Annotated in this window: 27 protein-coding genes (1 of these 27 running past the window's edge); 13 read left to right on the top strand and 14 right to left on the bottom strand. The window is 67.6% G+C overall.

From position 1 onward, the window contains the following. Together EDC25_RS08675 and EDC25_RS08670 are read left to right on the top strand one after the other, a co-directional pair. The coding region (locus tag EDC25_RS08675) for an IS66 family transposase (protein ID WP_165910889.1) at positions 1-530 on the top strand (530 nt) is incomplete at its 5' end. Positions 531-638: 108 nt separating this feature from the next. After that, entirely contained in the window at positions 639-1,109 is a 471-nt protein-coding gene (locus EDC25_RS08670) for a hypothetical protein (protein ID WP_132577418.1), read from the top strand. A 284-nt stretch (positions 1,110-1,393) separates the two neighbouring features. Here EDC25_RS08670 and EDC25_RS14705 read toward each other — a convergent pair whose 3' ends face one another. Together EDC25_RS14705 and EDC25_RS14915 are read right to left on the bottom strand one after the other, a co-directional pair. After that, positions 1,394-4,129 carry a protein kinase domain-containing protein gene (locus EDC25_RS14705; protein ID WP_164483890.1) on the bottom strand — a complete coding sequence of 912 codons (2,736 nt, stop codon included), beginning with the start codon at positions 4,127-4,129 and terminating at the stop codon, positions 1,394-1,396. A gap of 344 nt (positions 4,130-4,473) precedes the next feature. Then, a complete protein-coding gene (locus EDC25_RS14915; RefSeq protein WP_207905710.1) occupies positions 4,474-4,614 on the bottom strand; it encodes a hypothetical protein in 141 nt (46 codons plus the stop codon). A 151-nt stretch (positions 4,615-4,765) separates the two neighbouring features. Between EDC25_RS14915 and EDC25_RS08655 the strand changes: the two genes are divergently transcribed. The 4 genes from EDC25_RS08655 (at position 4,766) to yedA (ending at position 12,399) form a co-directional block, all read left to right on the top strand. Further along, a complete protein-coding gene (locus tag EDC25_RS08655; protein WP_207905709.1) occupies positions 4,766-7,843 on the top strand; it encodes a COG1361 family protein in 3,078 nt (1,025 codons plus the stop codon). A 25-nt stretch (positions 7,844-7,868) separates the two neighbouring features. After that, positions 7,869-8,903 (top strand): thioredoxin domain-containing protein, encoded by a 1,035-nt coding sequence (locus tag EDC25_RS08650; RefSeq protein ID WP_123520922.1) that lies wholly within the window; start codon positions 7,869-7,871, stop codon positions 8,901-8,903. Between the two features lie 325 nt (positions 8,904-9,228). After that, the gene (locus EDC25_RS08645) at positions 9,229-11,388 is read left to right on the top strand and encodes a carboxy terminal-processing peptidase (RefSeq protein WP_210771998.1); all 2,160 of its coding nucleotides are present in this window, start codon (positions 9,229-9,231) and stop codon (positions 11,386-11,388) included. Positions 11,389-11,466: 78 nt separating this feature from the next. Next, positions 11,467-12,399, top strand: coding sequence for a drug/metabolite exporter YedA (yedA, locus tag EDC25_RS08640; RefSeq protein WP_123520923.1), 933 nt, complete (start codon positions 11,467-11,469; stop codon positions 12,397-12,399). A gap of 64 nt (positions 12,400-12,463) precedes the next feature. Here the strand turns inward: yedA and EDC25_RS08635 are convergent, their stop codons facing one another. Genes EDC25_RS08635 through EDC25_RS08620 form a run of 4 tightly spaced genes read right to left on the bottom strand, consistent with a single transcriptional unit; the run spans position 12,464 to position 16,838 of the window. After that, positions 12,464-13,573 (bottom strand): alpha/beta hydrolase, encoded by a 1,110-nt coding sequence (locus tag EDC25_RS08635; protein ID WP_123520924.1) that lies wholly within the window; start codon positions 13,571-13,573, stop codon positions 12,464-12,466. Positions 13,574-13,597: 24 nt separating this feature from the next. Continuing rightward, positions 13,598-14,971, bottom strand: a complete 1,374-nt coding sequence (locus EDC25_RS08630) for a leucyl aminopeptidase family protein (protein ID WP_123520925.1) — start codon at positions 14,969-14,971, stop codon at positions 13,598-13,600. A 5-nt stretch (positions 14,972-14,976) separates the two neighbouring features. Further along, on the bottom strand, positions 14,977-15,729 hold the full coding sequence (locus EDC25_RS08625; RefSeq protein WP_240639570.1) for an HAD family hydrolase: 753 nt from the start codon (positions 15,727-15,729) through the stop codon (positions 14,977-14,979). Then, the gene (locus EDC25_RS08620) at positions 15,696-16,838 is read right to left on the bottom strand and encodes a substrate-binding domain-containing protein (protein WP_123520926.1); all 1,143 of its coding nucleotides are present in this window, start codon (positions 16,836-16,838) and stop codon (positions 15,696-15,698) included. The genes EDC25_RS08625 and EDC25_RS08620 overlap by 34 nt, the downstream gene beginning before the upstream one ends. Positions 16,839-17,194: 356 nt before the next feature. Between EDC25_RS08620 and EDC25_RS08615 the strand changes: the two genes are divergently transcribed. Beyond that, the gene (locus EDC25_RS08615; protein WP_123520927.1) at positions 17,195-17,686 is read left to right on the top strand and encodes a PaaI family thioesterase; all 492 of its coding nucleotides are present in this window, start codon (positions 17,195-17,197) and stop codon (positions 17,684-17,686) included. Positions 17,687-17,782: 96 nt separating this feature from the next. On the opposite strand, the gene EDC25_RS08610 is transcribed toward EDC25_RS08615, so the two are convergent. Further along, positions 17,783-20,650: a penicillin acylase family protein gene (locus EDC25_RS08610; protein ID WP_123520928.1), complete on the bottom strand. Its 2,868-nt coding sequence runs from the start codon at positions 20,648-20,650 to the stop codon at positions 17,783-17,785. Between the two features lie 286 nt (positions 20,651-20,936). On the opposite strand from EDC25_RS08610, the gene EDC25_RS08605 reads away from it, so the two are divergent. Further along, a complete protein-coding gene (locus EDC25_RS08605; protein WP_123520929.1) occupies positions 20,937-21,164 on the top strand; it encodes a DUF167 domain-containing protein in 228 nt (75 codons plus the stop codon). Positions 21,165-21,193: 29 nt separating this feature from the next. Here the strand turns inward: EDC25_RS08605 and speE are convergent, their stop codons facing one another. Then, positions 21,194-22,054: a polyamine aminopropyltransferase gene (speE, locus tag EDC25_RS08600; RefSeq protein ID WP_123520930.1), complete on the bottom strand. Its 861-nt coding sequence runs from the start codon at positions 22,052-22,054 to the stop codon at positions 21,194-21,196. A gap of 128 nt (positions 22,055-22,182) precedes the next feature. On the opposite strand from speE, the gene speA reads away from it, so the two are divergent. Then, on the top strand, positions 22,183-24,063 hold the full coding sequence (gene speA / locus EDC25_RS08595) for an arginine decarboxylase (RefSeq protein ID WP_123520931.1): 1,881 nt from the start codon (positions 22,183-22,185) through the stop codon (positions 24,061-24,063). Positions 24,064-24,083: 20 nt separating this feature from the next. On the opposite strand, the gene EDC25_RS08590 is transcribed toward speA, so the two are convergent. The 3 genes from EDC25_RS08590 to EDC25_RS08580 form a co-directional block, all read right to left on the bottom strand. Next, complete coding sequence (locus tag EDC25_RS08590; protein WP_123520932.1) at positions 24,084-24,947, bottom strand: ATP-grasp domain-containing protein; 864 nt, start codon at positions 24,945-24,947, stop codon at positions 24,084-24,086. Between the two features lie 236 nt (positions 24,948-25,183). Further along, positions 25,184-26,860 carry an MFS transporter gene (locus EDC25_RS08585; RefSeq protein WP_205984857.1) on the bottom strand — a complete coding sequence of 559 codons (1,677 nt, stop codon included), beginning with the start codon at positions 26,858-26,860 and terminating at the stop codon, positions 25,184-25,186. A gap of 14 nt (positions 26,861-26,874) precedes the next feature. Continuing rightward, positions 26,875-28,272 carry a DcaP family trimeric outer membrane transporter gene (locus EDC25_RS08580; protein WP_243695115.1) on the bottom strand — a complete coding sequence of 466 codons (1,398 nt, stop codon included), beginning with the start codon at positions 28,270-28,272 and terminating at the stop codon, positions 26,875-26,877. Positions 28,273-28,568: 296 nt separating this feature from the next. Between EDC25_RS08580 and acs the strand changes: the two genes are divergently transcribed. Beyond that, complete coding sequence (gene acs, locus EDC25_RS08575; protein WP_243695114.1) at positions 28,569-30,518, top strand: acetate--CoA ligase; 1,950 nt, start codon at positions 28,569-28,571, stop codon at positions 30,516-30,518. Between the two features lie 111 nt (positions 30,519-30,629). Beyond that, complete coding sequence (locus tag EDC25_RS08570) at positions 30,630-31,286, top strand: response regulator transcription factor (protein ID WP_123520934.1); 657 nt, start codon at positions 30,630-30,632, stop codon at positions 31,284-31,286. 223 nt (positions 31,287-31,509) lie between these two features. Here EDC25_RS08570 and EDC25_RS08565 read toward each other — a convergent pair whose 3' ends face one another. Both EDC25_RS08565 and EDC25_RS08560 read right to left on the bottom strand, forming a co-directional pair. Beyond that, positions 31,510-35,070 carry a PAS domain-containing hybrid sensor histidine kinase/response regulator gene (locus tag EDC25_RS08565; RefSeq protein ID WP_132577413.1) on the bottom strand — a complete coding sequence of 1,187 codons (3,561 nt, stop codon included), beginning with the start codon at positions 35,068-35,070 and terminating at the stop codon, positions 31,510-31,512. Positions 35,071-35,461: 391 nt separating this feature from the next. Continuing rightward, positions 35,462-37,063, bottom strand: a complete 1,602-nt coding sequence (locus EDC25_RS08560; protein WP_123520935.1) for an electron transfer flavoprotein-ubiquinone oxidoreductase — start codon at positions 37,061-37,063, stop codon at positions 35,462-35,464. Between the two features lie 144 nt (positions 37,064-37,207). Here EDC25_RS08560 and EDC25_RS08555 point away from each other — a divergent pair, with 144 nt between their 5' ends. Both EDC25_RS08555 and EDC25_RS08550 read left to right on the top strand, forming a co-directional pair. Then, positions 37,208-38,539, top strand: a complete 1,332-nt coding sequence (locus tag EDC25_RS08555) for a NupC/NupG family nucleoside CNT transporter (RefSeq protein ID WP_123520936.1) — start codon at positions 37,208-37,210, stop codon at positions 38,537-38,539. A gap of 185 nt (positions 38,540-38,724) precedes the next feature. Beyond that, the gene (locus tag EDC25_RS08550; protein WP_123520937.1) at positions 38,725-41,619 is read left to right on the top strand and encodes a S8 family serine peptidase; all 2,895 of its coding nucleotides are present in this window, start codon (positions 38,725-38,727) and stop codon (positions 41,617-41,619) included. Positions 41,620-42,333: 714 nt separating this feature from the next. Here EDC25_RS08550 and EDC25_RS08545 read toward each other — a convergent pair. Then, positions 42,334-42,499, bottom strand: partial view of a S8 family serine peptidase gene (locus EDC25_RS08545; protein WP_164483892.1) — the final stretch only. It continues 2,603 nt past the right edge of the window; the window shows 166 of its 2,769 coding nt (coding positions 2,604-2,769); its start codon lies beyond the right edge, outside the window; it ends in the stop codon at positions 42,334-42,336.

Here is a 42,499-nt window from a genome sequence, read left to right as displayed (position 1 = left end):
ATGTGCGCCGCAAGTGGTTCGACCAGCACAAGGCCAGCGGCAGTCCGATCGCCGCCGAAGCGCTGGCGCGCATCGGTGTGCTGTACCGCATCGAGAGCGAGGCGGCGACGATGACGGTCGAGGATCGGCAGGCGTACCGGCAGCGCTGCGCCCGGCCGGTCCTGGACGCCTTGAAGACCTGGCTGGACGGACTGCAGCACACCGTCATGGGCCAAAGCGGAACCGCCAAGGCCCTGGCCTACACGTTGCGGCGCTGGGACGCGCTCGTGCGCTACGTCGACAACGGCGCCAGCCCCATCGACAACAACCTGGCCGAGAACGCCATCCGGCCGATCGCACTGGGGCGCAAGAACTGGCTGTTCGCCGGCTCCGAGCAGGCCGGCCGCAGGGCCGCCGCCATCATGAGTCTGCTCGCCACCGCCAAGGCCAACGGCATCGAGCCGCACGCCTGGCTGGAAAACACCCTGGTGCACCTGCCGACCACCCTCAATCGCGACATCGACAGCTTACTGCCGCTGCGGCGAGATTGAATCCGGGGCTGGGGGTGTCCTTGCCGGACGCTTACGCGCAACCTGATCAGCTACCGCATCGATGGCGGAGCCGAATACCGCATGCAGCCGCTGGTGTGGGGCACGCCCATGTCGCAGATCTTCGAAGGTGAGTCCGACCTGGGTTTGCCGATGTTGCCGGAAGGTTATCGTGTATCACCCTGGGCGCTAGGAGACGATATGGCGCCATGGGTACTGGTTCTACGCATTCCAAATCCGCCGACCCGGGACTATCTGGTGTCCAGCGTCGTCATGTGGGGACGGCCGGGCTCGCCCCATCTTACCCCTTACAGAATTGACTTCCTGCAATCGGATGGGCCATCGCTTCTTTTCTCAATATTTATCGAGTGCCGCAACTTTATGGAAGGTGGGGTGTCAAGTATGCCCGACAGTCTGCGCCAGCGCCTCGGTTCCGAACCGGCGTGTGTGCTACGCCGTCCTGCCGGCCCGGGCGTGTTCGAGTTCTATGCCGGGCCACTGGGCAACGTCGGCGACGACTACTTCTTCCTGACCGCCGAAGATGGCTCCGTCATAGAAGGCCATCGCCTGCTTTACCGCTGAGAATCACTGCCACCTGGCCTCTTCTGCGGGCGGCGGACATAGAGAGCCGCAAAGACCAGGGAATTGAATTGACCGAATGAGGGACAGGGAAGTCGAGGCGCCGGGAGGGCTTGAACTCGACGAGTCCTGAATCAGTTTCCGGTACCACAATCCCGGTAACGTTCTTGTCGTTCCTGACGGTGCTCCTCGTCGCTGTCCCGAGGTTGCAGCCGTAGTCCGTAGTCCGTAGTCCGGAAGCCGGATACACGTGCCCGATGCGCGAGGTGCCCCGCTGCCCCCGCAGATCACGATTCCGGGTAGGTGGTCAATCGATCCCTGGCCTGGCCGAGCAGCTCGGCTTGTTCCTGGCTTGCTTCCAGTTCATCGATTAGGGCGATCCAGATGGCGCGTGCGGCGCCGATGTCGCCCATGCGGCTCAGGATGTCGGCACGCCGCGCGTTCAGATGGTGAAGCGTCAGGTGGGCCGATGGCGGTGCAGCGGCCACCTGTGCGGACAGTTCGTCCAGCAGGTCCAGGGCCTGCGGATACTGCGCCGCCTCGATCAGATACCCGGTGAGGAAATACTTGAACTGCCGGGCGGCGCCATTGCCTTGGCCGTAGACCTGCTCGAGTTGACCAATGGCCTGGCTCACGCTGGCGATGCCTTCATCCAGGCGGCCGCAGCCGCATTGACGCAAACCCAGGTTGCCCAGTTCGATCAGTGCCGCCTGCGAGTGTTCGCCTTGCAGCTGCGTCATGCGATGGAAGGCGTCGCGTGCGGTGTCCAGCGCCTGTTCGCAATGTCCAAGCAGGTAATGCAGGTTAGAGATCGCACTGAGGGTGACGATGGTCGAATGACCGTGTGGGCCGATCTGCCGTTCGTAGATGTCATAGGCCTGGATGGCCTGCTCCAGCGCCGGCCCGGGTTGATCCAGCGTTCGCAATGCGCGCGATTTGAGCGAGAGGATGACGGCCTGGCGGCCAGGATCGAGCCGTTCAAGTGCAACGTCGCGGAGATAGGCTTCGATCGTGTCCAGTGCGCTGTGCGGCTCACCGGTCCGCAACTGCGCGTCGGCGATTCCCTGCTCGATGAAGTGGCCGGTTTCGATGTTGTCCGGCTGCACCGCGCGATGCAGCTCGCGGGCCCGCAACAGCGCCTCCAGCATGCCGTCGAAGTCGAACGAATGCAGGCGCAGGTTGGCGTGTGCGAGGCTGCTGCCCAGTGCGATGCGGTTGCGCTCCAGCAGCAGTTTGCCCGCCGCGTCGTCTGCGAGCCGAAGCTCGGCACGCGCCTGGTCATAGTGGTTGGCGTAGATGAGACTCTGCACGAGACCGTGGCGCGCCTTGAGCGTCAGTTCGTTGTCGGCACCGAAGTGTTCGACGCCGATGTCGATGGCCCGGCGAAAATGACGCGCCGAACTGTCGCCGAAGCGGTCGAATGACCGCAATGCGCTGCCGATGGCCACATGCAGGCTGCCTGCCGCGAACGGGTCATCGGAAAAGCGCGCGTCGACCGCGGCGCCGGCGCGTTCGATGACCGCGGCCGGGTCGTTGCTGGCGTCGAACCGGCGATCGGCCGGACTGAACTGGGCCACCACGTCGTTGGCGAGAAAGGACTGCACCGCGCTGGCACTGGCCAGGAAGCGTTCGGCCTGTACGCGCTCGCGCTCGGCCTGGCGGTACATCCACAGGCTGGAGCCCATGCCGACCAGCAGTGTGATCAAGGCGACGATCATCCAGGGGCGTCGGGCACGGGCACGGTCCAGGGCGGCGCGTGTCGATGCCAGGGCACGTTCATCGGTCCTGGCCTTTTCCCACTGCTTGCGGCGCTGCGGCAGTTGCCGCAGTCGCTGCGCCAGTTCTGCGGCACTGGCGATGCGCCGTTGTGGATCGCCGTCGGTGGCGGCGGCGATGTCGCCGGTCAGCACCGTATCGTCGATGTCGCGCTCCCAGCCCGACGACAGCGGTTTGCGGAAGTCGCCGATCAGGCACTGGTACAGCAGCACGCCCAGTGCGTACACGTCGCTTTGCGCCGTCGGCAGCGTGCCGCTGAACAACTCCGGTGCCAGATACAGCAGCGTGCCGGAAACAGTGTCCTGGGCCAGGTCGCGGGTCTGCGTGAAACCCATCCGGGTGATGCCCAGTGCCGCCAGTTTCCTGGGGTCGAGCAGGCCGCCACTGCCGAAATCGGTCAGGCGCACGCTGGGAGGGCCGCCGTTGTCGTCGGCTTGGATGAGCACATTGTCCGGCTTGATGTCCTTGTGCAGGACGCCGACCGAATGCGCGGCGGCGACCGCGTCGACGATGCGCAGGACCAGGTCGATGCGCCCGGATCGGGACAATGGCGCCAGGCCCGCCGAGTCGCCTGCCCACTCGCGCAGGCTGACACCGCCGTATTCGCATTCCAGGAAGAACGGCAGGTCGACCAGGTTCCAGTCCAGGATACGGATGAAATCGGGACGCTCGCCCAGGCTTTCGCGCAGCACACGCGCCAGGGTAGCTTCGCGCTTGAGCGAGGTCAGGCGCCGGGCGTCGGTGGCGAACTTGTACACCCGATACTCGCCGGCCCGCCGGTTGTAGGCCAACCAGACCTCGCTGTTGTCGGTCTGCGCGAGCGCGCGCTGCAATCGGAAGTTGGGCCGCAGCGGCACCGCTTGCCCGGGCTTCAGTTGCAGCTGTCCCCCGGACAGTTTCCGTGCGACCACCCGCTGCACCGTGGCGTCCAGCCGATAGCCGACCCGTGGCACGGTCACGATCTGCACGTCCGGGGCAGCGCGAAGGACCTGTCTCAGTTTGCCGATGGCGGTGGCCAATACGTGGTCGACGGTTACCTGGCCGGTCCAGACCGTGTCGAACAATTCCGCTTTGGTCACCACCTCGCCGACATGGCGCAGCAGGGCCGACAGCAACTGCATGGGCTTGGGTTCGAGTGTGGCCGGGACGTCATCGACCCGCAGTTCGCGTGCACCCTCGTCGTAGACAACCGGGCCGATCCGCCAGACGAACAGATCGCTGCCCGGGCTCTGAAGGTCCGGTTCCATCCGCACTCCCAATGTCCTGGCCAGCATCGATCCGCGTCGAGCCGGCCACGACGGTCCCTTGTCGCTCCGTGGGCAGTATCGGTCAAAGGTTTGCGGGTCGGCAAGGCGCGGGCTGGGTCCACCCTCCAGGTTGAGCGTAGTGCCCTGATTCTGATTGGAAAGTCCATCTTGAAGGTTTCTTGAAACCCTCGTGAGGACAGGTGGCGACGGCGAAATGGACGATCGACTGGGGCCACGTGGGTCCCTGTCTGTCTGGAGATCACGCCAATGCTGCTTCAACGCCTGCTGCTGGCCCTTGGCCTGCTGATGCTGGCCTCGACGACCTGGGCGGTCAGCGTCGCCGGTTACGCCAGCCGCGACGATGTCACCGTCGGACAGGTATTCAGCGTCAACGTGGTGGTGGTCAACAACCAGCCCACGGCAATCAGCGATTTCCGGATCAGCATCGTCCGCCCGGCCGAGGCCGGAACGATCAGCAACCACACCGATGCGGTCTGCAACCCGACCAACTGCTCGGCCGGTGCGCAGATCAACTGGACCCAGGCCAGCCTGGCGCCCGGCGAAACCTATGTCGCCACCTTCAAGACCACGCTGAACACCCAGGCCAACACCGCCGGGACCGTGGTCACCTTCCCGGTGGCCATTTCCGGCAATGGCAGCAGCCTCGCCAACACTACGGTGCAGGTGACATCGAAGGGGGCGAACACGGCCGCCACATCGCAACGGTTGCGGCTGTCGACATCCACGCCGGTGTTGCCGCCGGGCGAAGAGGCGCTCCTGGTTGCCAGCGTCGGCAACACCCACGCCACCACCATCAGCTTCGGAAATACCTTGACGGTGCTGGTGCCGGCAGGACTGGACGTGGTCGAGGCCATCGGCGGCAGCGTCAGTGGCCAGCAGGTGACCTGGAACCTGGGGGCGCTCAATCCGCTGACCAGCGTGCAGCGACTGCTGGTTGTCCGCGCGGCGGGCAGTGCCGTTCCGCAGGTGGCAACGGTGCAGGCCACGCTGCAGGCCGATGGCGAGGCGTCGACGGCGAAGCATGTCATCGCCATCCAGCGGTCGCCGAGGCTGCGCGTGTTCATCGAGCCCGAACGCACCTGGGGCCGCAACAATTCCGCGAGTATCACGCAGCTGCGGGTGGAGAATCACGGCGCGACCACCCTCGATTCGGTCAGCTTGCGTGCGCGCATCGCGGCAGGCTCGGGTGGTGGCTCGTATCCCTCGGATTCACCAACGGGCTGCACGGGCTCATGCAGTGCCGGCAACGAATATGTCTGGAACGTGGGCAGTCTGCCCCCCGGCGCATCGCGCATCTACAGCCATCACGACCTGATCTCCAACAGCAACAGCAACGCGTCGCTGGTTGGCGAGAGTATCCGCATGGAGGCTTTGGCTATCAGCGCATCGGGCCGCGCCATTGCCACGGCGGATGTGGCAGTGGTGACGAGCGATCCACTTGAGGTGAAAGTCAATCCGGCGGCGCCGGATTTTCCCCTGGGCAAGCCGGTCGCTGTGGAGATCGCCCTTGGCAACCTCTCCACGACGAACGTGTCGCTGGGTACAACGCTGAATCTACGACTGCCGAGAGGTTTGACGGTGATCGAGGCCGATGGAGGGAACACCACCGCGACGGGGTTGAGCTGGAACATCGGCGCGATCAATCCCGGCGACATTCGTGCCCGCCATATCCTGGTCCAGGCTGATGGCGGTGGCGGGTATGCCCCGCCATGGGATCGGCTGTTCCAAAATGGTTTCGAGCAGGCGAATGCAGCCGGAGCGCCGCTGGGACCACTGCTTGCCGTGGTCGGAAACGACGCCGGCGATGCCAGCGCCACGTTCCGCCAGCATGGGGCATTTACTCATCACATCAACCCGATGCAGATCAAGCTGGCGTTGTCGCGTGGCGTGGTGGCCTCCAGCAACGCCATCAATGGAGAGATAACGGTATCGAATACGGGTGCGGTGGATCTGTTCGGCACCAATGTGTATCTGCGACTGCCGGCCGGAAACTACTGGATACACAACCTGAGCGATGCCGGTGCCGGCGCCGGCAGCACCGGCAATGGCGAAATCGTGAACTGGAGCATCGGCCAACTGCCCGCCGGAGCCAGTCGCAGCGTGAGCTTTGCCGTGGAATTGAACAGCGGTCTGGAGAGCGCTCTATCGCGACCCTACGAAGCCTGGGCGCGAGCGAGCAACGGTCTGCACAGGGCACACGCGGTCGAGCTGCTCACCACGATCGCCGCGCCCGAGGTGAGATTGGCGGTGGAAACCAGCCACGATACCGTGCAGCCTGGGGATTCGCTCACGTACACCCTGGCGTACGGCAATGTCGCCACCAGCTCCGCGTCAACGCCGACCTTGCGCTTGCTGCTGCCTGAGGGCGTCGAGTTCGTTTCCGCGAGCGATGGCGGTGCTCTGGTGGGAAATCGCGTGGTCTGGCCGGTGGGTGCGGTGCAACCCGGCTTCAATGGCAGACGGCAGGCTACGGTCAATGTCCTGGGCCAGCCCGCGGGAAGCCTGCTCGCGACTACAGCCGTCTTGACCGATACCGCCAACCGGCTGGCGCATGTCGATGTGGTCCACGCGGTTCACCCTGACGATGCGCTGAGGGTGGCAGTGGCCATGTCGCCTGCCGCTGTGCCGTCTGCGGGCTACCTGTCGGGCGAAGTGGTGGTCGTCAATACCAGCGATGTCGACATCTTCGACGCGACGGTGAATGTGCGTGTGCCTTACCGCAACTACTGGCGCTTCGACCTGAGCGATTCCGGCACGGGTTCGGGCAGCACGGGCGGTGGCGAGGTCATGAGCTGGAACGTCGGCCAGCTGCCGGCAGGCGCGGTGCGCACGCGATCCTTCGGGCTTCAGTTGCGATCGGACGCGCAGGGCGGCGACATTCTGTCTTACACCGCCTGGGCGCGCGGGAACAACGGCGCTGATCGCGCGGCGGCCAACGATCTGTTGTTCGTGCGCACGGCCCGCGCACTGCGGCTGGGCGTGGAAACCAGCCATGACGCCGTGCAGATGGGCGATGCGCTCACCTACACCCTCGTCTACGGCAACACCCAGGTCAATGCCTCTTCAAGCGCCACCTTGCGCCTGCCGGTTCCAGACGGCCTGACCTTCGTATCCGCCACGGACGGCGGCGCGCTGGTCGGCGGCGAGGTGGTGTGGACGCTGGGCGCACTGCCCGCCACGCACACCAATCAGCGGCAGGCCACTTTCATCGTGGCGGACCTGCCGGAGGGCCATCTGCTGAAAACCACGCCGTGGCTGTCGGACACGTCTGGGCACTTCGCCCATGCCGATATCACCAACTACGTCGAAACCGCTCCCGCTTTGAGTGTGGCAGCCGTCATGAGCGCGACCTCGGTGTCGCCAAATGGCGTGTTCAGCGGGCAGGTGACCGTCACCAACAACGAGGCAGTGGATCTGTTCATCGGCAGCGTCCACCTGCGCGTGCCGCCGGGCAACTACTGGATATCCAATGTCAGCGATGGCGGTACGGGCGGTGGCTCCACGGGCGGCGGCGAACTCATCAACTGGAACCTCGGCACGCTGGCGGCGGGCGCGACGCGCACCGTCACGTTCACTGCGCAGTTGCGGAGCGAGGTGCTGCCGGGCGATGTGCTGATCTATCGTACCTTCACGCGCGCCAGTAGCGGTCTGGATCACGCACGTAGCCAACGTGTCGTGCGCGTGCAACCCTGACCGGTTCACTTGCAAGGCAAGCGACATGAACATCAAGCAATCAATGTGGGCGACGAGCCTGTTGGTCGCAGCAGCGTTGCTGGTCGTGAGCCGGGCGCAGGCAGGAACGTTGCCGGACGCGCAGGGAAAGCAGGTGCTGGCCCTGCTCGATGATTCGCTATGGGTCGGCGATGGCCCGGCCAGCGACCGTCATGCCTACGTGATCTTCAGCACGGCATGTGGTTGGTGCCGGACCCTGCACGCCAACAGTCGCGATCGTGACGACGGCGTGCAACTGCGCTGGTTGCTGCTTGAAGGCCTCGGCAATGGCGCGGAGTACGTGGCCGAGCAGGGCACAATGGCTGCCGTTGCGCAGGCCTTCGAGGGCCAGGCACCGGCGCCGCAGTTCCCCGAACAGGCCTTGGCGCGACTCAACGTCAATGCCTGGGTGCAGCAGTCGATTCCCGGCACCCTGGCGTTTCCGACCTTCGTTTATCAGGGCGCGGGTGGCGTCGAGGTGGCGGTGGGCATGCGTTCGGACCTGTCCGCCGTGCTGGCCAAGGTCGAGCCCCGGCCCGGGACGGCCGACCATGTCTCCGCCAGCCTGGCCATGCTGGCGCGGGGCGCGCCGACGCCGGTACCCGCGCCGATCAGCCGGTTCGTCAACTTCGAGCCGGATGCGCTGGCGATGCATGTCCTGCCATCGGTGGCCACGCCGCGCATCGGTGAGGTCGGCCACATGGGCCTGTACGAGGAGATCCTTGGCTTCGTCGGCGATGAGTGGATTGCCGTGGTCGGGCTGCGGCTGGGCGACGGCCGGGCGGTTCCGGCGTATATCCACGCGCCGCAGGCGGTCCGGCTGGCCCGGTTGCGCTTCGATGTCCGGCCCGCTTCGGGTCCGCTGACGGCCGAAGGCGCCGCGCGGCCGATCCACAGCCATCCCAGCCGCCGTTCACCGGTGCTGGATCAGCTGCGGCCGGGCTACCAGCTTGAGCGGGTGGGCGAGGTCGTCCTCGAAGGCGAAACCTGGGACGTGGTGGTGCTGTTCCAGGACGGCGGCCGGGCCTACGTGCCGCGTTGAGTCGGGTTGCCGGTCGCCCGCTGGCCCGCATTGTTCATGAAGGTTCGTCACGAGGCAGTCGAGACGCTGACGGGGCGCGGCGCGCGGACTGGAAGGCGGCGAAGGCGTTGTCGACACGACGTCGAGTCGGATGCAGGGAGCACGTCGCGCCCCGGCAGATGGATCGGCGGTCGCAGCATAAGGCTCATGAATTATGCGGGCCAGGGCCAGCATGAACCTTGAACGGCCGGACGCGGCGGGCGAATTCGCACTTGCGGAACCTTGTGCCCCACGGTATGTCTGTCATCCTCAGGCCGGGGCTGCGCCCGGACCGCTGGAGTAGCGAATGATGCGCCGTTTCCCCCTCGCCCTTGTCACCGCCCTGCTGGTCGCCGGACTGGTGACCGCCAAGCCGGCGGCGCCGCCGTCGCAGCTCTCGCCGCTGCCCGACCAGGGCAAGACCGCCGCGTTCACCATGTACACCCTCAGCCGGGTGCACTACCGGTCGATGCCGCTGGACGATGCGCTGTCGGTGAAGATCTACGACGCCTACCTCGAGGCGATCGACAACGACAAGCTGTTCCTGCTGCGCAGCGACGTCGACGCATTCTCGGTGTACCGCGAGAAGCTCGATGACGCCATCCGCAACCAGCAGCTGGATCCACCGTTCGAACTGTTCAACCGCTACATCCAGCGCGTCGCCGAGCGCACCGCGCATGCCCGCGCGCTGCTCGCGCAGGGCTTCGACTTCACCGTCGACGAGCAGTACCACTACGACCGCAAGGAGGCGCAGTGGGCCGCCGACACCGCCGAGCTGGACGAGATCTGGCGCAAGCGAGTCAAGAACGACTGGCTGCGCCTGAAGCTGGCTGGAAAGCAGGACAGCGAGATCGCCGAAACCCTGGACAAGCGTTATTCACGCTTCCTGGAGCGCATCCGCGAACTTGACAGCGAGGACGTGTTCCAGACGTTCCTCAACGCCTATGCCATGGCGATCGAGCCGCATACCAGCTACTTGGCGCCGCGCACGGCCGACGCCTTCGAGATCCAGATGAGCCTGTCGCTGGAAGGTATTGGCGCGGTCCTGCAGCGCGACGACGAGTACACCGTCATCCGCTCGCTGGTGCCCGGTGGTCCGGCGGAGAAGGCCGGACTGGGTGTCGGCGACCGTGTGCTGGCCGTCGGCCAGGACAGCGAGGGCGCGATGGTCGATGTCATCGGCTGGCGCATCGACGACACCGTGAAGCTGATCCGTGGACCCAAGGATTCGACCGTCCGCCTCGATATCGTGCCGGCGGCGGCCAGCGTCGACAGCCGCCCGAACCGCATCAGCATCGTCCGCCAGAAGGTGAAGCTCGAGGAGCAGGCGGCCAAAAAGCGGATCATCGAGGTGGGTGAGGGCGACAGCCTGCGCCGCATCGGCGTGATCGAGCTGCCGACCTTCTACCAGGACTTCGAGGGCCGCCGTCGCGGTGAAGCGGATTACCGCAGCGCCACGCGCGACGTCGCCAACCTGTTGAACCAGCTCAAGCATGAGAACGTCGATGGCGTCGTGCTCGATCTGCGCAACAACGGTGGGGGTTCGCTGACCGAGGCGACTGAACTCACCGGGCTGTTCATCGACGAAGGGCCGGTGGTCCAGGTCAAGAGTGCGCAGGGTCGCGTCGAAATCGAGCGCGACCGCCGCCCCGGCCGCACCTGGGACGGCCCGCTGGCCGTGCTGGTCAACCGCGTGTCGGCCTCTGCCTCGGAGATCTTCGCTGCGGCGATCCAGGATTATGGCCGCGGCCTGATCATCGGCGAGCCGACCTACGGCAAGGGCACGGTGCAGAACCTGGTCAGCCTGGACCAGCTCAGTGGTCGCGGCGAAGCCCGCCATGGCCAGCTCAAGTTCACGGTCGCGCAGTTCTTCCGCATCAACGGCAGCAGCACGCAGATCAAGGGCGTGGTGCCGGATATCCAGTTCCCGGTGAGCCTGGATGCCGAGGACTATGGCGAGAGCGTCTATGACAACGCGCTGCCGTGGGCGCAGATCGAACCGGCCGACTACGAACAGGTCGCCAACCTCGATCCGCTGGTGCCGTCGCTGCTGGCGCGCCATGAGAGCCGGATCGCGGAGGACCAGGAGTTCCGCTTCTGGCAGGAAGACATCGCCGACTACCGTCGCCAGCGTGAGCGCAAGAGCGTTTCGTTGCTGGAGGATACGCGTCGCCAGGAACGCGACGAGCAGGAGGCGCGGCGCAAGAACCGGGAAGCGCTGCGTGTCGAGCTCGGGCTGGTCGACGAGTCGAACGCGTCTCGCGGACGCAGCGACGACGGCCTGCAGGCCGACGAGCGCAGCGTCGTCGAGCAGGCGGCCGAGGAGCGCGCGCGCCGCGAGGGCCGCCCGGATGCGCTGCTGAGCGAAGCGGCACGCATCCTGGCCGATGCGATTTCCCTGGGCACCGACGACCTGCGCCTGGCCGGCCTGGCGCCCGCGAAGTCCACGACGTCCACCTCGGACTGACGGCCCGCCGCCGTTCCGCCTGTTTCCGCTGCGGCCGCCCCTGGGGCGGCCGCCTTCGTTGTCGATCCGGTTTCCGCCATGACCACCGCGTCCCCGCCTTCACGCCTGCAGGTCGCCATCGGCCTGCTGGCCGTCTATCTCATCTGGGGATCGACATACCTCGGCATCCGCTTTGCGCTGGACGGTTTCCCGCCCTTGCTGATGGCAGGAATCCGGTTCCTGTGCGCCGGCTCGGCGGTCTATCTTTCGCTGCGCCTGCGCGGCGATCCGCCGCCGACGGCGCTGCAATGGCGCAACGCCGCCATCATGGGCGCGCTGCTGCTGGGCATCGGCAATGGCATGGTCTCGGTGGCGCAGCAGTGGGTCAGCTCCGGACTGGCGGCGATCGCCGTCGCCTCCATGCCGTTGTGGGCGGCGCTGTTCGGGGCGATGTACGGCCGCCGTTACCTGCGCCTGGAGTGGATGGGCGTGCTGGTCGGTTTCATTGGCGTGCTGTTCCTCAATTTCGGCGCCGAACTGCGCGCGCAGTCGTGGGCGGCACTGGCCCTGCTGCTGTCGCCAGCCGGCTGGGCCTTCGGTTCGGTTTGGAGTCGCGGCCGTGACCTGCCGGCGCCTTTCATGAGCACGGCCGCGCAGATGCTCTGCGGCGGCCTCCTGATGACGACCATAGGCCTGCTGGCGGGCGAGCGCATCGACGCCATGCCGCCCACCGGTGCCATCCTTGCGCTGGCCTATCTTGCTGTCTTCGGCTCGATCATCGGTTTCGGTGCCTACATCTGGCTGTTGCACCACGTGCGTCCGGCGCTGGCGACCAGCTATGCCTACGTGAATCCACCGATCGCGGTGCTGCTCGGCGCTTTGCTCGCCGGTGAGCGGGTCGGCCTGGTCACCATCGTCGCCATGGCGGTCATCCTGTGCGGCGTGGTGCTGATCACGCGCGGCAGTGCTTCGCCGCAGGCGAGGCAACGGCAGCGGGCAAGCCGACCGGTCGATCCAGCCCGTCTGTCCTGATGCCGCCGCTGAGGCGGCATTGCCGCGGTTGCGCGCTTCCTGCGGACAGCGCACGGCGACGGATTCAGCGGGTCGGCTCCGCTGGCAGAATGCCGGCCGGATCGGCCGGCAGGCGGACCGGCGGGCAATTCGCGTCGGCAGGTGTGCCGGCAGCCACCGGTAACCAGAAGCCCAGCGGTCCCGCCAGCCAGTCGGCGCGCGCCGTGGTGCTGAAGTGGCCATCCTCGGGCAGTTCCAGGTAGACGTTGCGCGGACGGCGCGCTGCCAGCGCGCGCGCGGTGCCGACCGGGATCAGGGTGTCGACTCGACCGTGGACATGCAGCACGCACGCCCGCACCTGCTGCATCACTTCCCCGACATCGAACCGGCGCAGGTCCATGGCGAGCAGCGCGCCGGTGTCGTCGATGGCGCGCTCGACGCGGTCAGGTCCATAGCGCCTGCGCAGTGCCGACCGCAGCGCGCGCTCATGCCAGCGCAGGTGCGGGGCGTTCTGCAACAGCCCGGCAATCGAGGTGCGGATGGCATCGGCGGCATTGGCGAACGGTTCCATCGCCACGACCGCGCCCAGTCCGGCACCGGTGCCGTCGTCGTTCCAGCGCGCGGCCGCATGCAGAACGGTCACGGCGCCATAGGAGATGCCGAACAGGTGCACGGGTGACGGCAGTTCACCGCGCCCGTGCAGGTGGCGGGCCAGCGCCAGCACATCCTCCGCTTCCCGCGTGCCGAAACCCGCGGCTGCCTTGCCGGAGCGGCCGTGGTTGCGCAGGTCGGGGACGATGACGCGGTAGCCCTGCCCGGCCAGTCGCATCGCCCACGGCAGCAGGTAGCGACCATCCGTGGACCAGCCGTGCAGCATCATGATGCTGCCAACCGGTGCCTGCGCTTCGCCCGGTTCGAAGACGCGGAAACGGTACGAGAACAGGCGGTCGCGGCGCAGTACCTCGTAGTCGAGCTGGTAGTTGCGTGGCTCCAAGACGAGGAAGGACAGCGAAGGACCGCCCGTCGCCTGGAACCGCTCACGACGGACCTGCGCGCGCGCCAGCAGCGCGTCGCTCTGCTCCAGTGCCGCGCGGTCCGGTCGTGGCGGTTCGACGATGCGCCTGTGCAGGGGCGTGCAGGCCGCGACGACGACCGCGCCCGCCAGGAGGACGGAGTGAAGCCGGCGCCGCTTCATCGCAGCCCGCGGCATCGCGCGCGATCAGCGATAGCGGGCCGCCAGGGCGGCGTAGTAAGCGCGCAGGCCCTGCGCCTCGCCACCGGCGGGTCGGCCCGGTCGCGGCGCGTCGTTCCACGAATAGACATCGAGATGCGCCCAGGCTTGCCCCTGCGGCACGAAGCGCGACAGGAACAGCGCCGCGGTGACGCAGCCGGCGTGCCGGGTCGTCGCCGCGTTGTTGATGTCCGCGATCGGGCTTTCCAGGTAGGCCATGTACGGTGCATACAGGGGCATGCGCCACAGCGGATCGCGCTGCGACTGGCCGGCGTCGAGCAGTCCGGTGGCCAGCGCTTCGTCATTGCAGAACAGCGCCGGCAGGTCCGGGCCCAGCGCGATGCGGGCGGCGCCGGTCAGGGTGGCGAAGTCGAGGAGCAGTTCCGGCTGCCATTCGCCGGCATAGGTCAGCGCATCGGCGAGGATGACGCGACCTTCGGCATCGGTGTTGCCGATTTCCACGCTCAGCCCCTGGCGGGTGGAGATGACCTCGCCCGGCCGGTAGGCATCGGGGCCGATCGCGTTCTCGACGGCGGGGATCAGCAGCTTCAGCCGCACCGGCACCCGCGTCGCCATCAGCAGGCCGGCCAGCGCCAGCGCGTGCGCGGCGCCGCCCATGTCCTTCTTCATGCGCAGCATGCCGTCGGCAGGCTTGATGTCGAGGCCGCCGGTGTCGAAGCAGACGCCCTTGCCGACCAGCGCCAGGCGCGGGTGCGCATCGTCACCCCAGTCCAGTTCAATCAGGCGCGGGGCGCGATGGCTGGCGCGACCGACGGCGTGGATCGCCGGGAAATTGTCGCGCAGCAGCGCGTCGCCTTCGATCACGCGGCAGCGGCCGCCATGCGCTTGCGCCAGTTCCGCGGCGCCGGTGGCGAGCTCGGCCGGGCCCATGTGTTCGGTCGGTGTGTTGACCAGATCGCGCACGCGCCAGCTGGCAGCGATTACGGACGAGACGGCTTCACGCGTCGCCGCATCGATGTCCAGAAGCGCCGGCGCACGCTTCGCCTTGCGGTAGCGGTCGAACTGGTAGGCGCCGAGGCCCCAGCCGAGCGCGGCGACATCGGGGTCGAGGCGATCGCCGAGGCTGGCGTGCAGCGCATAGGTGCCGGCGGGCAGCACCAGCGGCAGGCCGGCCAGCGCGAACGGATCGGCGGCATCGACGACACCCACCAGCACGGCGGCCAGGCCACCGCTGGCGGCTGGCACCAGGCACCAGGTCTGCGGCTCCGCCATGAATCCGGCGGCACGGACGAAGGCGGCGCCGCCCGCATCCATGGCGTCGAGCGTGGCGGCCAGGCGCTCCGGGTGGACCGCGATCAGCGGAATGGCATCGGTGGAACCGGAAACGAGAGCGAAGGACATGGTGGTCAGTCCGAGGGAAGGTTGTCGAGCCAGCGACCCAGTTCGGCCAGGTCGCGGATGATGAGGTCGGGCATGTGCTCCGGATAAGGCCAGGGCAGCCCGTTGCGGTTGATCCAGACGGCGCGGAATCCGGCTTTCTGCGCGCCGAGCACGTCAAGCTCGGGGTCGTCGCCGACGTGCCAGATGTGCGCGGCGTCGACGGCGAGCAGATCGCGGGCGTGCGCGAAGATGCGCGGATCCGGCTTGGCGACGCCGACGTCCCGGGCCAGGACGGCGCCATGGAAATGCTGCGCCAGGCCGATGCTGGACAGGTCGGCATTGCCATTGGTCAGTGCCAGCAGCCGGCAACGTGCGGCCAGCGCCGGCAGCGCGTCGGCGACATCGTCGTAGAGCTGCACGCGGTTGCGTTCGGCATAGAACGTCACGTACGCGCGTTCTATCAGGGCCTCTGCATCGGCGTCGACGCGCGCCTCGGCAAATGCCCGCTCGAGGCTGAGGCGGCGCTGCGCGCTGTAGTCATGGGCCAGTTCCGGCCGCTCGGCGGCGACGCTGTCGCGCAGGGCACGCATGGCGCCCTTCGGGAAACGCCGCGCTACGGCGGGCGCGTGTTCGAGCAGAAACGCTTCGAGCACCTGCTCGCAGCGTTCCATCACCGGCAGGATGGGCCAGAGGGTGTCGTCCAGGTCCAGCGTGATTGCCGCGACCGTGGTCGGGGCGGGCGCCGTCAGCACTTGCGGGAGAACAGCCGTCTCTTGCACGCCGGTTCTTCGACGCTGCCGTCGGCCGCCGTCATCACCGGACCGGCGGGTGGCGTGGCGACGGCAGGTCCCGTGGCTTCCGCGGCCGGCGCGGCAGCCGCCACGGCGGCGCCGGTCGCAGTGACTGCAGGCGTCGCGCCCGGCGCCGGGGCGGCCGCTTCCGCAGGCGGCGCTACCGCCGCCGGTGATTCGGACGAGGTCGACGCCCGCGCCAGCGTGGCCTGCGCGACGGGTTCACCGCCCATGCGTTCCCACAGGCGCGCCAGGCGCTGCGTGTGCAGCGTGCGGAAGTCCTCGTTGTCGCGGTGCGGCACCAGGCGCTTGTTGACCATCACCGCTTCGGCGACCGGCGTGCGCAGGAACTCTGCGAAACGGGTGATCTCGGCCGCCTTGGGGCTGTCGGCGCGATAGACCAGATAGAGCGGAATCGTCAGCAGGTATCGGCCATCGGCGACGGTGTCCTTGGTGGCGGCGACGCCCTCGATGTCGAGGGCGCGCACGCGCTGCTTGTCCAGGCCGGCCAGCGTCGTCATGCCGATGGAATCCGGGTCCATCTGCACGCCCACCTCGATCTGGTGCTGGTTGAGGAACAGGCGGTCGATCTTGGCCATGTAGCCGGGGTTGCCGAACAGGATCTGGCGGATCGACGACTCCAGGCCGTCGTACGGGCCCATCACCGAGTACAGGTCGATCGGTGCGTCGCGGCCGCCGACCTCCTTCCAGTTGTCGAGGTTGCCCAGGAAGATGTCGCGCACCTGCTGCACCGACAGCTGCCGCACCGGATTGCTGGGATGGACGATGAATACCACCGCGTCCCAGGCCACCGGCCAGAACACCAGCTCGCTTTCGCCGGCGCGCGCAGCGATCGGCGGGCGCGCAGCCGCGGCGATGTCGATCTCGCCCTTGAGCACGCCATCGATGCCGGCATTGGTGCTGAACGGACGCACGTTCACCGTGGTCCGGTGCTGGCGTGCATACAGCGCACCCACTTCGGTGATGCCGCGTGCACTGGCGTAGTCGCCACGCAGGTTCAACTGGGCGAAGCTGGCGCCGGCCCAGCTGAGGGCGGCAAAGCTGAACAAAAGCGCGGAGAAACGACGCAAAACCATGGAAATCACTCGCAAAAACGGGCGTGCGGCACCTTAGCACGCGCTCCGTCAGGCAACCACAAAGCGTGTCGCAAATCCGGCGCAGCGTGGCGATCCTCGCCGCCCCGGCTGCCGCTGCCAGATCGTGGAAATGCGGCAGCGGGTACGGCCGCGGATCGAGGCGCGGCCGCCCCGCGGATGTCTGCGCAATGCTGCCCGCGTGCCGTGCCGTCACGCCCGCTGGGCCAGCGCGCGGTCACCCGCATTGGCCACCCTTTTCGGGTCCGGAACGCAGGATCAGGGGCAAACGCGGACGTGGCCGGCTACCATCGCCGGCGCGCCCGTCGCGCCGACCCGCCCCCCCCCCGGAATACACGATGACTTCAGATTCGCCCGCCATCCAGGACCTCGCCCACGCCGAAGGCATCTGCTACGGCTGCGGACCGGCCCATCCCACTGGCCTGCACATCAAGAGCCACTGGCACGAGGACGGCGTCCATGTCGTGGCGCGGTTCACGCCCAGTGACGAGTTCGTCGGCTGGCCCGGACTGCTTTACGGCGGCCTGCTGGCCATGCTGGTGGACTGCCACTCGAACTGGACCGCGATGGCGTATCACTATCGCGCCCAGGGTCGCGCGCCGGGAACGCTGCCGGCGATCCATTGCGTGACCGCGCACCTTGGCCTGGACTATGTGAAGCCGACGCCGCTGGGCCGGGCGTTGACGTTGACGGCGCGCGTCGAAGGCGAGGTCGCGCGCAAGACGCGCGTGCTCTGCGAGGTCCATGCCGGCGACGTCCTCACCGCACGCGGCGATTCGATCTTCGTGCAGGTCGACGTCGACAAACTCGGCAGCGCGGCGCAGGCCTGACCGGCGCGGGTTCAACAAGGGCGCGATTGCCGCTGCGGCGGCATTGCAAGGCAGGTACCGGCGATGAATGCCGGTACCTGCCGCGAGGGCAATGACTCAGGGACTGAAGCGGATCTCGGTGGTGACCTGAGGGGCTGCGGCGCTCGCGCTGACCGCCAGTGTCTGGTACTGGTTGGTCAGCCAGCGTCCCAGCTGGCTGGCGTACAGCGGGCTGCCCAGGACACCGCTCTGGCCGCCCGGAATCACCTGCCAGGCCTTGATCGGCGTGCTCATTTCGCCAACGAAACGTCGCGCCGGGCCACTGCCGAACGTGAAGCCATTGCTGCCCTGGTTGCGGATGCCATGGCCGGACGCGTCGACGACCTCGTAACCGCCCGGACGCGGGATGCCCGGCAGTTCCGGCGACAGGTGGCTGAAGCCGTAGGGATTGGCACCCGGCAGGTTGAAGGGCCCGCCCAGCGGGTGGTCGAAGACGATGCGGTGCAGGCGGCCCCAGCGATAGTCGGACAGCGACGTCGAGCCACCGAACGCGGCCGCGTAGGCCGGGCTGGCCAGTGCGTCGAGGCTGTCCTTCAGCGCCTTGAGCAACACGTAGTCGCGTGCGGCGGCGGACGTCGGTGCGCCATCGACCTGGAAGAAGTTCAGGCCGGAAACGCCGCGGCCACCGAGCGTGTCGAAGTAGTCGAGCTGGAACTTCAGTCCGGCATATGCGTCACCCGCGCCCGGCAGTGCCGCGCCGAGACCCACGCGCTGCAGCGTGGCGTCGATGGTCGAACGCACGGCGGCACTTCGCCACGTCGCCCACAGCGTGGCGGCGACACTGGCGTCGATTTCCGACTGCGAGGGCTGCGGCAACGCATTCGGGTTGTCACCCGGATCGAAGCCCTGCGGAATGCCGGTCGGCGTCGAGTAGTTCCAGGCCGACAGGCGCGCGATGGCCTCGCTCATGCGGGCGTCGTTGCGGAACGCGGCAAGGTTCGCCCAGGCACCGCCGGCGCCGGCGTTGTTCCAGGCATTGAGCAGGTGCGGCAGCACCAGCTCGGCGTCCATCGACTGGTTGTTCGCCTGCAGCTGCTTCATGTCGTCGGCGGTGATCTTGCGGCCGCTGGCGATGAGGCGCTGCAGTTCACGGTCGATGCGGCCGATGCGATAGGCCGAGGCGCCGCCCTTGTCGATGAAGTGGATGCCGCCGCCCGGGCGCAGCTGGTTGAGCGCGTTGTTGTCCAGCGAATAGCCGGAAGGATCGTTGTTGGCGTTCGCCAGGTAGCCGCTGGCCGGATTGATCGCGTGCGGCAGTTCCGACGGCGGCAGCACTTCGAACGGCAGCGCCTGCGCCGGCTGCCGGTTGCGCATGGGCAGCCAGTCGTGGCGACGCTGGCTGTCGCGGATGAACCAGGGCGGGATGCCGCCATCGGGCGCCTGCATGTTCTGCAGGTCGTCGCGGATCGGCGCCTCGCCGGTGACGAAGTAGCCGATGTTGCCGTCGACGTCGCCGTAGATGAAATTCTGCGAGCCGAAGTCGAAGTAGTTCAGGGCCGACTGGAACTCCTCCAGGTTGCGCGCGCTGTTGATGCGGCGGAACGATTCCAGTTCGAAGGTCGCGCCCCAGCCGGCGAACGCCACCGACAGGCCCTGGTCGCCACTGATCTGGACGACCGGGCCGTGGTTGCGACGCGGCACGATGACGGTAATGCCGCCGTTGAGATAGCCGATCGAATTGTCACGGCTGACATTGTCCGGCTGGCCATCACCGATGTTGTTGACGAAGAAGCTCTGCACCACCCATTGCACGGGCTCGGCCTGGCCGTTGTGCAGCGTGGCGTAGGGAAGGCCGAGCGTGTTGACCTGGAAGCGCTCCTGGAACACGTCGGTGACGTCCAGCGAGTTCGTCGTCGTGCCCCAGCAGATGCGCTGGTTGCAACCCTGGATGATGCCCGGCACGCCGGGCAGGCTGACCCCGACGGCATCCATCGGCTGGCCGCCGTGGCGCGGATCGGTGGACTGGATATGGTGCGTGATGAAGACCGACGGCAGGTCCAGCGCGAGGTGCGGATCGTTGGCGACCAGTGCCTTGCCGCTGGCGGTGTGCTGCCCCGATACCGCCCATTCATTGCTGCCGATCAGGCCTTCTTTGCGGCCCAGTGAATAGCCGAGCAGTTCGACGCCGGCAAGCTTCTCCTGCAGCGCCTGCGCCATGGCGACGGTCTCGGCGCTGATCGGTTCGATCGGATTCAGCGCCTGCCCGGCCAGCTTGTGGACGTCGTCGCCGGCGACGGTGGCGCCGGTCATGAAGCCCGGCACGCTGACTCGGTCGTCGGGTGGCGCGATGCGATGGGTGTCGCCGAAATACAGCGCCGCCGCGTCGAAGCCGGCGACGGCCCCGGCCTGCTGGTAGGCGGCGAAGCGCAGCGTCTGTTCGATGTCGAGGTCGAACGACAGCTGGAAGGCCAGGGCCTTGCCGATCACCAGCGTGTCGACCGGCGTCCACTCCGGCACGCGGGTGATTTCCAGGGCGCCGTATTCCGGCGGCAGCGGGTTGTTGCGCAGCCAGTGGTTGACGCCATCGGCGTAGGCCTTCAGCCAGCCGCGGGTGTCATCGGACAGCGCCGGCCAGGTCTTCTGCGCGGCGCGGCGCAGGCCCATGGTGCGCGTCTGCACGTCGTTGGCCAGCGCCGCCGGGCCGACCAGTTCGGCGACGGTGCCGCTGGCGCCGCGACGGTTGAAGTCCATCTGGAAGAAGCGGTCACGCGCGTGCGCCCAGCCCTGCAGGAAGGCGGTGTCGTTGTCCGTGCGTCCGCGCACCAGGGGCACGCCCTCGGCGTCATAGCCGATGGTGCCCGGTCCGCTGAGCGTCGGCGCCTGGTAGGTCTGGGCATGGACGCTGGCGGCACCGGCCAGGCCGGCCAGCATCAGCGCGTGGCAAAGCAGCCGCCGGCGCGGATGCGACGCAGAGATTCGTTTCATGGAAGCCTCCCGGAAAACTGGTGACCCGCCGCGGGCGGGATACGTTCCGGTATGGAAGCACGCACTGCCGGGGAAACCGAGACGCGGCGCAACAAACTCGCGGGCCGCTCTGACGCGCCGCGTCAATTGGATGCGGAGCCGCTTTTCCCCGGCTTCGCTACACACCCACACGAAAAAAGGCGGCCGGGACGGGACACGCGTTGCGACAGGACAGCAACGGACCGCGCCGAGCCGATGCCACGGCACCGCCGCCGGATGAGGGACCTGCCGCCGCTATCATCCGTGCATGGCGACAATGCAGATCAAGGTCAAACCGAACGCGCGGGAAGACAGCCTGGAACGGCAGGAAGACGGCACCTGGCTGGCGAAGATCAAGGCGCAGCCGGTGGACGGCAAGGCGAATGCGGCGCTGATCGCGCTGGTGGCGAAAGCGATGGGCGTGCGCAAGGCACAGGTCAGCATCCGCAGCGGCGCCGGTGGCCGGCTCAAGCTGGTCGACGTCGACGGCGCCTGAGCACGGCGCCATCGACGGATCGGGCGGGTTTACTCGCCCAGCGCCTCGCGCAGGAATTCCGGCATCGCCAGGGCGGCGCGATGGATCTCGGCGTTGTAGTAGCGCGTCTTGAAGGTCTTGGTCTGGGCGCCGCGTTCGCGGAAGCCGTCCAGCTCCACGCCCTTGCGTGCCATGGTGCAGCTCCACCAGCCGGACGGGTAGCACGGCTGCGGGAAGCACAGCGTGCGCAGCGAGGCGAAGCCGCAGCCCTTCATCTTGCTGCGCATGTCGCGCAGCAGGTCGGTGTGCACCAGCGGCGATTCGCTCTGCTGCACCAGGATGCCGCCGGCACGCAGGGCCTTGAGCGCGTTGCGGTAGAAGGCTTCATTGAACAGGCCTTCTGCCGGGCCGATGGGGTCGGTGGAGTCGACGATGATGACGTCGATCGATTCCGGCTCGACTTCGGCCATGAACTTCAGGCCGTCCTCGAAACGCAGCTCGGCACGCGGATCGTTGTTGGCCTCGCACAGTTCCGGAAAGTACTCCTCGGCCAGGCGGGTGACGCGCTCGTCGATCTCGATCTGTGTGCACTTCTCGACTTCGTCGTGGCGCAGCACTTCGCGCAGCGTGCCGCAGTCGCCGCCGCCGATGATCACGACGCGCTTGGCGCGCGGATGCGAGAACAGCACCGGATGCGACATCATCTCGTGGTAGAGGAAATTGTCGCGGGTGGTGACCATCATGCAGCCGTCGATGACCATGACGTTGCCCCAGTCGGTGCTCTCCCAGATCTCGATGTTCTGGAACGGCGTCTGCTCGGCGTGCAGTCGTCGGGTCACGCGGAAACCGATGGCGGAACCGGAGTAGTCGTGGTTCTCGTTGAACCAGGTCGGGGCAGTGGCGTCGGACATGGCGTTGCGCTTTGAAGGGATCCGCATTGTAGCCGAGTCCGCGCCCGGACCGGAGGCCGGGCCATCGGTACAGCGAGCGGGCTGTAGAATCCGCCGCTTGTCCCTCCCGGAACCGCCTGGACCTGCCGATGCCCGCTTTCTCCCTGGATGACGCCCGCCGGACCTACTCGTTGCCGTACTGGGGCGAGGGCTACTTCGACGTCGACGGCGCCGGCCGTCTGGTCGTGCGGCCGGACCGCGACGCCCGCCGGCAGGTGGCGCTGGCCGACGTGGTCGAACAGGCACGCGGCCAGGGCCTGAAGATGCCGCTGCTGGTTCGCTTCTCCGACATCCTCGGCGACCGCCTCGCCCGCATGCAGGCGGCGTTCGCCACCGCGATGGCGGAGTTCGACTATGACGGCGGCTACACCGCGGTCTATCCGATCAAGGTCAACCAGCACCTCAGCGTCGCCGGCGAACTGGTCGCGCGCGCCGGTCCGGGCTTCGGCCTGGAAGCGGGCAGCAAGCCGGAGCTGGTGGCCGTGTTGGCGCTGTCGCGCGGCGGCATCGTCATCTGCAATGGCTACAAGGACCGCGAGTACATCCGCCTGGCGCTGATCGGCCGCAAGCTCGGCCTGGACGTCTTCATTGTCATCGAGAAGCCGTCCGAGCTCGACACCGTGCTCGAGGAATCGGCCGCGCTGGGCGTCGAGCCGCTGCTGGGCGCGCGCCTGCGCCTGGCATCGCTGGGCGCCGGCAAGTGGCAGAACACCGGTGGCGACAAGGCCAAGTTCGGCCTGTCGCCGCGGCAGCTGCTCGATCTTGCCGAGCGGCTGCGCGCCGTCGGCAAGCTCGATGCGCTGCGCCTTTTGCACTTCCACATGGGCTCGCAGATTTCCAATCTGCGCGACATTGCCGGCGGCATGCGCGAGGCGACGCGCTACATGTCCGAGCTGGTCCGCCTCGGCGCCGACATCCGCTACATGGACGTCGGTGGTGGCCTCGGAATCGACTACGAAGGCACGCGTTCGCGCAGCTACTGTTCGATCAACTATTCGCTCGAGCAGTATGCGTCGACGGTGGTGGAAGCCATCGACGAGGCCTGTCGCGCCAATGGCATCGCGGCACCGCATGTGATCACCGAGGCCGGGCGCGCGATGACCGCGCACCATGCCGTGCTGGTTGCCGGCGTCAGCGAAGTCGAGACGGCGCCGCTGGGCGCCGTGCCGGCCGAGCGCGAGGACGAGCCGAGCGCGCTGTGGCACCTGCGCGAGATCCTGACCGCCTTCGACCGCCGGCCACCGCTGGAGCTGTACCACGAGGCGGTGCACTACCTCGCGGAAGGCCAGGCGCGCTACGCACAGGGTGAACTTTCGATAGAGGACCGCGCCGCGCTCGACGATCTGTTCTACGCCATTGCCCACGGCGTGCGTGCGCGCCTGAAGAACGAGGAGCGCGCGCACCGGCAGGTGCTGGACGACCTCAACGACAAGCTGGTCGACAAGTACTTCGTCAATTTCTCCGTGTTCCAGTCGATTCCCGACGTCTGGGCGATCGACCAGGTGTTCCCGATCGTGCCGATCACGCGGCTGGACGAGCGTCCGGACCGCAACGGCGTGATCGCCGACCTGACCTGCGATTCCGACGGCCGCATCGACCTGTACGTGGATTCCGAGGGCGTCGATTCCAGCCTGCCACTGCACGCCCTGCGCGAAGGCGAGGCCTACCACCTGGGCTTCTTCCTGGTCGGCGCCTACCAGGAGACGCTGGGCGACATCCACAACCTGTTCGGCGACACCGATTCGGTCGACGTGGTGCTGGATGGCGACGGTTTCCGCCTGCGCCAGCCGCGCCGCGGCGACAGCGCCGACCGCCTGCTCGGCATGGTCGGCTACGACGTCAACGACCTGCGCCGGCTGTTCGCGCAGAAGCTCGATCGCGCCGGCCTGGCGCCGGCAGAGCGCGCCTCGCTGCACGGCCATCTGGAAGCCGGCCTGACCGCCTACACCTATCTGGACGACGCCGGCTGAGGCCGGCGAAGTCCTCGCGGTCAGCTGCCGCGCAGGCGCTGCCGCAGGGTGGCGGCGAAGCGGTCGGCGGCGTCTGGTGCGGACGCGAAGAACATCGACGGCTCGACCAGCTCCAGTTCCAGCAGCATCGGCCCGGATGGCGACGGCAGCAGGTCAACGCGCGCATAGGCCGGCGTTGCGAAGGGCAGCGCCGACAGCACCTGGCGGGCGACTTCGAGTTCCGCATCCGAAGGCTGCCGCGCGCTGATGCGTTCCTGCGCGAACAGCGCCGTGCCGATGGCGGCGTCGCGATGCAGCAGCGGCGCCTTGCGGATGGCGTGCGAGAACCCGCCGTCGTAGAACAGCAGCGCGGTTTCGCCGGTGCTGTCCACGTCCTCCAGGTACGGCTGCACCAGGACGTGTGATCCGCTGTCGAGCAGTTCGCGGACATGGCGTGCCGCCTCGTCGCGTTCGCCGGCACGGAAGCGGCGCACGCCTGCAGAGCCGGCGCCGACGCAGGGCTTGGCGACGAACTCGCCGCTGTCCGGCAACACGATGTCCTCGCCCGGAGCGAAGTAATGCGACGGGATCACCGGCACGCCACTTTTCGCCAGCTCTCCAAGGTAGCGCTTGTCGACGTTCCAGCGCACGACTTCGGGCGCGTTGAACAGCCGCCTTGCCACCGCATCGCGGCCGCACCAGGCGAGAAACCCGTCGAGCCTGCTGATGTAGTCCCAGGTCGAGCGCAGCACGATGCCGTCGAACCGCGACCAGGACACGGTCGGGTCGTCCCAGGCGACGATGACCGGTTCGATGCCGGCACGACCGCAGGCAGCGGCGAGCGGGGCGAGGTCCTCGTCGAGGACGCAGGATGCGATGGCAGTGACAAGCGCAACGGTGGTCATGGGCTCATTCTAGCGGCGCCCGCGGAAAGGGCCGCCCGCATTCTCCTGAGGCCGCAGCGGCCGCGGTCCCGGGTGGTCCGCAGCCACGGATGCGGGATCAGGGGGGCCGACGGCCGGTCACGGGTTCCGGCGCGTGCGCACCGCGCGACGCCGGACCCGGCCAAAAAAGAGCGCCGGCAAGGCCGGCGCACAAGTCGATTGCGTGCGGATGCGGCCGCGCGCCATCAGGGAGAGTGCTACTTCGAAATATCGACGTCCTTGGTCTCGCGCAGGAACAGCGAGCCGATGATGAAGGTCATGCCGGCGACGATGATCGGATACCACAGGCCCGAGTAGATGTTGCCGGTGAGCAGCACCACGGCGAATGCAGTGGTCGGCAGGAAACCGCCGAACCAGCCGTTGCCGATGTGGTAGGGCAGCGACATCGAGGTGTAGCGGATGCGCGTCGGGAACAGTTCGACCAGCCAGGCGGCGATGGGGCCGTAGACCATGGTCACGTACAGCACCAGGATGGTCAGCAGCAACAGCACCATAGGCTTGTTCATCTGGCTGTTGTCGGCGGTCTTCGGATAACCGGCGGCGTCGATGGCGGCGGTGACGTCCGCCGTCAGCTTCGCCTGCGCCGCCTGGGCTTCTTCCGGCGTCATGCGGCTCAGGTCGACGCTCTGGATCTCGGTATCGCCGATCTTCACCCGTGCCAGGGAGCCGGGCGCGGCATCCTGGTTGGTGTAGGTCACGCTGCGCTGGTTGAGCAGGTTCTTGACGATGTCGCAGGAGTTGTTGAACTTGACGTGGCTCTTCAACTCGCCGGGAACGAACTGGAACGAGCAGTCGCTCGGGTCGGCGATGACCACGCCCGGCGACGTCGCCATGGCGCGCTCCAGGGCCGGGTTCGCGTAGTGCGTCAGGCCCTTGAAGATCGGGAAGTAGGTCAGCATCGCCAGCAGGCAGCCGGCCATGATGATCGGCTTGCGACCGATCTTGTCGGACAGCCAGCCGAACAGGATGAAGCCGCCGGTGGCGATCGCCAGTGCCGCGGCGATGAACAGGTTGGCGGTGACGGCGTCGACCTTGAGCGTCTGGGTCATGAAGAACAGCGCGTAGAACTGGCCGGCGTACCACACCACAGCCTGGCCCGCAGTGGCACCGAGCAGGGCCAGCAGGACGATCTTGCCGTTCGACCAGTTGCCGAAGCTTTCGGTCAGTGGTGCCTTCGAACGCGTGCCTTCTTCCTTCATCTTCCGGAACAGCGGCGACTCGTTGAGCTGCATGCGGATCCAGATCGAAATCACCAGCAGCAGGAAGGAGATCAGGAACGGAATACGCCAGCCCCATTCGCGGAAGGCTTCTTCGCCGAGCAGGGTGCGCACGCCGAGGATCACCAGCAGCGACAGGAACAGGCCGACGGTGGCTGTCGTCTGGATGAAGCTGGTGTACAGGCCGCGCTTGCCGGGTGGTGCGTGTTCGGCGACGTAGGTGGCTGCGCCACCGTACTCACCGCCAAGGGCGAGGCCCTGAAGGCAGCGCAACACGACCAGAAGAATGGGCGCCGCCATGCCTATGGTGTCGTAGGTCGGCAGCACGCCGACCAGGAAGGTCGACACGCCCATGATCACGATGGTGATGAGGAAGGTGTATTTGCGGCCGATCAGGTCACCGAGCCGGCCGAACACGATGGCGCCAAAGGGACGCACTGCGAAACCGGCGGCAAAGGTCAGCAGCGCCATGATGAAAGCGCTGCTGGGTGGCAGGGCCGAGAAGAAGTGCACGGCAATGACGGCCGCCAGCGAGCCGTACAGGTAGAAGTCGTACCACTCGAACACGGTGCCCAGGCTGGAAGCGAGGATCACCTTCTTGTGTTCCCGGGTCATCGGCGTGCTTGCGGCCGGGATTCGGTCAGCGGTTGTGGACATGGTCTCGGCTCTCCTCAGAAGCTGTACTTGGCGTGGAAATGCAGACGGGTCAGGTCGCCGTCGGCACCGTTCTCGAGCTCGCGCACGCCGTACATGAGTTCAAGGCCCAGGTCGAGCTTGGGCAGGGGCGTCCAGATCGCGTTCGCATGGAAACTGTGCACCTGCTTGGTGATGCCCAGCCCCGTGTTGGCGGTGTCGTTGTCGTATTGCGATCGCGCGTAGAACAGGTTGGTGCGGAACTTCGCGTTGAAGGCGTGGCGCCATGCGACGAATCCGGCCAGCGTGTCGATGGCATCCAGCTCGCCGCCCGCGTCCAGTACGGCGTCATTGGTGATCGCCAGGCCGATGTAGCGGCTGATGCCGCGACCGGCGGTCAGCATGTAGCGGATGTCGTCCCTGGGTCCGAGCACGAAGCGGCCGGAGGCACTGACGCCGTAGCCGGTGATGCTGTCCTCGATGCTGGTCGCCGGGTTTTCGTAGCGGAGCTGGCGGAACAGTCCGGCAATGCCGAAGTGGCCCCAGTCACCCTTGCGCGTGTAGCGCACGGTGAAGTCCGGCAGGCTGTTGTCCTCACTGCTGATGCGCGCGCCGCCACCGTGCGGCGTGACCAGGGTTTCCGGGTTTTCCGCCGAGAACGACCAGTTGCCCGTGGTGTAGCGCAGCTGCGCCTGGCGCACGAACGTGGTGCCGTCGGTCGGGCCGATGAAGTCGACGGAGTCGGGCAGCGCCGCGACATCCTGGAAGTTCGACCAGGTCTGGCCGGCCAGCCACTTGTTCCAGGTGGCATAGGCATGGCGGATGGTCACGCCGTAGGTGTTGGTGGCCGCTTCGTTGCCGAGCGCGCTGCCGAACAGGTCGAATTCCAGGTAGCCGCGCAGTTTGTCGCCGGAGTCCAGCGTGGTGTCCGCGGACAGCCAGAACCGCGAGAACTGCGCGTGCATGTCCAGGTCGGCGCCTTCGTCGGTGCCGCCCACGGGGATCGCGCCGGGCAGGTAGAGCGCCCGTGCGCCACCGGCACCTTCGGCCAGTTCTCCGTCACTGGTGTTCGTCGCCATGGCGTCGAGCTTGATGAAGCCGCCGTAGGTCAGGCGTGTGCCGGGATTCGCAGCCGGCGTCAGCGTGCTCGCCTGGATGGCAGCGGTACCGGCCGGCAGGGCCGCGGCGGCCGGAATCGCGTCGAGACGCGCCGCCTGCGCACTCTGTTCGGTGCGGACGGCGGCGGTTTCACTGCGGATCGACTGCTGCTGTTCGAGCAGCTGCTGCACAACCGCTTCGAGTTGCGCCACGCGTTCCTCCAGCGCGCGTTCGCGATCGGTCTGTGCGTAGGCGGCGCTGGCGCCCAGCGATGTCGCGATGGCGAATGCCAGGCAGGTGAAGCGCCGCGCAGGCCTTCCTTGCTGATGGGGTTTCATCCTGTACTCCTCCCTAGAGTCGAGAACGGGAGCACGATGGCGGGCGGCCCTGGCCGCGGATATTCGCCATTGGTCGAGCGCTGTGATCCGGATCACCGCTGCGCGGGCGCGTTGTTGCGATGCACAGTGCGTTGATTCGGCAGCGATGCCTGCAGGATGAGGCTGTATCCAAGGCCGATGCAGCCGGGCTGTTGCGACGCGACAAGACCTGCCGGTCAGACCAAAGTCTAATTGGTGAACCCCGCTGCAGACCGAATAGTGCCGGTCAGATCCGTTCAGACACAGGAGTTTCGCCCGTGACCACGCCCAGCCTCATCCCGGTCAAACCCGAGGTCGCCGCCAGGACCCGCATCGACAGCGAGGCCTATGCGCGCCTTTACCGGGAGTCGATCGACGACAACGAGGGATTCTGGCGTCGAGAGGGCCAGCGGGTCGACTGGATGCGGCCCTACACGCAGGTGAAGGACGTGTCCTTCGATGCCAGCGACCTGCACATCCGCTGGTACGCCGATGGCCAGCTCAATGTGTCGGCCAACTGCCTTGACCGCCATCTTGAAAAGCGCGGCGACAAAACCGCCATCATCTGGGAACCCGATAACCCGGCCGACGCGCCGCGCCACATCACCTACCGGCAGCTGCACGAGGAAGTGTGCCGCTTCGCCTCGGCCCTGAAGGCCCAAGGCGTCGGCAAGGGCGATCGCGTCACGATCTACATGCCGATGGTGCCCGAGGCGGCGGTGGCGATGCTGGCCTGCGCCCGCATCGGTGCGATGCATTCGGTGGTATTCGGCGGTTTCTCGCCGGACTCGCTGGCCAGCCGCATCGTCGATTCCGGTTCAAGGGTGGTCATCACCGCCGACGAAGGCGTGCGCGGCGGTCGCGCCATCCCGCTGAAGGGCAATGTCGACGAAGCGCTGGCGCAGCCCGGCGTGGATTCGGTGGAGAAGGTCATCGTCGTGCGTCGCACCGGCGGCCGCATCAACTGGTTCGAGGACCGCGACCTCTGGTACGGCGACCTGATCGCCGACGCTTCACCCGACTGCCCGCCCGAGGCGATGGATGCCGAGGCGCCGCTGTTCATGCTGTACACCTCCGGCTCCACCGGCAAGCCCAAGGGCGTGCTGCATACCACCGGCGGATACCTCGTATACGTCGCCATGACTCACGAGCTGGTGTTCGACCTGCGCGAGGACGATATCTTCTGGTGTACCGCCGACGTCGGCTGGATCACCGGGCACAGCTACGTCGTCTATGGGCCGCTGGCCAACGGCGCCACGACGGTGATGTTCGAAGGCGTACCCAACCATCCCGATGTCGACCGCTTCTGGCAGGTCTGCGACCGCCACCGCGTGACCATCCTCTACACCGCGCCGACGGCGATCCGTGCGCTGATGCGCGAAGGCGACGAGCCAGTGCAGCGCTGGCGGCGTGATTCGATCCGCCTGCTCGGTTCGGTCGGCGAGCCGATCAATCCGGAGGCCTGGGGCTGGTACTACCGCGTCGTCGGCGAGGAGCGTTGCCCGGTCGTCGATACCTGGTGGCAGACGGAAACCGGCGGCATCCTGATTTCGCCGCTGCCGGGCGCCACCGACCTCAAGCCCGGCTCGGCGACGCGGCCGCTGTTCGGCATCCAGCCGGCCCTGGTCGATGCCGAAGGGCGCATCCTCGAGGGCGCGACGGAAGGCAACCTGGTGCTGCTGGATTCCTGGCCGGGGCAGATGCGCACGGTCTATGGCGACCACCAGCGCTTCATCGACACCTATTTCAAGACCTATGCGGGGATGTACTTCACCGGCGACGGCTGCCGTCGCGACGAGGACGGCTACTACTGGATCACCGGCCGCGTCGACGACGTCATCAACGTCTCCGGACATCGCATCGGCACCGCGGAAGTGGAAAGCGCGCTGGTCGCGCACGCCGCCGTGGCCGAAGCCGCGGTCGTCGGATTCCCGCACGACATCAAGGGCCAGGGCATCTACGCCTTCGTCACCCTGACCAGTGATTCGCAACCCAGCGAAGACCTGCGCAAGGAGCTGGTGCAGACCGTGCGCGCCTGCATCGGGCCGATCGCGTCGCCGGACCACATCCAGTGGGCGCCGGGCCTGCCGAAAACCCGTTCCGGCAAGATCATGCGCCGCATCCTGCGCAAGATCGCGGCCAACGAACATGACCAGCTCGGTGACATCTCGACGCTGGCCGATCCGGGAGTGGTCGAGGGCCTGGTGAACAACCGGCTGATCCGCTGACATGGCATCGTGTCCCGCTGCAGGCGGTCGCTGCCCGCAATGGACCGGGATCGCACCGCGTGCTGGCTGGCATGACGTTGCGCGACCTGGTCGCTCATACCCTGGGGCCCGATGGAAATCCTGATCGCCGATGACCACCCGCTGTTCCGCGATGCGCTCAAGCGCGCGGTGACGCGCGCAATGCCCGACGCCCAGCTGGTCGAAGCGGACAGCGTATCGGGACTGCTCGACATGGCGGCCGCGCATCCGGATGCCGACCTGCTGCTGCTCGACCTGAACATGCCCGGTGCACATGGCTTCAACGCGCTGGTGCATATCCGCGGCCAGTATCCGCAGGTGCCGGTCGTGGTGGTGTCGGCGCGTGAGGAAGCGGCGACGATGCGCCAGGCCATCGCCTTCGGTGCTTCCGGATTCATCCCCAAGTCGGCCAGCCTCGAAGTGATTTCCGACGCGCTTGCGCAGGTGATGGATGGCCAGGTCTGGCTGCCGCCGGATGTCGAAGCCGGCGAGACGTCGTCGCCGGATGATGCCGACCTCGCCGCGCGCATCGCCGAGCTGACGCCGCAGCAGTTCCGTGTGCTGCTGATGCTCGGCGAAGGCCTGCTGAACAAGCAGATCGCCTGGGAGCTGGGTGTGTCGGAGGCGACCATCAAGGCGCACATGACGGCGATCATGCGCAAGCTTGGCGCCAGCAATCGCACCCAGGTGCTGGTGTTGACGGGAAGGCTGGCACTGGAAGGCGGCACGCCGTCGATGCCGGCCGGCTGATCGGCAGCGGGCGACGCGACGGCGCCTGCTGCCCGGGTCCCGGGTATCGACGATGCCGGGCCGGGATGGTTCATTGCGACAGCGTCGCAGCGCCGGTTCTTCCTGCAATCCGGTCAAGCCTGACGGCTGCTCCCGCTGCTCCCGCTGCTCCCGCTGCAGCCGCGTGCAGCGCCCGTCCGCGCGGTGGCTTCACCCGGCAGGCAACGTGCGCAAGCAGGCGCTGTCAGGGCCCGGGTGGCGGCCTGTCGCTGGCCCGCCGGTTGGGCGTCTGCCGCGACAACTGCAGCGCGCTCCAGGCGGCACCCAGCTGCGCACGCAATACCGCCGGCTTCACCGGCTTGCGCATGACGACAAAGCCGGCGGCGCGCGCGCGCGCCGTGAGCGTCTCGCTGCTGTCGGCGGTGACCAGGGCGCCGCGCGGCGGTGCGCCGGGCCAGCAGCCCTGCAACGCATGCAGGGCATCGATGCCGTCCATGCGGTCATGCAGGTGGAAGTCCACCAGCAGCGCGTCCGGCTTGTCCTGCTGGCACAGGCGCAGGGCCTCGTCGACGCTGGCGGCGGCGATCATCGTGACCTGCCAGCGGTCGAACAGCGCCCGCATGGCATCGAGGATGGCACGGTCGTTGTCGAGGCAGAGCACGCTCATGCCTTCCAGCGACCCGGGACTGCCGATGACGGCGGGACGCTCGCGCTGCACGACCTGCGCATGTGCGTAGGGAACGCGGACCATGAACATGCTGCCGCGGCCGGGCAGCGAGCGCAGGGTCAGGGTGGCGTCGAGCAGATGGCAGATGCGCTGGCAGATGGTGAGGCCCAGCCCGAGCCCGTGTTCGTCCCAGGGCGATTCGGTGTTCAGACGCAGGTATTCGTCGAAGATGTGCTTCTGGTGCTCGATCGGGATGCCCGGGCCGGTGTCGGCGACCAGGAACTCGACGGCGTCGCGCCGGCGCCGGCAACCGACCACGACGCGACCGGTGGCGGTGTAACGCAGCGCGTTGCCGATCAGGTTCTGCAGCACGCGCCGCAGCAGGCGGCGATCGCTGTGCACGTTGACGCGCGTGTCGTGGATGCGCAGCTCGATGTCGCGGCTCGCCGCCAGCGGTGCGAACTGGTCGCGCAGCGAGGCGAGCAGGTCGGCCGCGGCGAAATCGCGGCTGTCCGGATGCAGCCTTCCGGTATCCAGGCGCGAGAGGTCGAGCAGGCCGTCGAGCAGCTCCTCGGCCGCGCGCAGCGAACTGTCGACGCGCTCGGAAAGCTGTCGCACCGCGCGGTCCTCGATGGGATGGTCGCGCAGCGCGGAGGCGAACAGGCGCGCCGCGTGCAGCGGCTGCAGCAGGTCGTGGCTGGCCGCGGCGAGGAAGCGGGTCTTGCTGAGGTTCGCGGATTCCGCCAGCTGCTTGGCGCTGGCCTCCGCGGACAGCGCGCGGCTGAGTTCGTGCGTGCGTTCGATGACGCGCTGTTCCAGCGTTTCGTTGGCGGTGCGCAGCGCGCGCTCGGCGCGCACGTATTCGGTGATGTCGGCGAAGGTCATCAGGTAGCCGCCACCGGGCAGCGGTTCGCCGCGGCTTTCGATCATGCGGCCGTCGGGCCACTCGCGCACATGCAGGTGCGGGCTGCCCTGGCGCATGTGTGACAGGCGCCTCTCGACCTGTTCGTCGAGGCTGTCGCCGCCCTGCCCGCCGAGCAGGCCGCGCTCGGCGTTGCAGCGGATCAGTTCGGCGATCGGCGTGCCCGGATTGACCATGCCGTCCGGATAGTCGAACAGCTCGACATAGCGGCGGTTCCAGGCCACCAGGCGCATGTCGCGATCGACGACGCTGATGCCCTGCGCCATGTGTTCCAGGGTGACGCCGAGCAGTTCGCGGCTGAAGCGCAGCTCCTGCGAGGCGGTGTCGAGCAGGTTCACCACCTGCGCCAGGTCCAGGCCGCTGCCGCTGAGGGCGCCGGTCATGACGTGGCGGGCGGTCGCGGCGCCGACGGCGCCGGCGAGCAGGCGCTCGGTGAACTGCAGCAGCGCCCGGTCGGCATGGTCTTCGCCCCGCAGCACGAGGTTGCGCTCCCGTGCGTAGTCGGCGAAGGCGCGGCGCACGAAGTTCTCGCCGAGCAGGCGCATCGCCAGCTCGCGCAGGTCGTTGATGGTCAGGCGAGCCGCCTCGCCTTCGCCCGGTTCGTGTGGCGGCCGCTGATAGGGTTCCAGGAATCGCGCAGCGCGCAGGCGTTCACTGAGTCCCGGCTGGTTGCGCAGCGACAGCAGGACGAGGATCACCGTGTTGAAGGCCAGCGACCAGAACACGCCGTGCGTGAGCGGCGTCCAGCCACCCAGGCCGAACAGCGCTTCCGGCCGCAGCAGCTCGAAACCGTAAGGCCCCGTCTGCAGCCAGGCGTCCGGCAGCCAGCCGGCGCGGGCGAAGGTCGGCAGCAGCAGCGTGTAGAACCACACCGCGTAGCCACAGACCAGGCCGGCCATGACGCCGGTGCGACTGGCGCCATTCCAGAACAGGCCGGCAAGCATCGCCGGCATGAACTGCGCCACCGCAGCGAACGCGAGCAGGCCCGTTGCCGCCAGCGTGTCCGAATGCGCGGTGAAGCGGTAATAGGCGAATGCCAGCGCCGCCAGCGCGACAATGCCGACGCGGCGCACCCACAACACCACGCGTGACAGATCGCCATCGCGGTCCAGGTGCAGTTTGCGCACGCGCACCAGCCAGGGCATGACCAGGTCGTTGCTGATCATGATGCTGAGCGCGACACTGGCGACGATGACCATGCCGGTCGCGGCCGAGAAGCCGCCGACGAAGGCCAGCAGTGCCAGCGTGTTCTGGCCCTGCGACAGCGGCAGCCAGAGCACGGCGGCATCGGCGGAGACACCGCTGTCCTGCAGCAGCGGCCAGGCGGCCAGCGCGATCGGCGGCACCAGTGCGACGAACACCAGCAGGTACATCGGGAACCAGACGCGCGCACGCTTGAGGTCGGCCGGGTCCTCGCACTCGATCACGCCAACCTGGAATTGCCGCGGCAGGCAGAGCATCGCGCAGAAGGCGAGCAGCGTCTGCGCGAGAAAACCGCCGGGCCAGTGCAGTCGTTCGATGGGCAGCGGCGCCAGCGGGGTGGTCGCCGCTTCCGGCGGATGGAACAGCAGCCACACCGCATAGGCGCCGACGGCGGCGAAGGCGATCAGCTTCACCATCGATTCCAGCGCCACTGCCAGCATCATGCCGTGGTGGTGTTCGGTCGCGTCGATCTGCCGCGTGCCGAACAGGATCGAGAACAGCGCCAGCATCACCGCGACCCAGAACGCGGTATCGGCCAGGATGGACGGCGTGGTGTCGCCGGCCGGGGTGCCGGACAGCACCTGTATGCTCATCGCCACCGCCTTGAACTGCAGCGCGACGTAAGGCACCGCCGCCGTCAGCGCGATCAGCGCGACCGCCACCGCCAGTGGCTGCGACTTGCCGAAGCGGGAGGCGATGAAGTCGCCGATCGAGGTGATGCTCTGGTCCTTGGCGATCAGGATCATGCGCTCGATCAGGCGGGGTGCCAGCACGAACAGCAGGATCGGGCCGAGATAGATCGCGAAGTAGTTCCAGCCTGAAGTAATCGCGTTGCCGACCGCGCCATAGAACGTCCACGACGAGCAGTACACCGCCAGCGCCAGGCTGTACACCAGCGGTCGCAGCCGCGGTCGCGTCGGATACAGCGGCCGGCGGTCGCCGACGTAGGCGACGGCGAACAGCAGCCCGACATAGGCCACCGACACCAGCAGAAGCACCCAGTCGCTGATCATCTCCCCTCCTCAGGCCGGCGATGGTACGACGCGCAAGGCGCTTGGCAGGGATCGGAAGGTGCTGCGGCGCACAACCCGTGTCAGGGTACGGAACCGGAAGTGTGGCGCCGCAAGGGCAGTGGCGCGGCTACATGGCGACGCTTCACCGTCGGGCATCACGGCGGCGCCACGACGACAGCGTGTCGACACCGGCCAGTGACCCGCCGCGCCGGGTGGCAGGCCACGACATGCGAACCACGCCCGTGCTCCTGCGTCTGCGTCTGCGTCTGCGTCTGCGTCTGCGTCTGCGCTTGCGCGGCGCGAAGTGGCCGATGTGGAAGCCGCTGCGATGGACCGATGAAACGAGCCGCCCGCCGGCGATGCGGTGGGCGCAGTCGATGCGATCCGACGGTCAGAGGTTCTGGTAGTTCGGTCCCGAGCCGCCTTCCGGCGTCACCCAGTTGATGATCTGGTACGGGTCCTTGATGTCGCAGGTCTTGCAATGCACGCAGTTGGCGGCGTTGATCTGCAGGCGCTTGCCGGCGCCATCCTCGACGATCTCGTACACGGCGGCGGGGCAGAAGCGCGTGCAGGGATTGGCGTATTCCTCGGCGCAGCGCGTGACGCAGATCTGCGGGTCCAGCACGTGCAGGTGCACCGGCTGGTCCTCGTCATGCTCGGTGGCGGCGAAGTACACGCCGGCCAGGCGGTCGCGTGGCGGCAATGTACGATCGACGTAGTCGCGCTTGGGCGATTCGTAGTGCCCGATCTTCTCCAGGCTGCTCCAGTCCGCCTTGTTGCGCAGCGTCCACGGCGACCGGCCACCGGTGACGGTTTCCCAGGCGGCGTTGAACAGGCCGAACCACAGCCCCTTCTTGAAGGCGGGCTTGATGTTGCGCACCTTGCGCAGCTCGGACATGGCCGGCGAGGCGCGCAGGCGTGCATCCCAGCCCGCCGGCGACAGATCGCTGGTGACGAGGTGCTCGGCGGCGAGCATGCCGCTGCGGAAGGCCTGGTGGGTGCCCTTCACCTTGGGCACGTTGAGCAGGCCGGCGGTGTCGCCGATCAGCAGCGCGCCCGGCATTTCCACCTTCGGCAGCGACTGGTAGCCGCCGGTGACGATGGCGCGCGCGCCGGCGCTGAGTATGTTGCCGCCCTCGAGCAGCGCCTTCATCTTCGGATGGTTCTTCCACTGCTGGAAGGCTTCGTAGGGCTGGTAGCGCGGGTCCTCGTAGTCGAGGCCGGACACGTAGCCGATCGCCACCTGGTCGTTCTCCAGGTGGTAGACGAAGCTGCCGCCATAGGTGCGGTTGTCGGCCGGCCAGCCGAAGCTGTGGACGATCCTGCCGGGTTTCGTCCGGCCCGACGGCAGTTGCCACAGTTCCTTGATGCCGATCGAGTAACCCTGCGGGTCGCTGTCGCGGTCCAGTCCGAAGCGCTTGACCAGCTGCTTGGTGAGGTGGCCGCGCGCGCCTTCGGCGAGCACGGTGACCTTGGCGCGGATGTCGATGCCCTGCGTGTAGCCGGGCTTGTGGCTGCCGTCCCGGGCGATGCCCATGTCGCCGATGCGCACGCCGGCAACAGCGCCGGATTCGTCGAACACCGGTTCGGCGGCGGCGAAACCCGGGAAGATCTCGACGCCCAGCGCTTCGGCCTGTGGCGCCAGCCACGCGCACAGGGCGCCCAGCGAGACGATGAAATTCCCGTGGTTGCGCATGCCGGGCGGCACTGGCAGCTTGCGGCCGCCGGTCTTCGACAGCAGCCAGAATTCGTCGTCGCCAGCGGGGACGCAGACCGGCGGCGGATTGTCGCGCCAGCCCGGCAGCAGCTCGTCCAGGGGCTGCGGCTCGATGACCGCGCCGGAGAGGATGTGGGCACCGACCGCCGACGCCTTCTCGATGACGCAGACCGACAACTCGGGCCGCAACTGCTTCAGGCGCATGGCGAAACTGAGCCCGGCAGGGCCGGCGCCAACGGTCACCACGTCATATTCCATGACCTCGCGGTCGCTCATCGTCATCTCCTTGAACGCACCCGGATTATAGGCCGGCCGGCCCCCCGGACGCGCCGGATGCGCGTCCCGGCGCATTGGCCCCTTCCCTCAGGACCGCGCTGGTACTAGCCTGCACGGACTTTTTTGGCTGGGGAGCATGGCCCGATGGCGGCTGTGGGTTCGGTTCTGTTCGGTATCTTCGGGCTGATGGTGCTGCTCTCCATCGCCTGGCTGTTCTCCGCCAGCAAGCGGAAGGTCGACTGGCGGCTGGTGGCCACCGGTGTCGTGCTGCAGGTCGCCTTCGCGATGCTGGTGCTGATGGTGCCGGGCGGGCGCGACGTGTTCGATTCGCTCAGCCATGGCTTCGTCAACATCCTCTCGTATGTCGCTGCCGGCTCGAAATTCATTTTCGGCGCCGTCGCCGACGAGCGCCTGATCGGCGGCGCCATCGCGGCCGGCCAGGGCGAGACCGGGCCGGATGCCTTCAAGCCCTACGGTTTCATCTTCGCCGTCCAGGTGCTGCCGACGATCATCTTCTTCGCGGCGCTGATGGGCGTGCTCTACCACCTGGGCGTGATGCAGTTCATCGTGCGCATGATCGCGCTGGGCATCACCAGGGTCATGCGCGTCTCCGGCGCGGAAACCACCAGCGTCTGCGCCAGCATTTTCATCGGCCAGACCGAGGCGCCGCTGACGGTGAAGCCCTACCTGTCGTCGATGACGAAGTCGGAACTGCTGACGGTGATGATCGGCGGCATGGCGCACATCGCCGGCGGCGTCCTCGCGGCCTACGTCATGCTGCTCGGCGGCGGCGATCCCGAGCAACAGGCCTATTACGCCAAGCACCTGCTCACGGCCAGCATCATGGCCGCACCGGCGACGCTGGTGATCGCAAAGATCCTGATGCCGGAAACCGGCGACCCGGTGACGCTGGGCAAGGTGCGCATGCAGGTCGACAAGACCACGGTCAATGTCATCGACGCCGCCGCCTCCGGCGCCGCCGAAGGCCTGAAGCTGGCGCTGAACGTCGGCGCCATGCTGCTCGCTTTCGTGGCCCTGATCGCGCTGCTGAACGCACCGCTGATGTGGCTCGGCGAGGTCACCGGCATTGCCGGCTGGCTGGGCAAGCCGACCGACATGTCGACGTTGCTGGGCTACCTGCTGGCGCCGATCGCCTGGGTGATCGGCGTGCCCTGGCAGGATGCCGAGACAGTGGGTTCGCTGATCGGCCAGAAGATCGTCGTCAATGAATTCGTCGCCTACCTGAGCCTGTCGCAGATCCAGGACACGCTGAGCGAACATGGCCGCCTGCTGGCCACGTATGCGCTGTGCGGCTTCGCCAATTTCTCGTCCATCGCCATCCAGATCGGCGGCATCGGCGGCCTGGCGCCGGATCGCCGCAGCGACCTGGCCCGCTTCGGCATGCGCGCCGTGCTCGGCGGCACGCTGGCGACGCTGATGACGGCCACCATCGCCGGCGTGATCTCCAGGTTCTGATCGAATCCCGACGGCCGGGGGTGTCCTTGCGGGCATCGCCGGCGACGCCGGCCCGCGTTTCCGCATGCGGTACCGGGCCCCGCGCGTCCTATGTCGGGTGTCAATGCATTCTGTCGCATCCCTCTGCGAAGACGGCGCGTTCGCGCCATCGGCCCCAGCAGCCGGAACTTCGGAGAGAAGACAGCATGCGTAGATCGATCATCGGATTTTTGTTGGCCGCGGCCGTAGCCGCCGCCGGCCTTTCTGCACCCGCCGCCAGCGCGCAACCGGACGTCAAGTCGACGGCTGCGCAGGGCGAGCGCCGCAACTACATCGTCACCTTCGACGAGCCGGGTCTGCTGCACTACCACGGCGGCATCCGCGAACTGAAGGCGACCTCGCCGGCTGCAACGGGTCGCCGCAAGCTGGACGTTTCCAGCAGCGACAGCCGGGCCTACCTCGATCACCTGGCCGCGCTGCAGGCCGGGCGCACCGCTGCGATCGCCGGGAAGATCGGCCGCGATCCGGGCCAGGTCTACCTGTACAGCATCACGATCAGCGGCATCGGCCTGGAGCTGACCGCCGACGAAGCACGCGCCATCGCATCGCTGCCGGGTGTGAAATCGGTCGATCACGTGCCCGACCGCCAGCTCGATACATTCCGCGGCCCGGAGTTCATTGGCGCCGGCGCGATCTGGAGCGGGGCCGCGACGCCGTCGAACCTGCCGACGCGCGGCGAAGGCATCGTCGTCGGCATCATCGATTCCGGCAGCAATCGCGACCATCCGTCGTTCGGCCCGCTGCCGGCCGAGTGCGGCGCCGAAGCCGGCCAGCCCAAGCTGACGGCCTACACCTGCATGGTCGGCGGGACGTGCACCACCGCCTCAAGCGGCAGCTGCGCGTCGGCGAACAATGGCCCGACGCCGGAGGACTGCACCGGCCACGGTTCGCACGTCGCCAGCATCGCGGCGGGCAACACGCTGACCGTCGCCGGGACGACGCCGGCGCCGGAATTCGACATGTCTGGCGTGGCACCCTGCGCCCGGATCAACAGCTACAAGGTGTGCTCGTCGAGCACCTGCAGTGGCACGGCGATCACCGCCGCCATCGAGAAGGCGATTGCCGATGGCGTGGATGTCATCAATTTCTCCATCTCCGGCGGTGGCGGCAATGACGTCAGCGTCTGGTCCGGCAACTCCGACGACCGCCGTTTCCTCGATGCAGTGACGGCCGACATCCTGGTCGCCGCCAGCGCCGGCAACACGCGCCTGGATGCCACGCAGTCCAACTTCAACCCGACGCCGGAAGGTGACGTGAACCATCGCGGCCCGTGGCTCGCTTCGGTGGCCTCCAGCACGCATGACGAACAGGGCTCGCCCGTGGGCGGGTCGGTCTCGATCACCGGTCCCGAACCGGTGCCGGCGCCGCTGTCCACGCCGATCCTGCTGACCACCAGCAGCAGCCCGCACCAGTTCGCGGACGATGCCGACATCGAGATCGTGCACTTCGCTGACGCGCCGGAAGGCTGCAACGCCGATCCCGGCTATCCGGCCGGACTGCTCTCCGGACGCATTGCGCTGATCCGACGCGGCACTTGCAACTTTTCAGAAAAAGTCGCGAAGGCCGAGGCGGCTGGCGCCACCGGCGTGCTGGTGTTCAACAACGCCATCGGCGTTCCCACCGGCATGGCCGGTCTCGAGGGGGCCGGGGTCCCCGCCTATACGATCGCCCAGGATGTCGGCCAGGCACTGGCGGCGCATCTGGTCACGCTGTCCGGCACCCCGGCCGCGGCGGTGGTCAATGCACCGGTCGTCCAGGGCGATGTGCTGTCCAATTTCAGCCTGCGCGGCCCGATCACGCCGGTGCCCGCCGGCGCGCAGGGCAGCGGCAATGCCTTCGACGTCACCAAGCCCGATATCACCGCCCCGGGCGACGACATTTATGGAGCCTGGGCCAACGAGGCAACGTCGGGTGCCGCGGAATACGGCATCACCGGCGGTACGTCGATGTCATCGCCGCACGTCGCCGGCGCCTTCGCGCTGCTGCGCGCGGTGCGTCCGGACTGGACGGCCACCGAGATCAAATCCGCCGTGATGCTGACCGCCCTGAATACCGGAGGCGTGCGCGAGGACGTGGTGACGCCGTGGACGCCGGACGATGTCGGCAACGGCCGTATCGATGTCTCCCGCGCCGCGAACGCCGGCCTGGTGATGGACGAAACCATCGCCAACTTCCTCGCCGCGAATCCGGCCAGCGGCGGTGACGTGCGTACGCTCAACCTGCCGTCGATGCGCCACAGCAGCTGCGAACCCTCGTGCAGCTGGACGCGCACGGTAAAGAGCACGCTGGCTTCGTCCGCGACCTGGAACGTGGCGGTGGTGAATCCCCCCGGCTTCACGGTAACGGTGTCGCCGGGCACGTTCACGCTGGCCGGCGCCGGCGCCACGCAGGCGCTGACGATCACCGCGACGCCGACGCCGGGCTCGCAGCGGATCCAGTTCGGCGCCCTGCGCCTGGGCACCGCCACGCCTGGCCAATCGCCCGACCTCGGCATGTCCATCGCCGTGCTTGGCGAAGGCGTGCTGGATGACGTGATCTTCGCGCATGGCTTCGAAGGCGAGGGCGGCGGCTCGACGCCCGGGGTGTACACCGATCGTGCCGGGTTCATGGCACAGCTGGCGGCGGGCGCCCTCGAACCGGTGTTCAGCGACCTCGGCCCGATCGCCGAGCCGAAAGTATTCAGCAATGCCGGGTACACGATCGAGCTGCGGTCGGGCAACAACAACGGCCTCTGGGGTGAGCCGAACGCCATCATCACGCCCAACTCCGCCGGCGTGGACATCGTCGTCGACTTCACGGCTGGTGAAGTCACCGCGGTGGGCGGCAATTTCTGGATCACCAATGCCGCCGTGGCGCCGGTTGCCGCCAATGTCACCATCGAGCTGAGCGACGGCACCACCGAGCAGTACGACGCGGCCGGTCCGTCGGACTTCCGCGGCTTCATCACGGCGGCGCCGATCACGCGCATCACCTTCAAGGGCACCGCCACGAACAGCCAGTGGTCGACCTTGTCCAGTCTGGTGGTCGGCAGTGCGAACTGACTCCTGAGCAACGGGCATCACCGGGAAGGCCTCCGATGCGGAGGCCTTCTTTTTGCGCACCCGTCCGGAGATGACGGGACAGGCGTCGGGTCGCGGCTGCGCTAGACGGATGTAGGAGGGGCGGTTGCAGGTGCCGGACGGCCATTTGTGCCGCGCAAACGGCGGGGCGCTGACGGTGGCGGCCGACGAGCGGGGTGCCAAAAAGAAAGCCCGCCGGGTGGGAGAGACCAGGCGGGCCGGTCATGTCGTCTAGACACTTCCAGTCGCGAACGAGGGTTTCGCGGAGGCTCACGTGTCATCCATGACGCCGTGAAAGCGGGTTGCGCCCGGCCTCACGACAGCAGGCGCAAAAAGCACGGAAAACACGGCAGGGGTTTTCCGGCAGCGTTCCGCCGCGTCCCGAAAAAGAGGCCGCCGGCGTTCTGGACGCCGCGCGGCCTGCCTGGAAGCAAGAAAGCGCAAAGCGGGTATCCGGTCTGCGGAGGACCACGCCGCATGGCATGGTGCGTCGGAGAGGTATCGACGCACTCCTCACTGCATGGATGCGCGAAGGGCGCTGCCGACCCGACATCGGGCCGCCCATGCAACGACGGTGCTGCGCTGGTTGCCATGCCGGAATGCCGGGACAGGGGGATCGGCGCGATAGACGCGATGGGCGGGCTTGGCCGTCACAACGCGGGGGCGGACACCGCGCCGTCCCCGCGCGTTCGCGGCTCAGTGCGGTCCGCCGCCTTCGAATCCATCGACGAGCAACAGGTCCTGCAGGGGCATCACCTGCACCGCGATCGTGACTGCATTGTTGCTGCCGGCCGGATCGCTGTTGTCGCGCGCTCGGACGCGCGCGACGCCGGAAAGCAGGCGCCCCGGCTGCAGGTCCGCG

This window comes from Pseudofulvimonas gallinarii (assembly GCF_004343305.1).
GTDB lineage: Bacteria > Pseudomonadota > Gammaproteobacteria > Xanthomonadales > UBA2363 > Pseudofulvimonas > Pseudofulvimonas gallinarii.
The sequence above is the reverse complement of the archived record's forward strand: the minus strand, read 5'-3'. Positions and strand labels throughout refer to the sequence as shown.

What these genes read in the sequence shown, in the direction of transcription:
- EDC25_RS08610 (WP_123520928.1), bottom strand. Translation starts at nt 20,650, where the DNA reads ATGAAACGAATCTCTGCGTCGCATCCGCGCCGGCGGCTGCTTTGCCAC.
- EDC25_RS08645 (WP_210771998.1), top strand. Translation starts at nt 9,229, where the DNA reads ATGATGCGCCGTTTCCCCCTCGCCCTTGTCACCGCCCTGCTGGTCGCC.
- EDC25_RS08635 (WP_123520924.1), bottom strand. Translation starts at nt 13,573, where the DNA reads ATGAAGCGGCGCCGGCTTCACTCCGTCCTCCTGGCGGGCGCGGTCGTC.
- EDC25_RS08560 (WP_123520935.1), bottom strand. Translation starts at nt 37,063, where the DNA reads ATGAGCGACCGCGAGGTCATGGAATATGACGTGGTGACCGTTGGCGCC.
- EDC25_RS08620 (WP_123520926.1), bottom strand. Translation starts at nt 16,838, where the DNA reads ATGGTTTTGCGTCGTTTCTCCGCGCTTTTGTTCAGCTTTGCCGCCCTC.
- yedA (WP_123520923.1), top strand. Translation starts at nt 11,467, where the DNA reads ATGACCACCGCGTCCCCGCCTTCACGCCTGCAGGTCGCCATCGGCCTG.
- EDC25_RS08670 (WP_132577418.1), top strand. Translation starts at nt 639, where the DNA reads ATGTCGCAGATCTTCGAAGGTGAGTCCGACCTGGGTTTGCCGATGTTG.
- EDC25_RS14705 (WP_164483890.1), bottom strand. Translation starts at nt 4,129, where the DNA reads ATGGAACCGGACCTTCAGAGCCCGGGCAGCGATCTGTTCGTCTGGCGG.
- EDC25_RS08555 (WP_123520936.1), top strand. Translation starts at nt 37,208, where the DNA reads ATGGCGGCTGTGGGTTCGGTTCTGTTCGGTATCTTCGGGCTGATGGTG.
- EDC25_RS08585 (WP_205984857.1), bottom strand. Translation starts at nt 26,860, where the DNA reads ATGTCCACAACCGCTGACCGAATCCCGGCCGCAAGCACGCCGATGACC.
- EDC25_RS08570 (WP_123520934.1), top strand. Translation starts at nt 30,630, where the DNA reads ATGGAAATCCTGATCGCCGATGACCACCCGCTGTTCCGCGATGCGCTC.
- EDC25_RS08650 (WP_123520922.1), top strand. Translation starts at nt 7,869, where the DNA reads ATGAACATCAAGCAATCAATGTGGGCGACGAGCCTGTTGGTCGCAGCA.
- speA (WP_123520931.1), top strand. Translation starts at nt 22,183, where the DNA reads ATGCCCGCTTTCTCCCTGGATGACGCCCGCCGGACCTACTCGTTGCCG.
- speE (WP_123520930.1), bottom strand. Translation starts at nt 22,054, where the DNA reads ATGTCCGACGCCACTGCCCCGACCTGGTTCAACGAGAACCACGACTAC.
- EDC25_RS08630 (WP_123520925.1), bottom strand. Translation starts at nt 14,971, where the DNA reads ATGTCCTTCGCTCTCGTTTCCGGTTCCACCGATGCCATTCCGCTGATC.
- EDC25_RS08590 (WP_123520932.1), bottom strand. Translation starts at nt 24,947, where the DNA reads ATGACCACCGTTGCGCTTGTCACTGCCATCGCATCCTGCGTCCTCGAC.
- EDC25_RS08605 (WP_123520929.1), top strand. Translation starts at nt 20,937, where the DNA reads ATGGCGACAATGCAGATCAAGGTCAAACCGAACGCGCGGGAAGACAGC.
- EDC25_RS08550 (WP_123520937.1), top strand. Translation starts at nt 38,725, where the DNA reads ATGCGTAGATCGATCATCGGATTTTTGTTGGCCGCGGCCGTAGCCGCC.
- EDC25_RS08565 (WP_132577413.1), bottom strand. Translation starts at nt 35,070, where the DNA reads ATGATCAGCGACTGGGTGCTTCTGCTGGTGTCGGTGGCCTATGTCGGG.
- EDC25_RS08615 (WP_123520927.1), top strand. Translation starts at nt 17,195, where the DNA reads ATGACTTCAGATTCGCCCGCCATCCAGGACCTCGCCCACGCCGAAGGC.
- EDC25_RS08580 (WP_243695115.1), bottom strand. Translation starts at nt 28,272, where the DNA reads ATGAAACCCCATCAGCAAGGAAGGCCTGCGCGGCGCTTCACCTGCCTG.